The 57,671-nt window shown below is 38.2% G+C and carries 47 protein-coding genes and 1 riboswitch (1 of these 48 running past the window's edge); of the genes, 41 read left to right on the top strand and 6 right to left on the bottom strand.

Going from position 1 to position 57,671, the window contains the following annotated elements; translation table 11 throughout:
- The 4 genes in view from H7K77_RS11320 to H7K77_RS11305 are tightly spaced (at most 16 nt apart) and all read right to left on the bottom strand, a layout consistent with a single transcriptional unit that may run on beyond the window.
- On the bottom strand, nucleotides 1-299 hold the 5' end (the start) of the coding sequence (locus H7K77_RS11320) for an ABC transporter ATP-binding protein (protein ID WP_186577953.1). 514 nt of this gene lie to the left of the window's left edge; the window shows 299 of its 813 coding nt (coding positions 1-299); its start codon is at nucleotides 297-299; its stop codon lies off the left edge, out of view.
- A gap of 14 nt (nucleotides 300-313) precedes the next feature.
- Complete coding sequence (locus H7K77_RS11315; RefSeq protein WP_186577952.1) at nucleotides 314-1,336, bottom strand: FecCD family ABC transporter permease; 1,023 nt, start codon at nucleotides 1,334-1,336, stop codon at nucleotides 314-316.
- Nucleotides 1,329-2,336: a FecCD family ABC transporter permease gene (locus tag H7K77_RS11310; RefSeq protein ID WP_186578010.1), complete on the bottom strand. Its 1,008-nt coding sequence runs from the start codon at nucleotides 2,334-2,336 to the stop codon at nucleotides 1,329-1,331. The genes H7K77_RS11315 and H7K77_RS11310 overlap by 8 nt, the downstream gene beginning before the upstream one ends.
- Nucleotides 2,337-2,352: 16 nt before the next feature.
- Nucleotides 2,353-3,354 carry an ABC transporter substrate-binding protein gene (locus tag H7K77_RS11305; RefSeq protein WP_186577951.1) on the bottom strand — a complete coding sequence of 334 codons (1,002 nt, stop codon included), beginning with the start codon at nucleotides 3,352-3,354 and terminating at the stop codon, nucleotides 2,353-2,355.
- 381 nt (nucleotides 3,355-3,735) lie between these two features.
- On the opposite strand from H7K77_RS11305, the gene H7K77_RS11300 reads away from it, so the two are divergent.
- From H7K77_RS11300 to H7K77_RS11190, 23 genes are all read left to right on the top strand, one after another.
- Nucleotides 3,736-4,509, top strand: a complete 774-nt coding sequence (locus H7K77_RS11300; RefSeq protein ID WP_186577950.1) for a 2,3-dihydro-2,3-dihydroxybenzoate dehydrogenase — start codon at nucleotides 3,736-3,738, stop codon at nucleotides 4,507-4,509.
- Between the two features lie 26 nt (nucleotides 4,510-4,535).
- On the top strand, nucleotides 4,536-5,723 hold the full coding sequence (gene dhbC / locus H7K77_RS11295; protein WP_186577949.1) for an isochorismate synthase DhbC: 1,188 nt from the start codon (nucleotides 4,536-4,538) through the stop codon (nucleotides 5,721-5,723).
- Nucleotides 5,724-5,728: 5 nt separating this feature from the next.
- Entirely contained in the window at nucleotides 5,729-7,348 is a 1,620-nt protein-coding gene (locus tag H7K77_RS11290; RefSeq protein ID WP_186577948.1) for a (2,3-dihydroxybenzoyl)adenylate synthase, read from the top strand.
- Between the two features lie 20 nt (nucleotides 7,349-7,368).
- The gene (locus H7K77_RS11285; protein WP_186577947.1) at nucleotides 7,369-8,259 is read left to right on the top strand and encodes an isochorismatase family protein; all 891 of its coding nucleotides are present in this window, start codon (nucleotides 7,369-7,371) and stop codon (nucleotides 8,257-8,259) included.
- 22 nt (nucleotides 8,260-8,281) lie between these two features.
- Entirely contained in the window at nucleotides 8,282-15,439 is a 7,158-nt protein-coding gene (locus tag H7K77_RS11280) for an amino acid adenylation domain-containing protein (RefSeq protein ID WP_186577946.1), read from the top strand.
- Nucleotides 15,423-15,644: an MbtH family protein gene (locus H7K77_RS11275; protein ID WP_186577945.1), complete on the top strand. Its 222-nt coding sequence runs from the start codon at nucleotides 15,423-15,425 to the stop codon at nucleotides 15,642-15,644. Before H7K77_RS11280 ends, H7K77_RS11275 begins: the two co-directional genes overlap by 17 nt.
- Before the next feature lies 1 nt (nucleotide 15,645).
- Entirely contained in the window at nucleotides 15,646-17,034 is a 1,389-nt protein-coding gene (locus H7K77_RS11270; protein ID WP_186577944.1) for an MDR family MFS transporter, read from the top strand.
- A complete protein-coding gene (locus H7K77_RS11265; RefSeq protein WP_186577943.1) occupies nucleotides 17,027-17,740 on the top strand; it encodes a 4'-phosphopantetheinyl transferase family protein in 714 nt (237 codons plus the stop codon). The genes H7K77_RS11270 and H7K77_RS11265 overlap by 8 nt, the downstream gene beginning before the upstream one ends.
- A 462-nt stretch (nucleotides 17,741-18,202) precedes the next feature.
- Complete coding sequence (locus H7K77_RS11260) at nucleotides 18,203-20,248, top strand: methyl-accepting chemotaxis protein (protein WP_186577942.1); 2,046 nt, start codon at nucleotides 18,203-18,205, stop codon at nucleotides 20,246-20,248.
- A gap of 293 nt (nucleotides 20,249-20,541) precedes the next feature.
- On the top strand, nucleotides 20,542-21,054 hold the full coding sequence (locus H7K77_RS11255) for a GNAT family N-acetyltransferase (protein WP_186577941.1): 513 nt from the start codon (nucleotides 20,542-20,544) through the stop codon (nucleotides 21,052-21,054).
- A gap of 580 nt (nucleotides 21,055-21,634) precedes the next feature.
- Nucleotides 21,635-23,557, top strand: coding sequence for a beta-glucoside-specific PTS transporter subunit IIABC (locus tag H7K77_RS11250; RefSeq protein WP_186578009.1), 1,923 nt, complete (start codon nucleotides 21,635-21,637; stop codon nucleotides 23,555-23,557).
- Nucleotides 23,558-23,656: 99 nt separating this feature from the next.
- On the top strand, nucleotides 23,657-25,102 hold the full coding sequence (locus H7K77_RS11245) for a 6-phospho-beta-glucosidase (RefSeq protein ID WP_186577940.1): 1,446 nt from the start codon (nucleotides 23,657-23,659) through the stop codon (nucleotides 25,100-25,102).
- Between the two features lie 311 nt (nucleotides 25,103-25,413).
- The gene (gene licT, locus H7K77_RS11240; RefSeq protein ID WP_186577939.1) at nucleotides 25,414-26,271 is read left to right on the top strand and encodes a BglG family transcription antiterminator LicT; all 858 of its coding nucleotides are present in this window, start codon (nucleotides 25,414-25,416) and stop codon (nucleotides 26,269-26,271) included.
- A 171-nt stretch (nucleotides 26,272-26,442) separates the two neighbouring features.
- Nucleotides 26,443-28,290 (top strand): beta-glucoside-specific PTS transporter subunit IIABC, encoded by a 1,848-nt coding sequence (locus H7K77_RS11235; RefSeq protein ID WP_186577938.1) that lies wholly within the window; start codon nucleotides 26,443-26,445, stop codon nucleotides 28,288-28,290.
- Between the two features lie 284 nt (nucleotides 28,291-28,574).
- Complete coding sequence (locus tag H7K77_RS11230; RefSeq protein WP_186577937.1) at nucleotides 28,575-30,014, top strand: glycoside hydrolase family 1 protein; 1,440 nt, start codon at nucleotides 28,575-28,577, stop codon at nucleotides 30,012-30,014.
- A 368-nt stretch (nucleotides 30,015-30,382) separates the two neighbouring features.
- Nucleotides 30,383-31,663 (top strand): hypothetical protein, encoded by a 1,281-nt coding sequence (locus tag H7K77_RS11225; protein WP_186577936.1) that lies wholly within the window; start codon nucleotides 30,383-30,385, stop codon nucleotides 31,661-31,663.
- A 784-nt stretch (nucleotides 31,664-32,447) separates the two neighbouring features.
- A complete protein-coding gene (locus H7K77_RS11220; protein WP_186577935.1) occupies nucleotides 32,448-32,750 on the top strand; it encodes a metal-sensing transcriptional repressor in 303 nt (100 codons plus the stop codon).
- Between the two features lie 12 nt (nucleotides 32,751-32,762).
- The gene (locus H7K77_RS11215) at nucleotides 32,763-35,147 is read left to right on the top strand and encodes a heavy metal translocating P-type ATPase (RefSeq protein WP_186577934.1); all 2,385 of its coding nucleotides are present in this window, start codon (nucleotides 32,763-32,765) and stop codon (nucleotides 35,145-35,147) included.
- A 35-nt stretch (nucleotides 35,148-35,182) separates the two neighbouring features.
- Complete coding sequence (copZ, locus tag H7K77_RS11210) at nucleotides 35,183-35,389, top strand: copper chaperone CopZ (RefSeq protein ID WP_186577933.1); 207 nt, start codon at nucleotides 35,183-35,185, stop codon at nucleotides 35,387-35,389.
- 406 nt (nucleotides 35,390-35,795) lie between these two features.
- On the top strand, nucleotides 35,796-35,975 hold the full coding sequence (locus tag H7K77_RS11205) for a hypothetical protein (protein WP_186577932.1): 180 nt from the start codon (nucleotides 35,796-35,798) through the stop codon (nucleotides 35,973-35,975).
- 398 nt (nucleotides 35,976-36,373) lie between these two features.
- Complete coding sequence (locus tag H7K77_RS11200) at nucleotides 36,374-36,814, top strand: hypothetical protein (RefSeq protein ID WP_186577931.1); 441 nt, start codon at nucleotides 36,374-36,376, stop codon at nucleotides 36,812-36,814.
- Between the two features lie 114 nt (nucleotides 36,815-36,928).
- A complete protein-coding gene (locus H7K77_RS11195; protein WP_186577930.1) occupies nucleotides 36,929-37,135 on the top strand; it encodes a hypothetical protein in 207 nt (68 codons plus the stop codon).
- A 108-nt stretch (nucleotides 37,136-37,243) separates the two neighbouring features.
- Entirely contained in the window at nucleotides 37,244-37,900 is a 657-nt protein-coding gene (locus H7K77_RS11190; RefSeq protein WP_186578008.1) for an HAD family hydrolase, read from the top strand.
- 284 nt (nucleotides 37,901-38,184) lie between these two features.
- Here H7K77_RS11190 and H7K77_RS21045 read toward each other — a convergent pair whose 3' ends face one another.
- Nucleotides 38,185-38,457, bottom strand: coding sequence for a hypothetical protein (locus tag H7K77_RS21045; protein ID WP_222599335.1), 273 nt, complete (start codon nucleotides 38,455-38,457; stop codon nucleotides 38,185-38,187).
- A 395-nt stretch (nucleotides 38,458-38,852) separates the two neighbouring features.
- Here H7K77_RS21045 and H7K77_RS11180 point away from each other — a divergent pair, with 395 nt between their 5' ends.
- The 18 genes from H7K77_RS11180 (at nucleotide 38,853) to H7K77_RS11090 (ending at nucleotide 56,069) form a co-directional block, all read left to right on the top strand.
- A complete protein-coding gene (locus H7K77_RS11180) occupies nucleotides 38,853-40,142 on the top strand; it encodes a mechanosensitive ion channel family protein (RefSeq protein WP_186577929.1) in 1,290 nt (429 codons plus the stop codon).
- A 40-nt stretch (nucleotides 40,143-40,182) separates the two neighbouring features.
- Nucleotides 40,183-40,539, top strand: a complete 357-nt coding sequence (locus H7K77_RS21305) for an SEC-C metal-binding domain-containing protein (protein WP_235988914.1) — start codon at nucleotides 40,183-40,185, stop codon at nucleotides 40,537-40,539.
- Nucleotides 40,540-40,902: 363 nt separating this feature from the next.
- A complete protein-coding gene (locus H7K77_RS11165; RefSeq protein ID WP_186577928.1) occupies nucleotides 40,903-41,442 on the top strand; it encodes a tubby C-terminal domain-like protein in 540 nt (179 codons plus the stop codon).
- A gap of 116 nt (nucleotides 41,443-41,558) precedes the next feature.
- Nucleotides 41,559-41,801, top strand: a complete 243-nt coding sequence (locus H7K77_RS11160; RefSeq protein ID WP_186577927.1) for a hypothetical protein — start codon at nucleotides 41,559-41,561, stop codon at nucleotides 41,799-41,801.
- 69 nt (nucleotides 41,802-41,870) lie between these two features.
- On the top strand, nucleotides 41,871-42,068 hold the full coding sequence (locus H7K77_RS11155; protein WP_186577926.1) for a hypothetical protein: 198 nt from the start codon (nucleotides 41,871-41,873) through the stop codon (nucleotides 42,066-42,068).
- Nucleotides 42,069-42,257: 189 nt separating this feature from the next.
- Nucleotides 42,258-42,683 carry a hypothetical protein gene (locus tag H7K77_RS11150; protein WP_186577925.1) on the top strand — a complete coding sequence of 142 codons (426 nt, stop codon included), beginning with the start codon at nucleotides 42,258-42,260 and terminating at the stop codon, nucleotides 42,681-42,683.
- Entirely contained in the window at nucleotides 42,680-42,826 is a 147-nt protein-coding gene (locus H7K77_RS11145; RefSeq protein ID WP_186577924.1) for a hypothetical protein, read from the top strand. Before H7K77_RS11150 ends, H7K77_RS11145 begins: the two co-directional genes overlap by 4 nt.
- Nucleotides 42,827-43,022: 196 nt before the next feature.
- The gene (locus H7K77_RS11140; protein ID WP_186577923.1) at nucleotides 43,023-43,418 is read left to right on the top strand and encodes a hypothetical protein; all 396 of its coding nucleotides are present in this window, start codon (nucleotides 43,023-43,025) and stop codon (nucleotides 43,416-43,418) included.
- A 204-nt stretch (nucleotides 43,419-43,622) separates the two neighbouring features.
- Nucleotides 43,623-43,730 (top strand): YjcZ family sporulation protein, encoded by a 108-nt coding sequence (locus H7K77_RS11135; RefSeq protein WP_186577922.1) that lies wholly within the window; start codon nucleotides 43,623-43,625, stop codon nucleotides 43,728-43,730.
- A gap of 286 nt (nucleotides 43,731-44,016) precedes the next feature.
- Entirely contained in the window at nucleotides 44,017-45,150 is a 1,134-nt protein-coding gene (solA, locus tag H7K77_RS11130) for an N-methyl-L-tryptophan oxidase (protein WP_186577921.1), read from the top strand.
- A 94-nt stretch (nucleotides 45,151-45,244) separates the two neighbouring features.
- Nucleotides 45,245-45,347: riboswitch (SAM riboswitch) on the top strand.
- A 97-nt stretch (nucleotides 45,348-45,444) separates the two neighbouring features.
- A complete protein-coding gene (locus tag H7K77_RS11125) occupies nucleotides 45,445-46,479 on the top strand; it encodes a methionine ABC transporter ATP-binding protein (RefSeq protein ID WP_186577920.1) in 1,035 nt (344 codons plus the stop codon).
- Nucleotides 46,469-47,131, top strand: a complete 663-nt coding sequence (locus tag H7K77_RS11120) for a methionine ABC transporter permease (protein ID WP_186577919.1) — start codon at nucleotides 46,469-46,471, stop codon at nucleotides 47,129-47,131. Before H7K77_RS11125 ends, H7K77_RS11120 begins: the two co-directional genes overlap by 11 nt.
- Before the next feature lie 69 nt (nucleotides 47,132-47,200).
- Nucleotides 47,201-48,013, top strand: a complete 813-nt coding sequence (locus H7K77_RS11115) for a MetQ/NlpA family ABC transporter substrate-binding protein (protein ID WP_186577918.1) — start codon at nucleotides 47,201-47,203, stop codon at nucleotides 48,011-48,013.
- A gap of 147 nt (nucleotides 48,014-48,160) precedes the next feature.
- Nucleotides 48,161-48,271: a YjcZ family sporulation protein gene (locus H7K77_RS11110; RefSeq protein ID WP_186577917.1), complete on the top strand. Its 111-nt coding sequence runs from the start codon at nucleotides 48,161-48,163 to the stop codon at nucleotides 48,269-48,271.
- A 156-nt stretch (nucleotides 48,272-48,427) separates the two neighbouring features.
- Nucleotides 48,428-49,438, top strand: a complete 1,011-nt coding sequence (locus H7K77_RS11105; RefSeq protein ID WP_186577916.1) for a Wadjet anti-phage system protein JetD domain-containing protein — start codon at nucleotides 48,428-48,430, stop codon at nucleotides 49,436-49,438.
- Nucleotides 49,426-50,940, top strand: coding sequence for a replicative DNA helicase (locus H7K77_RS11100; protein ID WP_186577915.1), 1,515 nt, complete (start codon nucleotides 49,426-49,428; stop codon nucleotides 50,938-50,940). Before H7K77_RS11105 ends, H7K77_RS11100 begins: the two co-directional genes overlap by 13 nt.
- Complete coding sequence (locus tag H7K77_RS11095) at nucleotides 50,927-51,667, top strand: DUF6063 family protein (RefSeq protein WP_186577914.1); 741 nt, start codon at nucleotides 50,927-50,929, stop codon at nucleotides 51,665-51,667. Before H7K77_RS11100 ends, H7K77_RS11095 begins: the two co-directional genes overlap by 14 nt.
- Nucleotides 51,654-56,069, top strand: coding sequence for a coiled-coil domain-containing protein (locus H7K77_RS11090; RefSeq protein ID WP_186577913.1), 4,416 nt, complete (start codon nucleotides 51,654-51,656; stop codon nucleotides 56,067-56,069). The genes H7K77_RS11095 and H7K77_RS11090 overlap by 14 nt, the downstream gene beginning before the upstream one ends.
- A 460-nt stretch (nucleotides 56,070-56,529) precedes the next feature.
- Here the strand turns inward: H7K77_RS11090 and H7K77_RS11085 are convergent.
- Nucleotides 56,530-57,671 (bottom strand): IS256 family transposase (locus tag H7K77_RS11085; RefSeq protein ID WP_186577711.1); only part of this gene is annotated, 1,142 nt, incomplete at its 5' end.

The raw sequence follows: 57,671 nt of genomic DNA, 5'->3' as shown, positions 1-57,671 counted from the left end.
TATGTGACCAGCTCCTCTACCGACAATTCCCCAGGTGCTGTTGGATGCTGTGGAAGTAGGGAAAGTCTTTTAGCTATTTCTTTTGTCGGTATCGAATTTAAATCTTCCTCTTGGAGATACACTTTTCCATGCTTTTGTTTTAATATGCGTCCAATTGTCTTTAATAGCGTTGATTTCCCACATCCATTAGGACCAATGATCGTTGTAATGCTTCCTGCTTTGACAGACAAATCTAAGTTTTTAAAAACAGTATGATTTTCATATCTCGTTTCAATCTGTTCTGTCCGTAATATACTCATATTACTTCTACCTCCTATGCTTTTTCTTTCATTAGTAAATAAAGAAAATAGGGAACACCAATAATCGAAATCACAATACCAACAGGAATTTCCACTGGGGCAAACACTGTTTTAGCAATGAAATCGGATGTGATAACGAGAAACATCCCGATGGCTCCACAAATAGGGATCACTTGTTTATGATGGATACCGACTAGTCTTTTCGCGATATGAGGAGACATTAGGCCAATAAAGCCGATGCTACCTGATACCGAGACACTTGCACTAACGAGACCGATACTGGCCAAAAGGAGGACGATTTTTTCTCGGTCCACTACAATCCCTAAGCTCTTCATGCTTTCTTCCTCAAGCTGAAAATAATCAAGCATCGATGCTTTTTTATAAATGATCGGAACAAGAAAGAGAAGCCATGGTAGCATGGAAGCAATAAATACCCAATTGGCATTGTATATGGAACCCGAAATCCATACAGTGGCCATTTCGAAATCAGCTGCTTTCATTTTTAAAGAAAGATAAAGGGCTAAAGCTCCGAATCCTGATCCAATGGCGATCCCTGTCAACAACAAGCGCTGGGAATCAAGGGAACCATTCTTTAAGGAAAAGATTAAGATAATACTCGCTGCGGCAAGACCACCAATAAGTCCAAATAATGGTTGAATCATGATCGTGAACCAATGACTAAGATCTAACTGTGATTGAAAAAAGAACATGAACAGTACAATGGCGGCACCAGCACCAGCATTAATTCCTAAAATTCCCGGATCTGCAAGACCATTTCGGGTTATCCCTTGTAGGACAGCACCTGCTATTCCGAGACTAAAACCAACAAGGCCAGCCAATACGATGCGCGGTAAACGAAAATCAAATATAACTAAATCATGATCCGGGTTAGCCTCGATTCGAAATAGGCTACGGAAAACCTCTTGGATAGTGAGCTCATAGGTCCCGTTCATCAAACTAATCCATACGATCGTGATCGTTAACAAAAGGATAATCGCAAGACTCCATCTATAGGGAGCTTTAGAGTAGTTAGACATGACTTTTTCCTCCTCTTGTTCGAATTAAATATAGGAAGAATGGAACACCGAGTAAGGATGTCACTACACCGATCGGAGTTTCAAATGGGTAATTTAGCAGACGACTAAGAACATCCGCCAGTCCTAGAAAGAGTCCGCCTATAATGGCTGTACAAGGAATCACCCATTTATAATCAATTCCAACTATGTATCTTGTGATATGAGGGATCATCAGACCTACGAAACCAATTTTACCTACCAACGCAATAGCTGTTCCGGTTAAAAGAATGACGGAGAGCATCGATATTGCTTTCAACAGTAAGGGGCGTTGTCCTAAGTTTGTTGACATTTCATCTCCCAGTGACAAAATGGTGAGCGATTTGGAAACGGATAGAGCTAGTAGAAGTCCAATTACACCAAATGGTATTGCGAGTAAAAAGAGGTCCATGGTCACTTGGTGTAAACGGGCATTATACCAAAAGCTGATGGATTGGGAAATTTCAAAATAAGAAGCAATCGCTGCAGATACACTGCTTAGGAATGTCCCGATCACGGTTCCGATAATTGCTAGACGAACTGGGGATAACCCATTTCGTATTAAAGAACCAAATCCAAAAACAATCATTGCGCCAAGGGCAGATCCAACCATCGAGTATAAAATCAAGGCAGAAGAGGATAACCCTGGTGCAAGCACCATACATAATGTAATCATAAAGGCCGAACCATCAGAAACACCCATAATGGAAGGGGAGGCGAGATAGTTTCTCGTCATCCCCTGCATAAGCGCACCAGAAATCGCTAGGTAGGCTCCCACAAGAATCGCCCCAAGTACCCGCGGCAACCGTGCCGTTATGATAATCGCATGATTGACGTTCGTCTCATCATATTGGAAAAAAGCATCCCATATCGTATGTAAATCTATCTCTTTTGTTCCAACTAAAATAGATAAAGCAATGGTCCCCATAAAGAGGACCGGTGATAAGCATATAATTGTAACTGGTACGATGATTCTTTTGTTCATCATGAATAGCCGCACCTTACTTCGTTAATGTTTCTTTTACTGCTTCTAAGAAAGTCGTTTTACTCCATGCTGTTCCACCTTGGGCTAGTGGATCAATGGCATTAATAAACACTTGCTCATTCTTCACCGCATTTAAGCTTTTCCAAATGGCGTTATTTTCTAGCTCTGCTACATATTCTGGGGAGTCAGGATTTTCTGATTGTTCAAATTGTAAATATAAATAGTCAGGGTTAATTTCAGCTAACTTTTCAAATGTGATCATTTCCTGTGCCTCTACTGCCTTTATGACTTCTGGTACTTGAATCCCTAGATCAGTATAAAGAACAGGGTTTAAATAAACATCCTCTGGATAAACGAAAAGACTACCCTTACGAACGCGTACGACTAATATTTTCTTTCCATCAACTGTTTCCTTTAGTTCACTTTGAAGTGCCTTTGCATCTTCTATATATTGTGAGATAACTTCTTCTGCTTTCTCTTCTTTACCAGTAAGTTGTCCTAGTAGCTGCAAATTTGCTTCCCAATCTGTTGAAATATGAGAGACAGGGAACATAGGTGCAACCTTATTTAAACTTTCTGCAACATCTGGTTGAAACTTAGATGTTCCAAGAATAACATCGGGCTTAAGCTCTAACAGCTTCTCGTAGCTTGGCTGTCTTTTAGAACCGATGTCCTCAGCACCAGCTAATTCATCTGCAACATATGCTGGTATTTCTCCTCCAACTGTTATGGTTGCCATTGGCTTAACTCCTAAAACTGCTGCGTCCTCCATTGATTCTAAGCTTGCCGTTGCAATCGATTCAATCGTAGCAGGAACCGTGTAATCCTTTCCTAGGTAAGAGATTGTTTGTGTAGTAGCCTCTTTCGTTTCCTCTTTTGTCTCATCGGACGCTTTCGCTGTGTTTTCCTGCTCTTTCGATTCTTCCTTGTTGCTTGCTGTATCTTCTGATTGGTTACATGCAACAAGTGCTAAAGTGAAGATTACTAGAATTGCTAAAAGCTTCATTGTCTTTTTCATTTACATTTCCTCCTTCAAAATATGTACATAAAACTACTACCATCCGATTGACTCATTCCTCCTTTATAAAACTTTTGCAGTAGTTCTTTTAGATGATATTGATAATCGTTTTCAATTATATAGTTAATGAGAATGATTTTCAATACCATTTTTTGAAAATAATGGTTAAAAGTCCAAATCTACATAAAAAAAAAGCAAGAGTTACTTCCAAAGTATGGGAGTAGGTGGTAAAAAATGTAAATGAAATAGGTCTAAGTTTTCAAATAACTGGAAGGGGGTTGAGAAGCTCGTTGAGAACGGTTATCATTTGTATCGTAACATATGAAAATGATAATCATTATCAATTGTATGTTTAAGCCAATTGAAGAAAGGAGGAATAATATGAAGCTCGAGGGTATAACTGGTAAAACGGTTGTTATAACAGGTGCTGCTGGTGGAATTGGAAGTGAAATTGTCGAATCATTTGTTAATCACGGGGCTAAGGTAGTCGCAGTGGATCGTCAGGAAGAAGCTTTACAACGTATAAAGCAGGGAAGGTCACACGTCTATCCATTTTGTATTGATATTAGTGATGCTAAGGCAGTCGAGGGGCTAGTTGATACTGTTGAAACTAGTGTTGGACCAATTGACATACTGGTGAACGTTGCAGGAATCCTGCATGTAGCTCCCGTTGATGCTCTGACAAAAGAGGCGTGGGATCAAACATTTGCTGTCAATTCCACCGGGCTATTCCTTGTTAGTCAATCGGTTAGTAAACGAATGAAAGTAAGAAAGCAAGGCTCAATTGTTACCGTAAGTTCAAATGCAGGGCGTATGCCTAGAATGTCGATGGCAGCTTATGCAGCATCTAAGGCTGCAGCTACCATGTTTACCAAATGTTTAGGTCTAGAGCTAGCTTCCTACCATATACGATGCAACATTGTATCACCAGGCTCAACGGAAACAGATATGTTGCGTAAGCTTTGGACAGATGATAACGGAGCCGAACAGTCAATAAATGGAACGCCAGAGGCATATCGAGTAGGTATTCCTCTCAGAAAACTAGGACAAGCAAAAGATGTCGCGAATGTAGTCCTGTTTGTGGCATCGGACAATGCCGGCCAGATGACGATGGAGGATGTGTGTGTGGATGGCGGCGCTACACTTGGTGTTTGACCAAAATAGAAGGAGGTTGTGAGTCATTGAGTATAACAGAAGCTTCTAAACTAGCGGGTAATAGATTATTAGACCTTTATAAGGTAGGGGATTACTTTTTAGCTTCTCCCAACCACACAATAAGAGGTAGAGGAATATTTTCTAAAGTAGAACCTGAAACACTTCGAAAATCTACGAATCTAGCAGAAACTGTTCAAACAACGATCCACCGTGCTAAAAAGGAGGGGCATCCTAAGCCTGTTGCTATTGGTGCTTTTTCTTTTGACCCTGACGAACAAGTACACTTAGTCGTCCCGAATGAAATGGAGATAGCTAGTAAGTTGGATTGGTGTGATGTCGAAGAAGAAGCAAGTGCTTTATCTTCATACTCAGTACAAGAGATTCCAGAACCGGACATTTACATGGAGGGTGTCAATAAAGGGCTCGAGCTTATTGATAGTGGGGTGCTAGAGAAAATTGTACTTTCACGCTCCTTAGATATTAAGTCGAAGGAACCTATTCAAATTAAACCTATCTTAACGAAACTAGCAAGACATAATACACAGGGATACACCTTCTCTATTGATCTACCAAATGATAAAAGTAATGGTCATCGGACCTTAATTGGAGCAAGTCCTGAATTACTCGTTTCTAAATCAGGTCAGATCGTTACAGCAAATCCGTTAGCAGGCTCCCGTCCCCGTAGTGAGGATCCTATGGAGGACCAGCGGCGGGCAAATGAATTATTAAACTCTACCAAAGACCTTCATGAACATGCAATTGTTGTCCATGCAGTTGAAGAGGCGCTTCAACCATTGTGCGACAAACTCGATATACCAAAAAAACCTACACTCATTCAAACCGAAACAATGTGGCATCTATCCACAGAAATAAAAGGGACAGTAAAAGAAGCCAACACTTCTTCACTAGCACTTGCTTCTGCGCTTCACCCGACTCCAGCTGTTTGTGGCTATCCTGCTACAGCAGCACATCAAGCTATTCAAAATATCGAAGCCTTTGAACGACGATATTTCACTGGGATGGTTGGCTGGTGTGATGAACACGGGGACGGTGAATGGGTGGTAACGATTCGTTGTGCAGAGGTTTGTGACCATTCCATTAGACTATTTGCTGGTGCTGGCGTTGTTGCTGGATCAAAGGCAGAGGAAGAATTAGCAGAAACAGGGGCTAAATTTCAAACGATGCTAAAGGCAATGGGAATTCATAATAGATAGGAGGATTGCACTTGGAAGGTTGTCCAACATGGCCAAGTGAATTTGCAGACTTTTATCGCCAACAGGACTGTTGGCGAGGGGAGACGTTTGCAGGTATGCTGAAAAGCCGAGCTATTCAATATGGAGATAAGACGGTAATTACAAGTAGTACTGGCGAAATTAGTTATGCACATCTACAAGAAAGAGTAGAACAATTAGCAGCAGGATTTCAACAACTTGGAATGGAGAAGGGCGATCGAGTTGTTGTCCAGTTACCGAATGAAGTGGCTTTTTTTGAAGTTATTTTTGCATTATTTAATATAGGGGCTTTGCCCGTCTTCGCTCTCCCATCCCACCGCTATAGCGAGGTACGTTACTTTTGTGAGTTTTCCGAAGCAAAAGCATTAATTATACCTGACACGCACGCGGGTTTTGATTACCTTTCGATGGCAGAGCTGGTTAAAAAGGAAGTAAGGACGCTGAAGCATGTTATTGTCGAGGGTCATACAGAACAGTTTGTTCCATTATTAGATTTGTATAATGATACACCATTTGATCCATCTACAATTCATCCATCCGATGTTGCCTTTTTACAGCTTTCGGGTGGTAGCACTGGACTTTCGAAGCTTATCCCACGAACGCATGATGATTATATTTATAGCTTAAGAAGGAGTAATGAAGTTTGCGAATTAACGGAGGAGAGTGTTTATTTAGCAGTATTGCCGATTGCACATAACTTTCCATTAAGCTCACCTGGTGTGTTAGGGACGATTTATGCGGGTGGACGTATCGTTTTATCTAGTGGTCCAAGCCCAGACCAGGCATTCCCACTAATCGAAAAAGAGCGCGTAACCATTACCGCAATGGTACCGCCCATTGCCATAATGTGGATAGAAGCGGTGAAAAATCGTCGTGATGATCTCTCTAGCTTGGAAGTGATCCAAGTAGGGGGGGCGAAGTTTAGTGCAGAAAGTGCGAAACGGATACAGCCTGCTTTCGGATGTAAGTTGCAGCAAGTTTTTGGCATGGCTGAGGGACTTGTTAATTATACGCGACTTGATGATCCAGAGGAAATTATTGTTCATACGCAAGGGCGGCCGATGTCTCCCTATGACGAAATTAGAGTCGTTGATGAGGATGGTCAGGATGTTCCACCAGGTGAAGTTGGGGAGCTGCTAACGAGAGGCCCATATACCATACGCGGATACTATAAAGCAGATGAGCATAATGCAAAGTCCTTTACCGATGATGGCTTTTATCGAACAGGAGATCTGGTTCGCTTCAACAAAGACGGCTACATCATTGTGGAAGGAAGGGACAAAGATCAAATAAATCGTGGTGGCGAGAAAATTGCTGCTGAAGAAGTCGAAAACCATCTATTAGCTCATCCTAATGTCTTTGACGCGGCAGTTGTTTCGATGCCAGATCCATACCTCGGTGAACGTTCGTGTGCATTTCTCATACCAAAGGGTGAGCACCAAGCAACGCAAGAAATCCGCACGTTTCTTCATGATCGAGGATTGGCGGCGTATAAAATACCTGATCGCGTTGAATGGATCAATTCATTCCCTCAAACCGCACTTGGGAAAGTGAGTAAGAAGAAGCTAAGACAACTAATTGAAGCGCAGTTACCCCATTTAAAATAATGTGAAAGGAAGTGCTTAGAATGGGATTACCAACCATTAAAAGCTATGATATGCCAACGAAATTAGACATGCCAACTAACCGAGTTTCATGGGAGGCTGATTCGAATCGAGCTGTGCTGCTTATTCATGATATGCAACAATATTTTTTGAATGCTTATGACATGCAAGAATCTCCTATTCCTGAATTGGTGAAACATATTGCCACTCTAAAAAAGGAATGCAAAAGACTAAACATTCCAGTTGTCTACACGGCACAGCCGGGAAACCAGGATCCAAAAGATCGAGCACTTCTTCAAGACTTCTGGGGAGACGGCCTGTCTGATGATCGATCCGTTACAAAAATAATTGATGGACTTGAACCTAATAAGGATGACCTTGTTTTAACGAAATGGCGTTATAGTGCCTTCAAACGTACGAGTCTTCAGACATTTCTTCAAGAAACAGGACGTGATCAACTCATCATTTGTGGTGTTTATGCACATATTGGCTGCTTAGTTACAGCTACAGAAGCCTTTATGAACGATGTTCAAAGCTTTTTTGTTGCCGATGCTGTAGCTGACTTTACGGAAGAACAACATAAAATGGCCATGCAATATGTAGCTACACGATGCGGTGTCACCGTTACAACAGAACAGATTCTAGAACAAATCGGACTTGAACATCCGCGAGCAGGTTTAGATTCATTTGAAGGACTTCGTGATAGAGTCGCAGCATTGTTGGAACAAGACCCTCAAGACGTTTCGGCAGAAGAAAATCTGATTTATCTAGGCTTAGACTCCATCCGGATGATGAGTCTCACAGAAGAGTTGAGACAAGTAGGAATAGATATTAACTTCATGACCTTGGCTGAGAAGCCAACGTTAAAGGATTGGTGGAATATTGTGGAAGTAAAAAAAGGTCAGCATGTCTGAAATGACAAAGGGAGGGACATTTATGCAACAGACAAGTAGCGAGCGTTGGCCTTTAACGGGTGCGCAGACTGGCATATGGTATGCGCAACAACTAGATCCAAATAATCCTATTTATAATACAGCGGAATATGTGGAGATTCGTGGCATTTTAGATATGACCTGCTTCGAACAGGCTGTTAGAAACACACTGTTAAAAGCGGATTCTCTTCATATGCATTTTGGAGAAGAGGAAACTGGACCGTGGCAAATGCTAAGGTCGGAACGGGTCTGTCCATTTTTCGTTATCGATCTAACTAACAAAGAGGATCCATACAAGGAAGCGCTATGTCAGATGAAAGAAGACGTGTCCACACCGATTAATTTAAGTAAGGATTCTCTCTTTACTTCTTTCTTATTCAAATTAAGTGAACATCACTACTATTGGTATCTAAAAGTGCATCATATTGCAGTAGATGGATATGGTTTTACCTTACTTAGTCAGGGTGTTTCGAAATGGTACACATCATTATTGAATGGGAAGATAGTTGATGGAAATGGTCTATTCTCTTCTTTTAAGTCTATCTTAGATGAAGACCAAGCCTATCGTCACTCCGATAAATTCGATTTGGACCGTCAGTATTGGATGGAGCAATTCTCCGATCAGCCAGAAGTCGTGAGCTTATCGGAGCGAACTTCTACCATACCGGAAAGTGTTGGTCAGTATCATGACTTCTTAAATGGTAGCACATTTGAGTTGTTGAAAAAAAAGGCTAGCGATAACCTTTTACACTGGTCAGAGGTAATGATCGCGTCTTTTGCTGTGTATCTTCACCGTTTAACGGGGGCAGAAGACGTTGTGCTAAGTGTTCCGATGATGAATCGGATTGGATCTGCTGCTATACAAGTTCCAGCAATGGTTATGAATCTAGTACCACTTCGTGTAACGGTCTGTTCTGACCAGTCTTTTTTAAAACTTGTACATCAAATAAGGGAAAATATGAAGCGGCTTCGTTCCCACCAGCTTTATCGGCATGAGGATTTACGACGTGATTTGAATCGAGTGGGTGATCAGGTGCGCTTGTTTGGTCCACAAATCAATATTATGCCATTTTCCTATGAGTGGAATTTTGGTGAAGCAAGAGGATTGACACATAAACTCGCGACTGGACCTACTGAAGATTTATCTGTAAATATTTATGAACAGGAACAAGGAATTCGTATCGAGGTTAACTTTAATCCAGCTATCTATGCATCAGGTGACGTAGAGCTCCATATGCAACGGGTAGTGAAAGGTATGGCAGAGCTTACTGACATCGATTATAACGAACCTATTGCAAAACAGAGACTTTTATTAGATGGGGAATATGATCAGGTTGTAGAGAAGTGGAATGATACGAGTGAAGAGAATTCTCTTCACAGTATTGTTGCTGGGTTTAGACAGCAAGTTCAGCAAACACCTGAACAGGAAGCAATCGTTTTTGGGGACAAATCCTATTCCTATCAAGAAGTCTATGAACAGGTTAATCGCCTATCTTATTTGCTCGAACAACATGGAATTCGGAAGGGGGATGTAATTGCTTTAGCACTTCCGCGTTCTGAAACGATGGTCTTTGCTATGCTAGCTGTCATGAACGTTGGAGCTGTTTATGTACCAATCGATCCGAGCTATCCAGCTGATCGAATTGACTTCATGTTAAAGGATGCAGGACCAACCTATGCGATTACATACACTTCAACAAGTCAGCATTTTCAATCAAGGAATGTGCCATGTCTCGTGATGGATAGCCAACAGGTAAGAAGGGAATTAAAGGCACTTCAGGGACAATCCTACCCAGAAGTAGATGTAGCGGGGGATGACCCTGTTTATATGATCTACACATCTGGATCGACAGGGGCACCAAAAGGGGTAGTAATTACGAAGAACGGTGTGACCAATTTTCTGGTGGCGATGAATCAAAGGTTCTCCCTTTCCGCAAAGGAAAGACTGCTTGCTGTCACAACCATTGCCTTTGATATCTCTGTATTAGAGCTATTTTTACCATTACTCTCAGGTGCAACATGTGTCATTGTCGATAAGGAGACAATACAAGATCCACGTCAGCTTGCCCAAGAAATAAAAGAACAATCGATTACGATCATGCAGGCGACACCTACATTATGGCAGTCTATTGTGACAATGACTCCTGAAGCTGTTCAAGGGTTACAAGTACTTGTTGGAGGAGAAGCTCTGCCACAAGCCTTGCTAAAAGCACTCCATGAACAGAAGTGTACAGTCACAAATCTCTATGGTCCGACGGAAACGACTGTATGGTCAACAGCGATGAACCTACCAATAGAAGAGAAAAGTATCCCATCCATAGGAAGACCAATTAGGAACACAAACATTTATATTTTGGATGATAGTCTCCAGCCAGTTCCACCTGGGGTAGTTGGAAATATGTTTATTGCTGGAAAAGGGCTTGCAGCAGGGTATCATCATCGAGCAGGATTAACTGCTGAGCGATTTGTCGCCAATCCATTCAGTGTAAAAGGGGAAAGAATGTATAGTACTGGGGACAGAGCATTGTGGAATGCTGACGGTACGATTCAGTATGTTGGACGGGCAGATGACCAAATGAAGGTTAGAGGCTTTCGAATTGAACCAGGAGAAATTACGGCCGTTTTGTCAGAACACAAAAAAGTAAAGCAGGCCACAGTAATGATTCGAGAAGATCGACCTGGTGACAAGCGTATCGTTGCTTATATTATTTCTGATTCCGTATCCATTCAAGGGGAGTTACGTGATTTAGCATCTACCCATTTACCAGAGTATATGGTTCCAGCTGCTATTGTCATGCTAGATGACTTTCCATTAACACCAAATGGCAAGATTAATAAGAAGGCTTTACCTGCTCCTCAACAAAATAATAGTACACAGTTTCAGGAACCGAGAACACCTCAGGAAGAAATTCTTTGCGTGCTCTTTGCAGAGGTTCTTGGTATCCCACATGTTGGTATTCATGATCATTTCTTTCATCTAGGTGGGCATTCCTTACTAGCAGGAAGACTAATCAACCGTATTCGGGATATGTTTGATGTGGACATTACGATCGGAAAGCTATTTGAAGCACCAACTGTTGCAGGTCTTATTGAACATCTCACTGTAGGAAGACAAGCTAGACCGATGATTAGCAAAGTGGAGAAACAAGAGGTAATTCCGTTATCTTTTGCACAAAAGCGTCTATGGTTTTTACATCAGCTAGAAGGTCCAAGTCCTACCTATAATATTCCGATCGTGATTGATCTTGAGGGGGACCTTGATCACCATGCATTACAATCAGCATTATATGATGTTATCGATCGACATAAGGCGCTTCGTACCATTTTTAAAAACAATCAAGGAGAAGCAAACCAATACATTTTGGATGCTAAACAGGTCATTCCTTCGCTACCGCTAGAAATCGTTGAACCGTCAGAAATGGATCAGGTACTAAAAGAGGCAGTTCAGTATCGGTTTAGCCTTTCCGATGAGCCATGCTGTCAAATACGGTTATTTGAGAAGGGAAAGGAACGCTATACCTTACTTGTACTTATCCACCATATGGTTGGGGATGGCTGGTCCCTTCATCCGTTTACACGTGACTTAGAACAGGCTTATCATGCACGTTCAAAACAAGAGGCTCCGGCTTGGGATGATCTACCTGTTGATTATTCAGACTATGTCATGTGGCAATCCTCGTTACTCGGTGAGGAAAAGGAAAGCGATAGTTTAATGGCGGAGCAAATGAAGTATTGGAAAAATGCACTTGCGGGTTTACCTGATCAACTCGAATTACCTACGGATTATCCTAGACCAGTAGAGGCATCCAATCAAGGAGGCACATACTCGTTCAGGATAGAGCCTTCTCTCCATCAAAAACTAATGGAGACTTCTATGGAAAATGGGGTCAGCTTATTCATGGTTCTTCAAGCAGGCTTGAGTGCTTTATTAACGAGAATGGGGGGCGGTGACGATATTCCACTAGGTACCCCTGTCGCAGGAAGGAGTGAGGAGGTATTACATGATCTTGTCGGCTTATTTGTAAATACACTCGTCCTTCGCACAGATACATCAGGTAATCCGACTTTTCGTGAGCTACTTGCACGGATTCGGACTACTAATATACGTGCGTATGAGCATCAAGACCTTCCTTTTGAAAGACTTGTTGAAGTATTAAATCCCATTAGGTCAAGGTCGAAACATCCGCTGTTTCAAACGATGCTTATCCTTCAGAACACACCAGAACCATCTCTTTCATTGCCTGGTTTAGATAGCAGGGTAAGCATTGGAAGTGTTGGTGCGTCAAAATTCGATCTGACATTTGAGTTCATAGAGCATGCCATTACTAAAGGTGAGGGTTTGGAAGGCATAGTGGAATATAGGAAAGACTTGTTCAAGCCGGAAACCATTGAAAAACTAGTCGATAGATTGCTGCAATTTTTTAAAACGGCAACCGAAAACATAGATCAGTCAATTTCTAGAGTGGACATTCTTTTAAAAGAGGAAAGAGCATCCTTATTAAATCAGTGGAGTAACAGGGCTATGCGTGTGGTGGAGGATACGCTCCCACATCAGTTTGAACAGCAAGTCAACACCTATCCAAACAAACAGGCACTGACCTTTGAAAATCAAACACTTTCCTATGCAGAACTAAACAGTCAAGCGAATCGTCTAGCACATTTATTAATTAGCAAAGGAGTTGGCCCAGGTCAATATGTGGCATTAGCAATGCCACGTACGCTAGATATGATTATTGGCTTGCTGGGCATTTTAAAAGCAGGAGCAGCTTATGTCCCACTAGATCCTAACTATCCAACTGCACGAATCGAATATATGAAAAATGACTCACAGCCAGTATGTACCGTTACCATTAGTAAGCATGCAGAGGATGTAGGGGACGATAAGGATGAAAAGCTAATCATTCTTGATGATCCGAAATTAGGGAGGGAGTTGGAAGGGCAAAAGTGTTCCAACCCGACCGACCAAGAGCGTATGAGGCCATTAATGCCACAAGATCCTGCTTACGTTATTTATACATCTGGGTCAACAGGGAATCCAAAAGGAGTCATCATTCCTCATCAAAATGTAATACGATTATTCGGGTCAACAGCTCACTGGTTTCATTTTGATCAGGATGACGTTTGGACACTTTTCCATTCCTATGCGTTTGATTTTTCCGTATGGGAAATGTGGGGGGCACTGTTATATGGAGGTCGCTTAGTGCTCGTACCGCATGATATTAGTCGTACACCGGTTGAATTTTTAACCCTGTTGGTTAGGGAGAAGGTGACTGTATTAAACCAAACCCCATCTGCGTTCTATCAGCTCATGCAAGCAGATCAAGATTATCAAGAGATTGGACAAGAACTTTCACTTCGTTACGTTATTTTTGGTGGAGAGGCACTTGAGTTGGGACGATTAGCTGATTGGTATAAGCGTCATCTAGACGATGCACCGAAGTTAATCAATATGTATGGTATTACGGAGACAACGGTCCATGTTAGTTTTATAGAATTAAATAAGGAAAGTGTGGATATTCGTGCTAACAGCATTATTGGTGAGAATATCCCAGACCTTGGTGTATATGTGCTAGATCAATGGCTACAACCAGTACCACCTGGAGTAGTTGGTGAAATGTATGTAATGGGAGAGGGACTCGCACTAGGTTATTTAAGTCGCCCAGGCTTAACTGCCACAAGGTTTGTTGCTAATCCTTTCGGAGACAATGGTTCTCGGATGTATCGTACTGGAGACCTTGCTAAATGGCGTGAGGACGGAACGCTTGATTACATTGGAAGAGCAGATCATCAAGTGAAAGTTAGAGGTTTTCGAATAGAGCTTGGTGAAATTGAGACGATCTTAGCGCAACATTCTGATGTAAACCAAGTAGCTGTTCTTGTTCGTGAAGATCAACCAGGTGATAAGCGTTTAGTCGCCTATTTACAAACAGCAGCAAGTGTAAAGCTAGACAATGCAGATTGGAAAGCATATGTTTCCGATCGACTTCCGAATTATATGATACCTTCTGCATTTGTTTATGTGGAGGAATGGCCTTTGACGCCAAACGGTAAGCTAGATCAACAAGCATTGCCTGCTCCTGAATATGACGGAGCATTATCTGAACGGGGACCTAGAACTCCACAAGAAGAAGTGCTGTGCCAGTTATTCAAGGAAGTATTGAATCTCAATCGTGTTGGGATAGATGAGGGCTTCTTTGATCTAGGTGGTCATTCCCTACTTGCTGTGAAATTGATGACAAGGATCAAACAAACACTCGGCGTCGAAATGACGATTGGAAGTTTATTTGAGGCTCCAACGATTGCAGGATTGGCAGAGCAGCTCGAAGGTGGAGGGAATTCGAGTGCATTGGATATCCTGTTACCGCTTAGAAGAGGCGGAACAAAACCACCTGTGTTTTGTATTCATCCAGCAGGGGGACTGAGTTGGTGTTATGCGGGTCTACTCCATATGCTTGGGAAGGATTACCCGGTGTACGGATTACAGGCTCGTGGAATTGGCGAACAAACTGGATGGCCGACCTCAATGGAAGAAATGGCAAGGGATTATGTTGAACATATACAAACCATACAGCCACATGGTCCTTATCATTTAGTTGGTTGGTCGCTTGGAGGAAATGTCATCCATGCCATGGCAACTGAATTACAGCGTCAAGGAGAAGAAGTTGGACTTTTGGCTATGCTAGATGCCTATCCTAGTCACTACTTACCAATGAAAGAAAGTCCTGACGATGATGAAGTACTTACAGCTTTGCTTGCCCTTGGAGGATACGAACCTAACAATTTAAGTGAAGGAAAAGTTACGTTTGAAAATGTCTTGGATCTTCTTCAAAAAGACGGAAGTGCTCTAGCCAGTTTGAGTAATGAGACACTAATGAATTTAAAGGAAACGTATGTCAATTCGGTAACGCTTCTTCATAACTATCGGCCAAAAGCCTATCATGGGGATCTGCTATTTTTCCGCTCGACAATTATCCCTGACTGGTTCGATCCTATCTACACAGATACGTGGAAGCCTTACGTAACAGGAGATATTAAGGAGCACGAAATTCATTGTCGTCATAAAGACATGTGTCAACCTGTTCCGCTAGCCGAAATAGGTACGTATATTCTTAACTATTTAACAAAATTAGAAGGAGTGAGAAAAAATGAAGAATCCGTTTGATCATGAAGAACTTGGATTTTATGCGTTAAAAAATGATAAAGGCCAGTATTCCCTCTGGCCTTCTTATCTAGATGTTCCAACTGGATGGGTTATTCAATTTGGGGAGGCGAATAGAACGGAGTGTATTTCTTATATTGAAACACACTGGAAGGATATATGTGCCAATGAATTTAAACAAGAAACTTCCGTAGGGCAAGGGACCTAGGATGAAATCTTTTTCATTTTACAAAAAAATGATTATCACAGTCTATGTGATGTCCATGTTTATGGTGGCAATGGATGCAACGATTATTAACGTTGCTCTTTCCACCATTGGGGACGAATTTGGTGTTCCTGCTTCAGCAACAAGTGCTGTAAATATTGGCTATCTTGTAAGTCTTGCCATGATGTTGCCAGTAGCAGGCTGGATGGGCGATCGATTTGGATCAAAACGGATCCTAATGATAGCGTTAGTCATCTTTACAGGTTCTTCTATTTTATGTGGAATTGCTGAATCCCAAGCCTTATTGAACCTATTTCGTGTTCTTCAAGGAATTGGGGCAGGCTTTTTTGCACCAGTAGGTATGGCCATTTTATTCCGGACCTTTCCACCAGAGGAGCGTCCGAGGCTATCTAGATTCCTCGTTATTCCAATTGCTGTTGCACCAGCAATTGGACCTGTTGTTGGTGGGTATTTAGTTGAGGAGCTTTCATGGCGTTGGATTTTTTACATTAATGTACCGATTGGTCTCATTGCTTTCATTCTAATTGGCTTGTATGTGCGAGAATACAAGGAACCTTCTATTGGGCGTTTTGATGTGAAGGGGTTTGTTCTTTCATTACCTGGACTAGGAATGTTAATTTATGCCTTGATCCAAGCGCCAGTCATGGGATGGAGTCAGCCACAGGTTTATGTAATGGCTCTAATAGGTCTTGGGTTATTATTTGTTCTCATCAAGGTTGAACTAACAGATAAGGCGCCGATGCTCAATTTAAGACTATTTGAAGATAGCTCCTTTCGAATTATGAGCATAATTGGTATGTTCTCCGCGGCAGGATTGTTCGGGATGTTGTATGTATTTCCGCTTATGTATCAGAATGTTTTAGGGATATCGGCATTTCAAACAGGTTTAACAACTTTTCCTGAGGCGCTCGGGCTTATGGTTGCTTCTCAGCTTATGCCTTGGTCCATGAAAAAGTTAGGCGTCCGTCGACTCATGCAATTATCATTACTAGGATCTATTGTAGTGTTTAGCCTTATCGCATTGTTTGTAGAGGCAAACCAATGGGTCATTCGCGGGCTAATGTTTGGGATAGGCATCTTTTTAGGACATGCAGTAACAGCAGCACAAATTACAGCATTCCAATCTATTTCTAAACCGCTTATGAGTCAAGCAACAACACTGCATAATGTTCAGAAACGATTTGGGGGAGTAATTGGAGTTGCCATATTAGCAAGTGTCCTTGGCTTCCAACAGACAGGGGATACTAATCTCGTTCCGTATCAAATCGCACTTGGTGGCGCAGCTTTCTTTCTAGTTATCTGTTATTTGACTAGCTTTTCTTATAAAGAAGTAAACAAGGATCGTGTGAAGACACATGCTGCGAGTGGATAATAGATTAGTAGAAATGTATGTATGTAAACTACCTGAGAAAAGAAGTACAAGAGATGTAGAAGAACTGCTGCCTTATTTGAGTAAAGAAAGAATGGAGCGTATACGGAAATTTAAGTTTCTAGATGACCAATTTCGGTCAGTAATTGGGGATTTAGTTATTCACTATATGTTTGCTGTTCATCATGGAGAAAAACTGAATGATGATAGAGTTAAGCATAACCATTATGGGAAACCTTTTCTGCCGGATATTCCTACTTTTCATTTTAACATTTCTCATTCTGGTGAATGGGTGGCATGCGCTGTTCATCAATCGCCAGTAGGGATTGATTTAGAGCAATTAAAGCCAATCGACGTTGATTTTGCGAAGTCTGTTTTCACTAAGAATGAATTTAGGAATATCGCTCAGCATGCTGATCAAACGTATGCGTTCTATCAAACATGGACAGCTAAAGAGAGTGTTGTCAAAGCAATTGGAGAGGGATTGTCATACCCTCTATCCTCGTTTGAAGTTATCGTACAACAATCTGGAAAGGTGAAGCTTATTGATGTAAATGGGGGTCACCTACTAGAACGGTTAAGCTGTAGAACGTATAGGGTGGATAATGATTATGTATTGTCGGTATGTGCAGCAAATGGGGAGCACTTTTCGATGGAAGTTAAAGAAATACCCTATCAAACATTAGTAGGGAAATTGGAGTTGCTTTAAGAAAATTGTAATCAAAAGTATAGTAAGAGCATTATTTCTCTTAGTGATAGATAGCATAAAAACCATCATCCATAGCTATCGGGAGCCAAGTAGGTAAAGCTATAAAGTGCTTCGTAAGTCACATAAATAATATGAAATATATCTAAAAGGCTTGAGTAATGATTCAATTACTCAAGCCTTTTAAATTTGACCAATTATAACCCATTATTAGATTGACGTGTCATGGACTATAAGAACGACCCGACTGACCAATAGCTTAGAGTTGCTATTGTATTTTCCTGATTAATCCTATTAATCTACTATGAGGGATCATATCAAAAATGAAATTTATCAGCCGAATATTTATTGAAAGTGATAGAATACTTTACTTCCTCTAGAGCATTTTTACTATTATTACTAAACACATTGCATAAATTGTCGATAAATGTAACTAGAAGGCATATTTTAAAGAAGGAGACTATCATGAGATTAAAACAAGGCTTAAACAAAGGTGTCGTATGGTTAAAGCAACAAAGAAGTCTAGTTAGAACAAAGCTAATTTTAATGTTCCTTGTTATTTTAATTATTCCTGGAGCAATTATCGGGTATTTTGGATACCAACAAGCATTAAATGAAGTGCACGACAAGATGACAAAAGGAATTCATTCCAATTTATCACTAGTAGAGAGCAATGCTAGTCAATTTGTCAGTCTTTCCATTGAAAGATTTGATCAATTTTCTGATATTATCACTCCAGCGCTTGAAAGCGGAAACGAGGGAGAAATAACGAATCATATGCAAAAGTTTGTGGAGAGAAACCCTGACTTTGAAGCAATTGAAATCATTTATCCCGATGGTAGCTACGTATCTTCACCAGAACTAGATAACGAAGAATACGAACCATTAAACGAAGAATGGTACCAAACAGCATTAGAATCGACAGATAGTGTACAATTTTCCAATGTAGGTGAAAGTGAAGCTACTGGTCAATATACGACAATGTTAACGAGAGCTTTGCCGAATAATCAAGGGGTTCTAAAAATGACCCTACAACTAAATGCAATGATTGATGCAGTTAAGGAAGCGAGAATAGGCGACACAGGATCTATGTTTATTCTTAACTCAAAGGAACAGGTTGTAACAGGAACAGGATTTTTGATGGAAGCTGGTATTTTTGTCCCAGGGATGCCTATTGAAGGTATATCAATTGATGAGAGCACAAGTGAAGAAATGAATGGTGTTTTTAAAATAGAAACTGTCATGAATGATGGTAAGGAAGATTTGGTGACAGAATTATACCAAAAAACAGAACCAATATCTGGCTGGAAGGTCATTGGTATGTTAGGGGTTAAGGACTATAAAGCAGCAGCATTTCCTATTCTACAAAAGGTATTAATCGTACTTGCTGTTTCCGTTGTAATAGGAATTGGTTTATTAGTTTTGACACTAAGAATGGTGCTTCAGCCGTTGAGAAAATTACAAAACGGTGCACGTAGTATAAGAGATGGTAATTTAAATGAGGAAATTACTTGGAAACGTAAAGATGAATTCGGTTTATTAGCCGATGACTTTAACGAAATGAGAGTTTCTTTAAAAGATATGGTTACCGAGTTGAAACAGACATCTACCCAACTTGCAAGCTCCTCACAGGCTATACAGATGAGTACAGAGGAAACATCTAAATCTGTACAAGATGTTGTGGAAACAATCCAAGAAACATCTGATAGTGCGGCGGCTGGTGCAGAGGCTACTCAACAAACCTCTCAAGTAGTTGATGAGATGGTAAAAGCGATGGATACAATCAGTGAATCTGTGAATGTAATTGTGAGCTCTGTAAACAAAACAGATCAAGATGTAGCCAATGGAAGTCAGACAATCAATGGTGTACAAAATCAAATGGCTAAGATTTTAGATGCTGTTCATGATTCAACAGAAATGATTACGAAGCTATCGAATCTTTCTAGTGAAGCTAGTCAAATGAACAATGCGATTGGTGATATTGCGCAACAGACAAATCTCCTATCATTAAACGCTTCAATTGAGGCAGCTAGATCAGGTGAGCATGGTCGTGGTTTTGCGGTTGTAGCGAATGAAATTTTAAAACTGTCAGACCAATCTAAAAATGTAGCAGAGGGAATAGGAAGTTCCATGAGTAAAATGTTGGAGCTTATTGAACAGGCTACTACGATGATGAAAGGAAATGTTCAAAACGAAATTACGGAAGGACAACGCAGAAGCTCAGAGGCTGCCAGTGCTTTCGTTAATATTGAACAATCTACTAAACTTATCGTTGAACAAATTCAAGGAATTGCAGATGTGACGAAAGAGATCTCAAGTAAAACACAAGATACACTTAGTCATATGAAGGAACTAGAAAATCTTTCTGATACGTCAGCTGCAAGTGCACAAACAACTTCAGCTGCAGCAGAAGAACAAATGGCTGCCATGGAAGAAATTGCTTCCGCATCTGACCAACTAGCAATTATGGCAACCAACTTAGAAAAATTAGTAAAACGCTTCTCTATATAATAAACTTAAAAGCAAGGCAGTATTGGTGAGAGACAGAAAGGCACTATTAGTTAATTGAGCTAATGGTGTCTTTTTTTATCTTTTACTCGGTGACCTGTTTTAAACTATTAAATAAGTCTATTGAATTTTATTATTGTTTCTAACTGATTAACTACCAACTTATCGAATGATTCCATATTAATAATTTCGTTTTATTTACAATACTAATCTGAACTATAATAAATATTAAGAAAGAACGGGAGGGGTTTACAATAGGGATTCATTTCAATGAGAATCGTGTAGTAAAAGAAAGTATGGAACAAAAATTTGATCGAGCTACAACAGATAGACTACTGCTTAGAAGACCAAGACAAGAAGACGCCCCTAGTGTTTTTCAGATAGAGAGTGACCCAAGAACCAACCAATTCAGGCCAGCAGGACCAATGAAAAACATTGGAGAGGCAACAGAAAACATAAATGCTTGGCAAGCAGAATGGGATACTTATGGATTTAGTTATTGGATCGTTACTTTACCAAACAATCCCACTGTAATAGGGATTGGTGGTATTAGATGTATTCGCTGGAAAGAGAGATATATTTTAAACCTATATTATAGATTTTCACCAACAGTATGGGGAAATGAATACGCTTCAGAACTGGCAAAATTCGCCGTAGATCTCGGTAGTAACCATTTATCAAACTTTCCTATTGTAGCAAGGATCCGTTCTAGTAATGTCCCATCTCTTAAAGTTGTTGAAAAGAGTGGTCTGAAACGACGACATGATTTAGATACTTCTGAGCATCTAGTGTATGCGTTAGGTTGGTAGATTAAGTGAAAGATACATAAATGGTGAAATTTTGTACTTAAACTATATTTAACTGTAGAGCTATTGTTCTTTACAAAAAGGCGAATACACACTGCTTAAATTCTATTTTTGGAGGCAGACGGTGAAAAATAATATAGTATTCTTAATTAGCGGTTTAACCTTTTGCGTACTATTTATAGTACAACTTGTCATTATGTTTAAGACTGATCGTTTTGATCTCCTTGCTTATACAGTGTTATTTAGTGCAGTTCTCGGTTTTTTCAATGTGACTATAAGGTTCATCATTCAAAAAAGAAAAAATCCTGATAAGTAGAAGAGTAATCTTCAATTAGGGTGGTACCGCATAAACTTTAAGTAAGTGGAATTTTAATAACAAGAGGAAATAAAAAAGATTTTAAAAAGTACTTGTAAACGTTTTATTTGCATGCTATACTCTGGTTAAATTAATAAAACATTTAGGAATGTTACCAATTACGGGCATAACCTGAATGGATAGACGCACACTATGTGTGATTTCTATCCATTCAGGTTTTTTTATTTCCTAAATACAAAATTCATAAACAGAAAGAAGGCATACATGATGAAATACGAGCAGCTAGCCAAAGACATTATTAAAAATGTCGGTGGAAAAGAAAACATTAACAGTGTTGTGCATTGTATTACCCGCTTACGTTTTAAGTTGAAGGATGAAAGCAAGGCGCAAACAGAAGTTTTGAAAAACATGGATGGCGTAGTGACAGTTATGAAAAGTGGTGGCCAGTACCAAGTAGTTATTGGAAACCATGTGTCAGATGTATATAAAGCAGTATTAGCTGAAGGCGGATTAGAAACAGCATCAACAGAAGATGATGGTGGAGAAAAAACAGGACTATTTAATCGTTTTATTGATATGATTTCAGGTATCTTCACCCCGATTCTTGGTGTATTAGCAGCTTCCGGTATGATTAAAGGTTTCAATGCATTGTTTGTAGCATTTGGTTGGCTTGATGATAAAGGTGGAACGTACCAAATCTTAAATGCAATCGGTGATGGACTATTTTACTTCTTACCAATTCTGTTAGGCTATACCGCAATGAAGAAGTTCGGAGGAACCCCATTCCTCGGTATGGTTATCGCAATGGCCTTGGTTTACCCAGCGCTTGAAGGTATTCCAAAAGCAGCAGATCCTTTATACACATTGTTCTCTGGAACGATGATTGAGTCACCAGTTTATATTGAGTTCTTTGGTATTCCAGTTATTTTAATGACCTATTCCATGTCGGTTATTCCGATCATTGTATCTGCATTTTTCGCAGCTAAATTAGAAAAATTCTTTACAAAGGTTATTCCATCAGTAGTTAGAATGTTCTTAGTTCCAATGTTTACGCTACTGATTATCATTCCGTTAACATTTATTATTATCGGACCGATCGCAACTTGGGCGAGTCAGTTACTAGGTACAGCAACTGTAGGGGTTTATGATTTAAGTCCTGTTATTGCTGGAGCATTTCTTGGTGGTTTATGGTTGCTATTTGTTATGTTTGGGCTTCACTGGGGCCTTGTTCCAATCGCGATGAACAACTTTGCAAATCCAGGTTATGACCCGATTTTAGCACTAATCTTTGCACACTCGTTTGCTTTAGCAGGTGCAATTCTAGCAGTTTGGATTAAGTCTAATAATCAAAAAACAAAAACACTTAGTGCACCAGCCTTTATTTCTTCCATTTTTGGTGTGACGGAACCAGGTATGTATGGGATCGCTTTACCACTTAAGAAGCCGTTTATTTTCACCATCATTTCATCGGCAATTGGTGGGGCAATGCTAGGATTATTTGGTACAACTGGTTATGTTATGGGTGGACTTGGTGTATTCCAACTTCCAAGCTTCATTCCAAAAGGCGGTTTAGATATGTCCGTGTACGGTGCTATTATTGCAGCAGCGGTTGCTATGGTATTAGCTTTCGTACTAACTTACTTCTTCGGTGGAATTAATAAAAATGAGGGTTCGAAAACTACTGAACCAGCAGTTGAACCGCAAAAGTCAGGAGCTGTTGAAGTAAAAACAGAAGAAATTTTATCTCCACTTACAGGGACAGTAAAAGAATTAACAGACATTAAGGATGAAACATTTGCATCAGGTATGTTAGGAAAAGGTGTTGCAATTGAACCAACAGAAGGTAAGGTCATTGCCCCTGCATCAGGTACGGTATCAGCGTTATTCCCTACAAAGCATGCAATTGGTATTACAACGGACTACGGTGCAGAACTATTGATTCACGTTGGGATGGATACGGTAAATTTAGAAGGTAAATACTTTACAGCCCACGTTGCACAAGGTGACCGTATAGATGTTGGCCAAATACTTCTAGAGTTTGATGCAGATAAAATTAAAGAAGCAGGATATATTTTATCAACGCCAGTTATCGTAACAAACCATGATAGCTATGGCTCCTTACTAACTACAGAAGCAAAAGAAGTAAAAGTAAACGACCTGTTAATCACACTAGATAACGAGAAAAAATAGTACAAAATAAGCAAATATCTACAGAAAGGAAAGCGAGTGTTAACGCCTTTCCTTTCTGTTTCCTATTTAAAAAATTACTTTTGTATAGAGGATGATTTTATGTCAAACAACAAAACAACCTTTCCGCACAATTTTCTCTGGGGTGGTGCCATTGCAGCTAACCAAGTTGAAGGTGCCTATCTAGAGGATGGCAAAGGTTTAACAACTGTCGACCTATTACCAACTGGCAAAGAGCGATTTGATATTATGCTTGGGAATATTGATACGTTTAAACCAAAAGAGGGTGTCTACTATCCTTCGCATCAGGCGATTGATTTTTATCATCATTATAAAGAGGATATTGCTTTATTTGCAGAAATGGGCTTTAAGAGCTTTCGGCTATCGATTGCATGGTCAAGAATATTCCCTACAGGGGAAGAGGAAACACCCAATGAAGCCGGATTACAGTTTTATGATGATGTATTTGATGAGCTATTAAAATACAATATTGAGCCAGTCGTGACCACTTGTCACTTTGACGTACCTGTCCATTTAGTAGAGAAATATGGCAGTTGGAAAAATAGAAAAATGATCGAGTTTTATGAAAAATATACACGAACTATTTTTGAGCGTTATAAAAATAAAGTGAAATATTGGATGACATTTAATGAGATTAATATGTTGTTACATCTTCCATTCATTGGAGCAGGAATCGTTTTCCATGAAGGGGAAGACAAAAAACAAGTCCTTTATCAAGCAGCACACCACCAATTAGTTGGAAGTGCATTAGCGGTTAAAGCCTGTCATGAAATTATCCCAAATGCTCAAATTGGTTGTATGTTGGCAGCAGGTATGACGTATCCGTACTCTTGTAATCCAGAAGACGTGTGGGCAGGGATGGATAAAGATAGAGAATCCTTTTTCTTCATTGATGTACAGTCCAGAGGAGAATATCCGGGATATGCGAAAAGATTTTTCGAAGACCACAACCTAGATATAAAAATGGAACCTGGTGATGAACAAATTCTAAAGGACAATACCGTTGATTATATAGGGTTTAGCTATTATGCAAGTCGATGCACAAGTACAGATCCGGAAGTGTTACAAAATCAGACAGATGGAAATGTATTTGCTTCTGTTAGTAACCCTTACTTAAAAGCATCGGAATGGGGCTGGACAATTGATCCAAAAGGTCTCCGAATTACTGCAAACCAACTACATGATCGTTATCAAAAGCCGTTATTTATTGTAGAAAATGGTTTAGGTGCTATTGATGTGGTCGAAGAAGATGGTTCCATAAACGATGATTACAGAATTGACTACTTAGAGCAACACTTCATAGAGATGGCAGAGGCAATCAGAGACGGTGTAGATATTATCGGTTATACAAGCTGGGGACCAATCGATATCGTTAGTGCTAGTACTGGTGAGATGAAAAAGCGTTATGGTTATATTTATGTAGACCGTGATAATGAAGGAAACGGAACACTTAACAGAACGAGAAAGAAGAGTTTTGATTGGTACAAACAAGTAATTCAAACGAATGGTGTCAGTATTTTAAAATAAGTAACTATGAGAAAGTCCTCCATTTTAAAATGGAGGCTTTTTTGCATGGTTGGAAATGGCTTGAATCATTGACAATCCTTTTGTACAATGGTATAAAAGAATTAAATATACGTAACCGTTTACAATAGAGATGGATTGTTACTGTTCGGCAGGCAAAACCTGAATTTGTAAAAGAATATTGATTTTCGATATTCTTTCTACTTATTTGGGTTTTTTTATTTTAGTTAAACGAATACTATAAAGTATAGCGTGAAATCGGAGAATACCGCGTCTTTTCGATAAGAATAAATTTTAAAACAAGGGCTGATTAGATGGAGATCAAAAAGGTATTTAATAATAATGTAGTGTTAACCGAAAATGACCAACAGCAAGAAATGGTCGTCATGGGGAAAGGGTTAGCCTTTCAAAAGAAGGTAGGACAGCCAGTTGATATCGAAAAAATTGAGAAAAAATTCGTGTTAGAGGACCAAGGGTTATCCGACAAATTAGCCGATTTACTCGTAGATACGCCAGAGGAGTACTTAGAGCTTTCTTACCGCATTTTGGATTATGCAAAGTCCCAGTTATCCTATAAACTCGATGATTATCTTTACGTAGCTTTAACTGATCACCTTCATTTTGCAGTTAGTAGACAAAAAGAGGGGATTGAGCTTAAAAATCCACTCGTTTGGGAAATTAGAAAATATTATAAAGAAGAATTTCAAGTTGCATTAAAAGCATTAGATATTATAGAGGAAGAAACAGGGGTAAGATTCCCTGAAGATGAAGCAGGACTAATCTCCCTTCACCTGATCAACAGTCAGTTGAATGGGGAAAATATGGATGCAGCCATTCAAGTAACCAAAATGGTTAATAATATTTTAAATATCGTCAAATATCACTTCGATATGAAGCTTGATGAAAGTTCCATTAATTATGATCGATTTCTAACTCACCTCCGCTTCTTTGCTATGCGATTCGTACGTAAAGAAAAGGAACAGGGGAGTCAGACAGATGAATTCTTGTTTGAGCAGGTGAAAAAGAAATATGAACAAGCGTACTTATGTAGCGAGAAAATTGCAAAGTATGTGGCAAAGACGTATGATTGGGAAATTTCTAATGATGAAAAAATATATTTAACCTTACATATTCACCGTGTCGCAAACCGTCAATCATGGAATAATAACTAAAATCATAGGGTGACTGCTTCGAAACTAGATTGGCTTTTCAGTATAAGTAATTGGAAAAAAAGGGTGAGACCTTTTTCATTACTTTGAACAAAGTCAGTTTAGTTTTCTTTTTTAAATGACAAATAACAGAGACGCATCTAGAATAGAAACTGACAAGAAGGAGGAGCGACTATGGACCATGCACAGTTGGCCGAGGATATTGTAAAGCTTGTTGGTGGCGAGGATAATATTATTTCATTAGGCCACTGTACAACTCGCTTGAGATTTAAACTGAAAAATAGGGAGCTAGTGAATGACCTATCCATTAGTAAACGACCAGGTGTTATAAAAGTAATGAATATTGCAGGACAATTCCAAATTGTAGTTGGAACAGAAGTAAATGATACATATCGTGAAATAATGAAACAGACAAGCTTAGAAGGAATGGCAGAAAAGCAAAGTCGTGCTGAAAAAGGCTCACTATTTGATCAAGTAATTGATATCATATCAGGTATTTTCACACCGTTACTCGGGACGTTGGCCGGTGCAGGGATTTTAAAAGGACTGTTAATTGTCGCCGTATCACTAGGAATGCTAACAGAGGTAGATGGTACCTATATCATTTTGCATGCAGCTGCGGATAGTCTTTTTTACTTTTTACCTATTCACCTTGCATTAACAGCTGCGAAAAAATTTGGTGGTGATCCGCATGTTGCCATTGTTATTGCAGGTGCACTATTTTATCCAGATCTTCTTAATGCGTATAATCAGGAAATAGCTCTCACATTCTTTGGTATTCCTGTTGTGTTAATAAAATATGCGACTTCGGTAATTCCGATTATACTAGCGATTTATGTGACATCTAAGCTCGAACGCCTGCTGCAAAACGTTTATCCAAACACGATAAAGAAATTTTTCACACCATTAACCTTAATTGCCGTTATGGTACCTTTGACTTTGTTAATATTTGGTCCAATTGGCAACATAGTTAGTGAATGGCTAGCCATTGGTTATTCGTTTGTTTATGACAGTAGCGCATTAGTTGCGGGGGCACTGCTAGGATCTACTTGGCAAATTTTAGTTATCTTCGGATTACACTGGGGTCTTGTCCCGATAGCGTTGAATAATCTAAGTCAATTTGGTCAGGATACCTTTACGGCTATGATTACACCAGCTATTTTTGGCCAAGCTGGTGCTGCATTAGGGGTTTGGCTTAAATCTAAATCAGGAAAAGTAAAGGCTATTGCAGCACCAGCAACGATCGCGGGCTTATTTGGTGTAACGGAACCAGCAATCTATGGAATTACATTGCCTTTTAAGAGACCTTTTAGCATAGGTTGTGTTGCTGGAGCCATTGGTGGTGCCATTGTAGGTGTTTCGGGTGCAGGATCTAAATCGGTAGGTTTACCAGGTATAACAACCTTACCTATTTTCTTTGGGGAAGGATTTGTAATGTTTTTATTTGGGATTTTTCTTGCCTTTTTAGTAGCGGTGATCGGTACTTATTTGTTTGGTTTAAAAGAAGAAATGGAAGACAAGGTTCCAGAAAACGATAATGGTTTCAAAATGGAGAATAATAAACTGGATGACTTGATTGTACATAGTCCGCTAACAGGACCAGTAATAAGCTTAGAGGATGTAAATGATGATGTGTTTTCCTCGGAGGCGATTGGACCAGGTGTTGCGATAGTTCCTATAAATGGGGAATTCCATGCACCCTTTACAGGCGAAGTTACATCTGTATTCCCAAGTAATCATGGAGTTGGTCTTACTTCAGATGCAGGTATTAAAGTCCTAATCCATATTGGTATCGATACTGTCCAATTAGACGGTAAGTTTTTTAATATGAAGGTAAAATACGGAGATAAAATAGAGCAAGGACAATTGCTTGGGACATTTGATATGGAGGGTATCACGAACGAAGGCTTGGATATCACCTCTCCAGTTGTCATTACAAACTCTCATCAATACTTGGATGTCTTAAGTGCAGATGTGGAAAATACTACGGTTGGTGAGCGTTTATTGACAGTGATAAAGTGAGTAGGAATCGTTTGTTTAAGATTAACAACATGTAATACATAAACCTTTACATTCCAAGGATGAAAATGATATATTTATTAGGTAAACGAATATAACTTATGGATTGTTACTGATAAGCAGGCAAAACCTAAGTTGCTTTAGAAATGGGAGGAAGTCCTTCTGTTTTTCTTAAGCAATTTAGGTTTTTTTATTGCAAAAAGTATTTGCTTTTATTAGTAATAAGCGAGTAAGTTCTTTAAAACAAGAGAAGATAATGGAAGATAAATTATTATTTGAGGTGATGAATGATGACAGTGAAATTTCCAGAAGGATTCCTATGGGGTGGCGCTACTGCTGCTAACCAATTAGAAGGTGCTTATCAAGAGGGAGGAAAAGGGCTTAATCTAGCCGATGTACTACCTGGAGGAAAAGAAAATAGATTGAAGCTTTTATCGTCTACAGGATTTGATTTTGAAATTGATAAATCAAAATACACGTATCCTAACCACGAGGGTATCGATTTCTATCACCGTTATAAGGAAGATATTGCTCTATTTGCAGAAATGGGCTTCAAAACGTTTCGTTTGAGTATTGCTTGGTCACGTATTTTTCCAAATGGAGATGAATTAGAGCCTAACGAAGAAGGTCTAGCATTTTATGATCGCGTGTTTGATGAACTAGCTAAATATAACATCGAGCCATTAGTAACAATAGCCCACTACGAGACACCTCTACATCTTATTAAAGAATATGGCGGATGGAGAAATCGTAAATTGGTTGAATTCTTTGAGCGTTATGTAACCGTACTTTTCAATCGCTACAAGGACAAAGTGAAATATTGGTTAACCTTTAACGAAATCAACGGCGCTACACATATGCCGTTATTAGGCCTTGGTTTTTCACCTGAAAGTGAAGAAACGCGTCTTCAAGACAGCTTCCAGGGACTTCATCACCAATTCGTAGCAAGTGCCAAAGCGGTTCAACTAGGTCATGAAATTATTCCTGGTTCCCAAATTGGCTGTATGCTGATCTATGCACCAGTTTATTCTTTTGATAGTAACCCTGAAAATGTAATGTATGCACAGCAAGAGGCACGTATTTTCAATAACTTCTGTGGAGACGTACAAGTTCGTGGTGAATATCCAAGCTTTATTGACCGCTATTTTAGAGAGAACGATGTCAACATCAAAATGGAAGATGGGGACCTTGCATTAATTAAAGAAGGTACGGTTGATTTCATTTCATTCAGTTACTATATGTCTCGTACCGATAAGAAAAATAAAACACCTGAAGAGATTGGTCAAGGTAATTTAATTGGTGGTGTGAAGAATCCATTCTTAAAAGCTAGTGATTGGGGATGGGAAATTGACCCAATTGGCCTGCGCATTGCCTTAAATGAATTATATGATCGTTATCAAGTGCCGTTGTTTGTAGTGGAAAACGGATTAGGTGCTTATGATAAGGTAGAGGAAGATGGAAGCATTAACGACGATTATCGTATTGACTTTCTTAGAGAGCACATTAAAGCAATGGGCGAAGCGGTTGACGATGGCGTGGAATTAATGGGTTATACTTCATGGGGATGTATTGACTTAGTAAGTGCCTCTTCAGGTGAAATGTCTAAGCGTTACGGCTTTATCTATGTTGATAAGCTAGATGATGGCAGTGGTTCATTTGAACGTAGTAGAAAGAAATCATTCTACTGGTATAAAAACGTAATTGCAACAAATGGTGAGGAACTTTAATACTTAATATTTGATTATCTAAGAGAGAATAGATTTCTATTCTCTTTTTCTTTTGGAAGCTTTGAGAAATAAATTTTTAAAAAAAATTATTGTTTCATTATACTGGGGGAATATTAAAAGATGACCGTTTAGATTCCCAAAGCGGACGTCTTTTAATATTCCCATCTCTTAATTTAAAGCAATTATCTTATAATTACCAAATAAGTGTGTACTTAAAGTGTAGTAAGAAAAGTTGAGTTGTAATAATCACCAAAACTCTAACACCACTATGTTGTTGAGTTGATAAATAAGAACACAAAAGAACATGAATAAAACTGGTAACTTTTTAGAATAATATAAGAGACTTCAAGCCGAAAGAGTGGATAATTTTGCCGCATCAAAAGTTTCAGTCAGCTAACCTAAAACCTCGCTATGCCAAAGGGGCACTATCTACGTTTGGAGCAAATTCTATTTACCCTCGGACGCCGTGGGGAGCTGCATGGTGGTCTCTTACTTTCCCTGGTTTTGGTCACATATACATAGGGAGATATCTACCTGGTTTTATTCTGATTATCTGGGAGCTTGTGGTAAACACCCAGGCAAATCTAAACATGGGGATAGCCTTATCTATGCTTGGAAGGTTCGAGGAGGCAAAAGCTGTCATAAACGAGGAATGGGTACTACTTTATATGGGAGCGTATATATTTAGTATCTGGGACAGTTATCGCTCTTCTGTTGAGATAAGTAAAAGTCACTTACTCTCCGAAGTGGAAGACGCACCAGTTGGCCCTTCGGTTGTTAGTGCTTTTGATATAGTTATTCTTTCTAAGAATAAACCATGGTTAGCTGCAGTTTGGTCAATTTTATCACCTGGATTAGGGCAATTATATAGTGGTCATACAATTGCAGGAACGGTTATTTTGTCATGGTGGATATTTGTTACCTATAAAGCTAACTTCATTGGTGCCTGGTTTTATTCGTTCATAGGAGATTTTAGCAGTGCAGCTTCAATGGTTAATTGGCAGTGGTTCCTCTTCTTGCCTTCTATGTACGCCTTTGCCATCTATCAAGCCTATGTAGCAGTAAATGAAAATAATGTATTATATGATATTGAGCAAACACGTTACCTTAGAGTGAGGGATGAAAACTTGGCACAACAAAAACAAAAATCGCTAGAAGACGATACACTTCAAATTATTGCTACGTTTGAACATTCGCCCTTTGTGGAGATGGCTATCCATGATATAGAGACAATAGGAGTACCTCCGAAGAATATTGTGGCATTGCCCTTAGAAAACCTTGAATCCGAAACATTTATAATTGACTCTTTACATCGAATTGATGGCAGGAGTATTCTGGACGGAGCGATGGTGAGCGGTACCATTTTTATGGTTTTAGGGACGATATATGGATTTGTATTGTACTGGGGTCCAGTTATCTGGGGATTAATTGGCTTAGTAGGCGGGTTTTTGTTGGGATTACTAATTGAATTAGCTTTTCATAAAAATAAAATAAAGTTATTTGCGAATCGTAAACCTGAAGTTTTCATGCAGATAACATGTAATACCTCTATGGAGGAGCATCTAATTAAAGTCCTTAAAGCAAGGAAGGCTAGTGGCTACCTTGTTATGCCTCAGCGAATAATACCTGACAATTCTCCCTCATCTTAAACCTTTTAGAAGTAAGAGAGTGGGAGAGTGAAAGGAAAAGTGAAAGCGTCAGTGTCTCATTAAGATCAAATGAAGAAGGGAATCAATAAGGTGGGTTGACAGCCAAATGGAAGGACAATGTCCTTATGGTTGTCGGCCCACCTTTAATTCGGAATCATTTTGAAAAAGCTAAATGATGTACTGTTTTTTCTCTTCCATTTTATTTATTTTTCTTCCTTTATTATTTTCCATTTCCATCATCTTCACAACAAATCTAGGGGCCGTTACTATTTTGTCAGGGATTTCTGTTCCAAACCTTGCTTATGGTCCTCTTAAAAAGCCACGTCCGTGACATCACTTCAGTTTGTTAGATCATTTTATCTGATAACAAGTCCAATTCTTGTTCAAGTAAGGTGTCTTCCTAATGATAAAAAAAGATTAGAATATACCTTGTTGGGGTATAGTTAAAATAGAAAAATAACAAGAAAATATAGAAGGACTGAATAGGGGATACCGTTACTTTTGAAGGAACAAAGAGTACTTCAGGTAATGAAATGCACCTATGGTTAGCGTGAAACTGGGTTCTAACACCTATACCTGGTTTTATTGTTGGAAAACTAACTAGTACCTTCTACTCTAGTATAGGATTTGAGAAAGTGGTGAACTTTTAAGAGTAAGAATTTAGAGGATATAGGATTCGGTTTTTAAAACATCGGATTATTTTATGAAATGAAATACTTTTTCAATTGACATAAATACCGTGTGGGGGTATAGTATAAGTATAAAAGATAAGGAAGTGATTTATTTGGATAATTTCTTGCATGATCACCCAAGTAAACCTAGAACACAAGATGAAAAGCAAAAAGTTATTAACCGTTTAAAACGTATTGAAGGGCAAGTTCGTGGGATACAGAAAATGGTGGAAGAAGACCGGTATTGTGTTGATATTTTAGTGCAAATTAGCGCCATACAATCCGCGATAAAAAATGTCGGTTTCTCTGTCACAGAACGACACCTCAACCATTGTGTAAGTGATGCAATCAAGCAAGGTGATGGCAAAGCTACTATTGATGAGTTAATGACTGTTCTGAAGCAGTTTTCCAAGTAAGGAGGAACTATTATGGGAGAAAAAAATCACGCAACACTTGGTATAACAGGAATGACCTGTGCGGCCTGTTCCACCCGTGTTGAAAAGGTATTAAATAAAATGGATGGAGTCGAAGCTCAAGTCAATCTAACGACTGAAAAGGCAACCGTAGACTACGATTCAGATAAGACCTCCATTGAGGATATTACAAAGAAAATAGAAAATGTAGGCTACGGGGTTTTGATGGAGAAAACGGAATTAGATGTTTTTGGAATGACGTGTGCTGCTTGCTCAACCCGAATTGAAAAAGTATTGAATAAGCAAGCAGGAGTTAAAAAAGCATCGGTAAACTTAACAACAGAATCCGCATCAATAGAATATAATCCTGGACTGGTGAACACTCAAGCGATCATTGAGAAAATAAAAAAGCTTGGATATGATGCCAAACCAAAAGCAGAAACAGCAGAAAAACAGACACATAAAGAAAAAGAAATCAAGAGAACGAAAACGAAACTAATTATTTCTACTGTGTTGTCTGCGCCACTGTTAGTAACGATGTTCGTTCATTTATTTAACATGCATCTGCCAGCTATATTTCTGAATCCATGGTTCCAATTTGCTTTAGCAACACCTGTTCAGTTTGTTATCGGTTGGCAATTTTATGTTGGTGCCTATAAGAACCTTCGGAATGGTGGAGCGAACATGGATGTACTTGTTGCATTAGGTACAAGTGCTGCTTATTTCTATAGTGTATACGAAGCATATAAGACCATCGGCAATCCTATCTATATGCCACATTTATACTTTGAAACAAGTGCTGTGTTAATCACGTTAATTTTATTTGGAAAGTATTTAGAGGCAAGAGCAAAAAGCCAAACAACGAATGCACTATCTTCATTACTTAATTTACAGGCGAAAGAAGCGCGCGTTATAAAAAATGGAGAAGAAGTGATGATTCCAGTTGAGGAAGTTGCTGTAGGAGACCGCTTAGTTGTAAAACCAGGGGAGAAAATACCCGTAGATGGTTATGTGGTAAAAGGCAGAACATCTGTCGATGAATCGATGATTACCGGAGAATCCATTCCAATTGAAAAAGAAGCTGAAGCCACAGTAATCGGCTCAACGATAAATAAAAATGGATCAATTGAAATGGAAGCGACAAAAGTAGGGAAAGATACTGCTCTTGCATCAATTGTAAAAATAGTAGAAGATGCCCAAGGGTCAAAAGCGCCAATCCAGCGATTAGCAGATATCATTTCTGGTTATTTCGTACCGATTGTTGTAGGGATAGCCATTCTCACATTTATCGTATGGATCGCTTTTGTAGAGCCTGGTCAAATGGAACCTGCTTTAGTGGCGGCGATTGCAGTTCTGGTTATCGCATGTCCTTGTGCATTAGGGCTCGCAACCCCAACCTCGATTATGGTCGGTACTGGAAAGGCTGCCGAGAGTGGAATCCTATTTAAAGGTGGCGAGCATCTCGAGCGTACACATGAATTAAATGCGATCGTGTTAGATAAAACGGGCACGATCACAAAAGGTAAACCCGAGGTAACAAACTTTACGGGTGATGAAGAAACATTACAGTTACTCGCTAGTGCGGAGAAAGGCTCAGAGCACCCTCTTGCAGAAGCTATTGTTGCCTATGCAACTGAAAAAAGTATTGATTTAGTGGAAGTGGACGATTTCACCGCTATACCTGGTCATGGTATCGAGGTCACTATTTCCGACCACCACATTCTTGTTGGTAACCGAAAGCTTATGGAAAATCACCAAGTCGACGTTGGTGAGGCTGAACAACAGCTGACGGACTATGAAATAGAAGGAAAAACAGCAATGTTAATTGCGGTTGATAAACAGTACCGTGGAATTGTTGCCGTTGCAGATACAATTAAAGAAACCGCACCACAAGCAATAAGAGAGTTAAAAGAACAAGGCTTAGAGGTGATCATGTTAACAGGTGATAACGAGCGAACGGCACAAGCAATTGCGAAACAGGTTGGCATCGACCAAGTAATCGCGCAAGTGTTACCTGAAGAAAAAGCAGAAAAAGTAAAAGGAATTCAGAATAAGGGTAAAAAGGTTGCCATGGTTGGAGACGGTGTAAATGATGCTCCAGCATTAGCAATTGCCGATATTGGAATTGCCATTGGTACCGGAACAGAGGTAGCAATTGAAGCTGCCGATGTAACGATTCTTGGTGGTGAACTATTGCTTATTCCGAAAGCAATAAAGATTAGCCATGCTACGATTAAAAATATTCGCCAAAATCTCTTTTGGGCTTTCGGTTACAATACAGCAGGAGTCCCAATTGCAGCAATCGGATTACTTGCGCCGTGGGTTGCTGGTGCAGCAATGGCGTTAAGTTCAGTAAGTGTTGTCTCTAACTCATTACGGTTAAAACGTGTGAAGCTATGACAAGTCCTATCCTATTTAAAGGAGGTGAAAAGGTCATGGAAAAAACGTTACATGTGCAAGGCATGACTTGCGGCCATTGCAAAATGTCGGTGGAAGGTGCACTAAAAGAATTAGATGGTGTATCTACTGCTGAAGTTAATTTAGAAGCTGGCAATGTAGCTGTTACTTTTGATGAATCTCAAGTAACAGTTGCTGCGATGAAAGAAGCTATTGAAGAGCAAGGTTATGATGTTGAAGCCTAAATTCAAGAAAAGCTGATTTTTATACTATGTACCTCAAGAACTTTTTAAAATGGCTATACTACAATGGAAAAATGAATCCTGTTTCGTACAGGGTTCATTTTTTTAGTTTTTGTAATTAGTCAATTCATTGATCTGTAATTTCACAGATTAGTTTGATTTTTAATTGGATAATTATGTTAAAATATAAGTGCGATGGAAGGAAATAGTCAAGAAATCACTTTGGTTTTTTTAGGCATAAATGTAGTAGAATGGGAACTTTTAAATAGTTTATTAAGGAATCAGTCATCATGTACAGTTTATTATTTATAATAGTTGACTCTTTGATCCTATTTCCAATTCAGGTCATTTTATAATCGGGGTACTTTAACTGAACAAAAATTATTTTCATTAAGAAGGTGATTAAACAATGAGACGGTTAATAATGAACCTATTATTTATAGCTTTAGGTGCATTGCTAATTAGCACTGTATTAGTAATAGAAATAGATGGTATTCTAGGTTGGTTCTTGACGACATTAGGTGTTTTTCTAATTGGTGTAGGTCTAACATTAAAGTATATAATTAAATTGTTTGCAAACATATTTTGATTATTGTTGACGTCCTTTTTTGAGTTTGACGTATTATTGGTGGATTTGGATAATAATAAGTTATTAGAAATGTTAATGAAAGGGCATGTGACCAAGTATCGCTAGTTCTACTTTCATTTATTTGTAAAAAGTATAGTGGGCAATTAGTCGAAAGTAACGAGGAGTCGTTACAGAATACGTTTTATTCACTTGATGAGCTACGAGAGAATATATTTACTGAACACAAACTGCTTGTTGATGATTTATTATCAACTAAACCACTACCGATTATTGGATGACAAAAGCAATAATTCACAGAATCTCTTACCTTTTTCTTTCAATTTACGAATTGACAAATGATACCTATGGTGTAAAATTACACTAAATAAAAGTGGTATATTGATAAAGGGGGAGTTAGTTTGGATTATAAACCTTATATATTTTTAATAGGCTCCTATTTATTTGCTTTTTTCTTAAATTTGATGCCTTCGATCAAGTACCCAGATTTGAATATGAATGTTTGGAATTTAGTAGTGACTCTAGTGTTTATGTTTTTACTAATCATGTACTCTAAACAAGGAAAAAAGAAATTAAAGATATTTTCGCTAGTGGGCGTTATATCAGCAGTACTTGTTTTCCTCATCACAGCTTTTGAGCAAGTGATGTTTGAACATGCCTTTTTAGATGCCATAGCTTCCTTACAATATCCTCTTTACCTTCTATTTATTACGCCATTATTCGGTGGCAATGACCTATTTGACGTAAGCTATGGGTTGTATTCCTTACTGATGTCATTATTCTATGGAATTGTTTTTGGGTTAACCCTGTATTTTAGAAGGGACGATTCAAGATCTTTTTAATCTTCTAGAACGCGAGAATAGTGACCTTACCAAAGTGTTAAGATGAAACCAGCAGTCAATTATAAGGAAAAAATAAAGTGGTACTTTAGATGTCTAGGATAGGAGGTACTGATAATGTCGATAAACAAAAATCTAGTAGGCCTTTCTATGATTATAATGCTACTAATCATAGTCGTTTCATTTTTAGTTATTTCATTCGGATATTTTAATACGAAGGAAATCAGCTTACTGACTTCCAGATGTAACGAGATTGGAGGTAAAGCTATCTTAGAAATCCACAACAATTTTACTAGTAGCTATTCCTTTGAGTGTAAAGAATAGCTTATTTCCATGGTGCTGGTCTCAACATGACGATCATGTTCATTGTGTGAACTAGGAAGTTATCTAATATAAGAAAGGCTGTGAAGTTAGTTGAATAGTTACAAAGCCGTGCTATTTGATTTAGATGATACCCTAATTAATCGTAATCAGGCAGTAGAGAACTTGTTTTTTATTATTTTGGAAAAGTGTTATAGGGATTTAAATCATGTAGCACAGCAACACATGCTGCAGAAATTCAAATTATATGATCATAGCAGCTATGGCAATGGTGATAAGGTAAAAGTGTTGGAATTATTTTTTGATGAATTTCCGCCAAATCATAGATTACCGCGCAATGACTTGCAAGATTTTTGGAATAATCATTTTCCGAAGTGTTTTTCTATAGACAAAGAGACTATACATATCGTAAACACTATCAAGTTGCACGCCAAAGTTGGAATAATAACAAACGGCTCCACTCAGAGACAAAATGCTAAAATAAAGAATACTAGTTTAAATAGTTGTTTTGATATTATTTTAATTTCAGATGAGGTTGGATTTAGTAAACCTGACAACCGCATATTTGAATTAGCATTAAATAAGCTTCATGTGCAACCTGAAGACACATTATTTGTAGGAGATGACTTAGAAAAGGATATTGCTGGTTGTCAAAATGCAAATATAAAAGGCGTTTGGTTCAATCCTGAGATGACCAAGAATGATACTGAAATAAAGCCATTTGCTGAGATCAACTCTTTGGATGGGTTATTAAGTTATTTTACATAATAAGCATAAGTTATTGTACTTCACAACATGTTGTAAGTGTAAAACACATCGAGCTCAGGATGCTAGATTTTCTGACAAAAAACTCCTATTGTAGAAGATGGTCTCGAATTAACTAAGTCTTCTACAATAGGAGAATGTTAATGTAAAGGGGGATTGTTCGACCAGAACTAGGCCGAATCAATAAGCCTATTGGTTACCCCCCTTGTTGATTGTATCTTTCTCTATATTCCATAGCTAACCTTCTAAAAGAGGGCAGCTAGCTATCTTTTAATTCGACTATATGCTTACTCTTCTGAAGGTTCCTCATCAGGGTCAGGTTCCTCAGCATCTGCACCTATATTACCTTCTTCATTTGTTTCTAATTTTTCTGAAGGTTCTTCATCAGGATCAGGTTCTTCTGCATCTGTACCTACATTACCTTCTTCATTTGTTTCTAGTTCTTCTGAAGGTTCTTCGTCAAGATCAGGTTCTTCCTCATCCGGGCCTACATTACCTTCTTCATTCATTTCTAATTCTTCTGAAGGCTCTTCATCAGGATCAGGCTCTTCCGCATCCATCCCTGCATTACCTTCTCCATTTGTTTCTAATTCTTCTGAAGGTTCCTCACTAGGATCAGGTTCTTGAGCATCATCCTCGGCACACCCTGTTAATAATAACCCCGTACTAAGAGGGATCCCTAGTAGTAGTAATTTTAACTTTGTAATATTATCTCCTCCTAATTATTTGTCTTACAATAACACTTCCACGTAAATGACACAATAAAACATATTTCGGCAAAATAGTTTTGTTTTACCGAAACACTCTATTTGTTTGATAAAAGTTATGGTGTGTAAGACTCTAATATGGTGGATCCCCAAAGTCTAATTCTAGCTATTATTGTGCTATAATTTCTGTAAAAGTATAACTTACTATCTGACCAATCGTTTCTCGTATAATAGAACGGAGGATTTACATGCGTTACATTAGTAACTGGCTAACAGGATACAATCTGTCACCTACCATAGCTGAATACTTAACGTATATTATTATGATTCTATTTATTGGAATCATCTGTATCATTGCAAATTTTATTACTAAAAAATTTGTCATGAGGATCGTTAGCCATTTCATTAAAAATAACAAGTTCCAATGGGATGATATGTTACTTGAAAGAAAAGTCTTTCATAAGATATCCCATGTTGTACCAGCTATCATTATATTTTTCTTTGCGCAGGCTTTTCCGACTTATCAATCGTTCATTGAAAAAGCGGCCATCATCTATATGATTATCACAGGGTTGACGGTGATATTTAGTTTACTAAATGCAATTAATGATATTTATCAAACCTTTGAAATCTCTAAAAGTAGACCGATTAAGGGATATCTACAAGTGGCGAACATTGTAGTAGTCATTGTAGGAGTTCTGTTAGTCATTTCAATTTTACTAGGGCAGAGTCCGTTCATTCTTCTAAGTGGGGTAGGTGCTCTTTCGGCCATTCTATTGCTTATTTTTAGAGATTCTATTTTAGGTCTGGTAGCAGGCGTTCAATTGGCAGCAAATGATATGGTGCGAGTTGGGGATTGGATTGAGATGCCTAAATACGGTGCAGATGGCGATATTATCGATATATCTCTTGTCACGGTAAAGGTTCAAAATTGGGATAAAACGATTACGATGATTCCTAGCTATGCCCTTGTTTCCGATTCTTTTATTAATTGGAGAGGGATGCAAAATGCTGGTGGGCGCCGGATTATGCGTTCTTTGTTTATCGATACAACTAGTATTTCTTTTTTAACGGAGGAAATGTTGGAAAGACTTAAAAAAATCCATTACTTATCTGATTACCTCAGTCGTACCGAAAAAGAAATTGCAGAGTACAATGCCAGAAATGATTTGGATGACAGCAGTACAGTGAATAGACGGTCCATGACGAATATTGGGGTGTTTCGGATCTATGTTCAGAATTACTTAGAGAATCACCCGCAAATTAGACAGGATATGACCTTGATGGTTAGACAGCTGGCACCAAGTGAACACGGCTTGCCATTAGAAGTATATGCCTTTACCAATGATGTAAGATGGCACGTGTATGAAACGATTCAATCAGATATCTTTGATCACCTGTTTGCGGTAGCACCAGAGTTTGGAATCCGATTATTCCAGAAACCTTCTGGACATGATCTAAAGAATATGGCAGCTCCTTCTACTAGGGAGGAGATAAAGCGTGAAGATCAGGTGACAAGAAAGGTAGATTATTCCTAATTTCAGTTTCAAAGGGAGAATAGATGTGGTTAACTATAAATTGAAAGCGCAATTGCTGGAAGTAGTAGATAATCAATTAAATGCCAATAACCCAAAGTGTACAAAGAGGACATTAAATAGACTACTGGATCTTGGCTATTCTATGGAGGACTTGAAGGTAATGATTGCTGCAGTATTAGTGGAAGAGATCCATCAAGTTGCTACCAGCGAAGAGTACTATAATGAAAAACGATACTGTAAAAAATTATCCAAACTCCCAGAGTATTACGAGAGGAAATATTTGGACTTAGAGTCGGATGAAACTGAGCAAGTCCCAGTGGTCAATGAACGGAAAATTGGCAGGAATGATCCTTGCTTTTGCGGTAGTGGCAAAAAATACAAAAAGTGCTGTGGCTAGGAAATCGGAAAGGTGTTTCCAATTTCATCTACTGTTAAATCTATCCAACAAAAGCTAAAGTTGAGGGGGACATATCCTAAATGGTTACTGCCTCACAAAGAGAATCACATATCTAAAGACCATAGCTACTCGCTGTGGTCTTTTTATTTACGTAAATCTAATGGAATTATAAAAAAATATCGCCTAAGTTCGGGACACTGAAGCACAAATTTCTAAAAAAAGGATTCGTTATCCTACGCTTCATTCAGAGTAGTATTGATAGTGAAAGATAAAGCTGCAGCTTATTAAATTATTTAATTTTGAAACCAAATAGTTGATCAAGCGTATTAACTATCAGAAGCTTTTTGAAAGGAGAGGTTAGGTATGTATTATTTTAAGTACACGCCAGGATTTCAATTTAGAGATTCAACCAAACCTATTGAACTTTATCAGGGTAGTAGGAAAATTGGAGTAATAAAAAGGATTTATAAAAACTGGTTCACAAAATTACTTGATACTTCCATTTTAAACAATTGGTTTACAGCCTATGAGATAGTTGATCATAACAACGAATTGAAGTTTAAATCGAAAGAAAGCTCCTCGTTTTTTGGTAAAAAGCAATATGATGTTATATACTTTGATGCTAATGATCAGGAACATGTTCTTGTTCTAAAAGATGTGCGTAAATTCCATTTTAGTCCAATAGTAGAATTTTATTATAAGGGTGTAATCCATACAGTTACTAGGAAAGAAAGGTTTGGTTGGACTGAATGGATTAAAGACGAGCAACTTATCGCCAAATGGAAGAGAATGAACGTAGCTCTACCTGACGAAATAGAAATTCAAGTAGTTAACGGAGATTATTTAGATGATATTTTCCTAATAGTAGGTGTTTTTCATACCTTTTTTTATGATTGGGGTTAAGTATGATAGGAAATAGAGTATTATTCAAAGCAAAAAGGTGCATTTTTATGGGACATTTCAATACACATAAGTAGAGATACATTAGGGAAACGCGATTTCTAAAAAGGAGTGTTTTTTTGAGTAAATATAAAGTTCTGAAATTACTATATGCCTTAATCCATATAATAGCCCCTATTTTTTACTTAGTTTTATCACTTATTTGGGGACATTTTTTCACTTCCAAAACTATGTGGGAGAATGTAATAGACAACCTCGGCATTTTAGCGATTTTCTATCTGGGAATAAGCTTATTATGGTTTTTTAGTATAGACTACTTGGATGGTCAGGCTGAAAAAATATCAAAAGAAATAAAAAAGTAGATATAACCATGTAAAATAATTAGGGATTAGCAGGTGAGGCCTTTATAAAAGAAAAGGGGAGAAGACTGATTGCGTGATGAAAATTCCAAATTAGAAAAGTGGAGAGAGAAATATGGAGCGATAGTTATTGCATTGACTTGTTTATGTAGTGCCATTACAAGTTGGGGAGATAATTGGATGCTTACAGTCATCTTAGTACTAGGCTTTATAGTTTGTATAACGATTGGAATTTTTGATATAAAGCGTGCTAAAGTAAAGCAAAATTAACAATAATTTTCTTGGTATAGATGCGTTTAAAATCGAGGAGGAACGTCATTTGGCGTTTCTCTTCTTTTTATAGTCAGAGAAGTATATTGGGGTTATATGTTAATATGACTGTGATGCAAAATCGAATTTAAATGAAGGACAGCTTAATGCTAGATGGAAATATGAGATGAACAATGGGTGGGGGTTAATATGAAAAAAGCTTTCTTTGTTGTCTTTTTAATTTTAGTTATATTCTTAACAAGGAGCCTGTCAGAATTACACTTTAATGAGATAAATGCTGTACCAGGTGATGTTAAGATGGTTCGTTCAAGCGATATTGGTGATTATGCAAAAGCCGTGTTATTTGAAGATGAAACGGGAGCATTTGGAGTAGCAGAAATACATAAAAAATATGGATTTTTATATAAGTTTGATGGTAGTACATCGGGGGCAATGGTAGAAGAAGGTCAACCATTTAAAGCGATTGGAATTGCCGATGATGATGACTTCTTAGTTGCGGTAAAGACTGCTGAAAATTCTAACATTGAGTATATTACACTTGGGAACCATATGGAAGGCATAAAGCTATCTAATAAATACGATTTATCGCTTAATGAATTGCCATATATAATTTGAAACAAGTAAAGGATAACTATGTCCTATTTGTAGCTGATGAATATTCAATGGATACATGGACTATTAGGGCCTTTGATACAGAAGGTGATTTAGTAGCGGATGAATTATTTGGTGGAGACCCAAGATACATTGATTGGAGTTAGATAGAATCTTATTGAATTATTGTGGTGGTACTGATGTATTGTTAAGGTGTATTAGATCAAATTGAGGTATGCTCTGACAAATTAAAAAGAATCAAGAATACCATATAAAAAGTAGAGCATTATTGAACGTTTGTAGAAAAACATTCCTGTAACTTCAATATCTATAGTACGTCTATTTTATAAGGAGGTGTTGATAGTGAGGAAATCTTTGATATTTATTCTTTGTTTAGTTCTTTTGTTTGGAGTCGGTTGTTCTAACCAAAGTGCACGAGATACCGTAAATAAAGACAAAATTAACATTAATAATGAAGCACCCGATGATGAGCTGCTTACAAAAAATCTTAAGTTAACCGTGTGGGGCCAGTTATCTTCCGGTCAAAAGGCATGGATTGATGGCACTTGGAAGGATGGGAAAGTATCTACAGTTACTTTGAGTGAAAAATGGATGAATCAGGTTGATCATGTTTTATATGAAGGGCGGGAGGTATATGAGATTGAATTTCAAACAAAAAGTCAGTCTTCTACAAATAATATGATTGTATATGCAGATATAAATACCTTTGACTATATAGGAGTCGGCCCCGTGGATTAAAGTAGATAAACTACTATGGATTTACTTTTTATTATAAGATGTAATAGATTAAGAAAAAGATCCGTCACTTAAGGAAATGGTGTATTAAGATCCACCTACTTCACATCGATAGGTGAGATTTTTTGTTTTCTAGGTCATCCGCCCTTACAAATTGGCTATAGGATCATAGGTTATTAGTGTAGCAATTTAAAAGGAGGCTAAAGAATGGGTGCAGAATTCGGTTATAACAATGGTTTTGCGTTGATCGTTGTATTGTTCATTCTTCTAATCATTGTAGGTACTTCTTATGTAGGTGGATTTGGCGCATATTAATTTAAAATAAAAAGTGAGGATATGCCAGGAGTTACTGGCATATCCTCACTTCTTTTGTTGGAAAATCAAATTTACTTATTAAGTTTCATGTTGGCTAATATCTCGACGAACAAACCTCACATGTGATAAGAGCAAGGATAAACAAGACAATCATCGAGGTAAGTCTCTGCCGCTGTCCTTTAACTACCCTCTGAAAATTATTAACATTGAATTTTTATGCAGATGAAGGTATTATTCAAGTTAATGTAAGTTTGAACGTTGGGATATGAAAGGAGAGTATATAGAGATGAACTATGAAGTTATTATTGTAGGTGCGGGATCGATGGGGATGGCCGCTGGTTACTATTTAGCGAAACAGGGGAAGCGTGTATTATTAATTGATTCTCATAATCCTCCACATGCAGAAGGTTCTCATCATGGAGAGACTAGAATTATTCGTCATGCCTATGGAGAAGGGGAAAGTTACGTAAAAATGGCTTTACGTGCACAAGAACTGTGGAACGAATTAGAAGAGCAATCAGAAGAGAAAATCTTTCTCCCGACTGGTGTTATCAACATTGGACAGCCAGACTCTACATTTATTCAAAACGTGATCAGTAGTGCAAAAAACTACTCATTAAATGTAGAGCAATTAACTGCGGACGAAATTAAAAAACGGTGGACAGGCTTTCATGTTCCTGAGGGTTATATAGGCTGTTACGAAGTAGATTCAGGTGTATTAATGAGTGAAAATTGTATTAGAGCTTTTAGAAACCAAGCGAAAGCGCATGGTGCCGTGTTAAAGGTTAATGCCCCGGTGACATCCATCACTATTTTTGAAGATAGTGTACAGGTGGACACAGCGGATGAAAGCTTCACAGCAGCGTCTTTAATTATGACGCCAGGAGCAGGAACAAGAAAGCTTCTGCCATTAGTAGATTTAGAGCTACCATTACAAGAAGAACGAAACACATTTTCCTGGTTTGAAACAGATGAAAGCCTCTATCGCTCTAGTGATTTTCCTGCCTTTTCATTTGAATTACCAACTGAAACTTATTACGGCTTTCCAAGTATTGATCAAGCTGGGGTAAAGATTGGGAGACATGATGGTGGGATTCCTAGAGATATGAAGCAACCGTTAGCTGAATTTGGAACATATGAACAAGACCAACAAGATGTCAGTAGCTATGCAGAACAGTTTATGCCAAGGCTTGGGTCACACAAAATGGGCAAAGCATGTACGTATACGATGACACCGGATGAGGATTTTATTATTGATAAGCATCCTGGTCATGATCATGTAGTAATTGCTTGTGGATTTTCTGGACATGGATTTAAATTTAGCAGTGTTATTGGAGAAATATTGAGCCAATTGGTCATAGGGAACAGGGAGTCAACGCTTGATATTCGCCCATTTTCTATGAAGCGTTTTTCTAAATGATTGATTTACTAAATTTTGTCAACTAAAAAGTTTTGATAATAGTGTTGACAATTTTATGTCGACTCGATATGATGGAAAAATAATAATTGAATATTGCTTATCAAGAGTGATCGAGGGACAAGGCCCAATGACATCCGGCAACCTTCTCTAAGAGAAAGGTGCTAAATCCTACAGAAGATATTTCTGAGAGATAAGGTTTCTATAGAATGAAGAGCCTCTTTCAAAAGAAACGGGTTCTTTTTTTGTTACAGAAATGATTGCAGCGTATGAGAGAACAAAGGAGTAGAGAGAGTTATGTTAATACTTGAAGGAATTCGAAAGGTTTATGGTGAGGGTGGAGACAACCCTGTTGAAGCTTTGAAGGATATAAACCTTGAGGTCAAAAAAGGGGAAATATTTGGTGTAGTCGGCTACAGTGGAGCTGGTAAGAGCTCCTTGATTCGTTGCGTTAACTTATTAGAGAAGCCTACGTCTGGTAAAGTGAAAGTAAATGGAACAGACTTAACTAAATTGTCACCTAAGAAGTTAAGAGCAGAACGGAAAAAAATAGGGATGATTTTTCAGCAATTTAATTTGTTGCATTCAAAAACAGCATTTGGAAATGTTGCCATGCCACTTATTATAGAGGGGTATGCAAAAGAGGATATCGACAAGAAGGTAAGGAAGCTTCTTTCTTTTGTCGGACTAGAAGATAAAGCAGATCACTATCCGGAACAATTGTCTGGTGGGCAAAAACAACGAATTGGTATCGCTAGAGCGCTCGCAACAGATCCACATGTATTACTGTGTGATGAGGCTACATCTGCACTAGATCCAGATACAACGAACGCCGTCTTAGAGCTATTAAAACAGGTTCGTGATGAGTTAGGTATTACAATTCTATTAATCACGCATGAGATGAATGTGATTAGAGATATTTGTGATCGAGTAGCGGTACTAGATGGTGGTGTGATTGTCGAACAGGATTCTACGATTAATCTGTTCACAGAGCCAAAAACAGCCATTGCGAGAAGCTTTGTTCGAACCGTGCTAAATGATGCGTTACCGGAAGCGACATTGAAAAAAGTGTTAGAAAAAGGTGAATCTAATTCAGTGTACAGGATTCTCTACAAGGGAGAATCTGCCAATGATCCATTACTTTCCGATGTTGCTAAGAAGTTTAAGATAGACATTAATGTCATCTATGGAACGATTACGGAAATACAAGGGCAGCCGTTTGGGAATATAATTGTAGAATTGAACGGGGATCCACAAGAAATTAATAACGTTGTTGACTATATTAAAGGAAGACAGGTAACGATTAAGGAGGTTAAGTCAGATGCAGTTTGATTGGTCATGGTTTTGGCCTGAATTATTTGGGGCACTAAACGATACAATGTACATGATTATTGTCGCTTTCCTTATTTCGATACTAATTGGTATCCCACTCGGAATTATTCTAGTGATCACGAGAGAGAATGGCATCTTAGAAAATAAAGCAGTATTTAATATATTGAATATTGTTGTGAATGTGCTACGTTCGATTCCATTTATTATTTTAATTGTAGCTATCATTCCGGTCACAAGGCTAATTGTTGGTACATCTATCGGTACAACGGCCGCAATTGTTCCATTAGTGTTTTACACAGCGCCGTACATTGGAAGATTGGTAGAAAACTCGTTATTAGAAGTAGATCCGGGAACGATTGAATTAGCGGAGGCAATGGGCGCGACCCCTTGGCAAATCATCTGGAAATTTTTATTGCCAGAGGCGTTAGGTTCTTTAATTCTATCGTTGACGATTGCGATCATTGGCCTAATTGGTGCAACTGCGATGGCTGGTGCTGTAGGTGGTGGCGGTATTGGTGATCTAGCTATCTCGTATGGGTATAACCAATTCCAAACAGAAGTAATGGTTATTACGGTCATTATCCTGGTGATCATGGTTCAATTCATTCAATCACTTGGAAACTATTTATCAAAAAAAATCAGAAGATCTTAATAAGTTAGGTTATGGATGATCTAAATCATCTTACTATATAAAAAAACACTACAAGAAGGAGCGCAAAAGATGAAGAAACTTTTATTTACGCTAGCAGCACTATTACTATTTATTATTACAGGTTGTGGATCAGATAACGAAACCGTTAAAGTTGGTACAACAACAGCAGAAACACCTACATGGGAGCTAGTGAAGGAATTAGCGGCCGAAGAAGGTATTGAAATTGAAATTATCCAATTCAGTGATTATGTTCAACCAAACATTGCTTTAGACAATGGTGAGATTGATTTGAACGCTTTCCAAACAATTAGTTACTTTGAGTCATTTATTGAAGAACGTGACTTGAACTTATCTGCGATTGGGACAACACCAATTTGGCCGATGGGTATTTATTCAGACAAAGTAGGAGAGTTAAGTGAAATAGAAGACGGTGCACAAATCATCGTTCCGAAAGAACCAACAAACCTAGGTAGAGCATTAATGCTCCTACAAAAAGCAGGGTTAATTACGCTTGAAGAAGGCTTTGCAGGTGATGGTGGTGTTGAAGCAATTACTGAAAATCCAAAGAACTTGGAAATTGTTCCTGTAACAGCAGGTCAAACAGCACGTGGTTTACAGGACGCAACAGCAGCACTTATTAACTCTGACGTTGCCATTGCGGCAGGCTTAAACCCAACGGCTGACCCCGTATTCCGTGAAGACGATCAAAACGTACCATATATTAACATCATTGCGGCACACACAGATCGTAAGGACGAAGAAGCATTTCAAAAGATTGTAGAAATCTATCATTCAGATGAAGTAACAAGCTTTATCGAAAAAGAGTACGAAGGAGCAGCTGTTCCAGTTATCCGACCGATTGAAGAGGTACTAGGAGAATAATTAGAAGGGGCCCAATTGGGTCCTTTTTTCTTATGTGAAAAAATAAATATGAAGTAGAAATTTCCATCCACCTATGACATTCGCCCTTACAAATTTGCCCGTTTTTCATAGTGTATTACTATAGCAATTTAAAAGGAGGCTAAATTAATGGGTGCAGAATTCGGTTATAACAATGGTTTTGCGTTGATCGTTGTATTGTTTATTCTTTTAATAATTATCGGTGCTTCTTATGTAGGTGTTGGGTACGGCGCATATTAATTTAGAAAAAAAGGGTGTGGAGGAAGTAAACAGATACTTCCTCCACACCCTTTGCTTATATTAGCAAAAATTATCCCAATCTTTTTACTGATATAATCGATCTGATCTAGTACAATGAACGTATAATCTTTGTAAGATATTAGGAGTGTGTGTCGATTGGATCGGATTAAGAGGCACCTAGCAGCATTTAAGAAAAAAACAATTACTATAACAGAATTGGAGAAATTAATCGTACTGAATACATACGAGGATTTCGCGGAGGTAGTTCTTCAACTAGAAAGTGCGGGTACTCTAGTAATGGTGAAGTCAAAAGGGCGGACAACTAGAGTACCATCATTGGCTTTTCAATATCGGATTAACAAAAATGATTTATCTCAAAACCTACATAAGCAAATACAAAATTATCGAATAACGTTACATCCATTGATTAATTTGGATTACTATTATAGTCAAGCCCCGACAGTTTGGGAGCATGATTTGATTTACTTGGAAAAAATAGATCGTTATCTAAGAACAGAAGGCCTTCCGACGGTGCAGGTTCCCGCACCAGAACGAAGCTTTGAAATAGTGGGGAACGAAAAATGGATAACGGAACTTGGTGGGAAGGAATTGTTAGATAGAGTTGGACTTTTTGATAAGCTCGCCATTATTCCTGTATCAGAACCATTAATGTTCGCAGTTAATCCATCAAACATAAGGGAAGTGACACAATATCATTTAATTGTGGAAAACAAAACTACTTACCAAGGATTACTTCCTGTACTTCATGCTACTAATTTTTCCACATTGATATATGGAAGTGGGAAAACAGTAATTGGAAGTATAGATCAGTTTTCGATGCAGTTCCCTGTACAGGCAGATCATAATTTCTACTATTTTGGGGACTTGGATAAAGAGGGGATTTCTATTTGGTATTCGCTACATCAGAAACAGCAAGCATTACTAGCATTACCCTTCTACCAAGCATGTTTGCAGAAGGAAGCGGTAAAAGGGAAGGAATATCAAAGAGAAAGGAAAGAAGCGTTAGATTCCTTTATTGCCTTTTTTAAATCATCTGATCAAAAACTAATTAGCAATCTACTGGAAAACGGAAACTATTATCCGCAGGAAATTCTGAAAACGAAAGAGCTGCAAAGGATCTGGAGGGAGTCGGATTGGACAAGTTAGATCTTCAAGATATTACGAGTGGTTACCGCGAACGCATACGCAGACTGGCTTTATTTGATCCATTGTTTGATTTAGACAGAAAACGAGAGTTTGATCATAATAAGATGCCAATTGATATGAAAGGTCTAGGACTGTTAACCTTATTATTTTTCTTTGAACAAAAACTCATGCGTCACTATAAAACAGGAATTAAAGAGTTGGGATTTTTTCTTCAACAGCTAACAGAGAGTCAATATAGGTTAGAAGTAGGGGAGTATGAAAGAATAGCTAGGACAATTATTCAAACGTTTCGTCCAACAACGGGTAAAAAACGTAGTTATTCTTTTTATAACTGGGAGTCTGCCAGTGAAGAGCAGATTGATTATTCCATTTTAAAAGCAAATGACTTTGATATGAAAACAAGTACACAGTTTTATACGTTAGATGAAGATGGGTTAGAGCTAGTATTTGCTACGAAAGAATTTTATAGTGAATTTCAATTATCTATTAATCAACTGATTCTCCGTAAGCAACTAGATAAGGGTGAGTTTAAAGGTGCCCTAAGACAGATTAACGAAATGCACATTGATGTGGAAAATTTACAAGAGCGAATGACCCGATTGAAGCATGAAATTCAACGCAGTATTGTATCGGAGGAGACGTTCGAACGATACAAGCAGTTGTTAGAGGATATTTATGGACGGTTAACAAGAGAAGATGAAGAGTTTAAAGAACTTCGTTTGTTTGTGAAAGAAACGAGGGAACGCCTATATTCGAAGGATGTTCATAAAAAAGAAGTGAAAACCTATCAATTAATTATTCAGATTACGAGCGAATTAGAGTCGGTGCATTATGAACATTCAAGACTATTAGAACAGACACTATCATTGAAAAATACTGCATTAATTACGGCACAAGAATCTCTTTATTATACAGGAATCCAAGCTTTTAATTTTGATCAGGACTTAGTATCGAAAATTGTCTCGACTCCACTTCCTGTTGAGTCGATGAAGGGGGTACTACATCCCTTTTTAAAAGTGGAAGAAAACCAAGTATGGTCCCCGTTAGCACTCTTTGCTGAACAGAATATTTTGGAAGAAAGAGAGAATAGTAGTCAGCAGACGTTCTATGAAGTAGATGACGAGGAAAAGGACAATCCGCATCGAAAAGCTTTAATAGAAACATACAAAGTGTTGATGAGCTATTATTTGGAAGCCGTTGAAGTTGTCCAAGCGAGTACTTTATCAACGTTTATGGATTACTTGGATAAGGTGGACCAATCAGCACTCTATGAAAATCGTTTCTTTTACGACTTTTGGATGATTCTTCACCAGCGCTCCCCGATTATTAAAGGCGAAGTGGATGAGGAAGAAGGAAAAACGTTATTAGGAGAAGCATTAAATCTGCTTGGTAATCAAACCTTAACGGTTAAAGAGGGCAAAGGAATTATTAATCGAGTCAATCGTTTTTCGATTCAAGAGATGGAGATCGATTTGGAGGATGAAGTAGATGAATTATCCTGAAGATAAAGTGATGAAAGCATTTCAAATTTATACAAAACTTGCTCGGGACGGAATGGCGGATCTAGAGACGGTCCAAGCTTATCGAGCAGATGAATCAATTCGGGGTTTGTTAGAAGCATTTGGGCGTGAGGTGGATTGCGTTATTGTGACAACTAGTGAGCAGATGTTTTTAGTTCCGGAAACAAGACTTTCTCCATTCCATGTAAGTAATGATTGGATTAAGCGAAATTATCTCAAGTCGGGTGCAACCAATGGGGATATTTACTTATTATATTTTTCAAGTATCATTCTTTTCGGTGTATTTTATGACACGTATCATAGCCAAGAGCCTACCCGACAATTTATTCGTATAGATGAGTGGGTAACCTCTATTCAAGAGCGCATTGATCAACTAAAATCGCATGATCCTGAGGAGTTAAAGGAGTATGAGAAAGAGTTTTCCTATAACTGGGGGTTGATTATGGAGAAATGGGACGACATGGATGATATTAAGGAAACAGCAAAGAAACAGTCTGGTAATACAATTAGTCGACTAAGCTTCATCGATACAGTCAAGAAATTTTTACATGATCAAGAATTAATAAAAGAAATTGGTAATAGTGAGATTACGATTACTGAGAAGGCCAAAACCATTGTTCAGCGATTCTTCATGGAGATTGAGTATAACAAAGGCATATTTGAATTCATATATGGTTATGAAAGGGCGGAGGATCATGCCATCGATTAGTAAAATTAGATTAACAAACGTTGTCTATGAGGAAGGGAATAAACGTTACAATGATGAAGTATTTTTGTTCGATGGTCATAATGGAGCAATTCTTTTGGAAAACGGAGGAGGGAAAACAGTCCTAATTCAAACAGCCTTACAAGCTGTTCTTCCGCATGTAGAATTAGCTGACCGAAAAATTAAGAATACGCTACAGCTGGAAAACGCACCTGCCCACATTGCCATTGAGTGGATTGATCATGATAAACCGAGGCGTTATGTGGTGACTGCTGTAACGTTATTTTTAACAAAGCATGGCCTAGATTCGTTGCGTTATGTCTATGAATATGATGCCAATGATCCAAACGGAATAGAAGGCATTCCATTTGTAAGAGATGGGAGAGAAGGAAAGCGGCCGGCAGAGCGAGGGGAAATGCAAGATTATTATAGTTTAATGAAAGAGCGATCGTCTATTTTTGCTCATACCTTTCAAACGATAAAAGAATTTAAAGCCTTTATTGAAAAACAGTATCATATTATTGCTAGTGAATGGGATAGTATAGTCAAAATCAATAGTACAGAAGGTGGAGTAGAAGCCTTTTTTGATGATTGTAAAAGTACGAATCAACTATTTGACCGTTTGTTAATTCCTACTGTTGAAGATTCTATTGTTGGTCACGACTACGTAATGTTTGCGGATATGTTCGAGAAACAGCATGCCAGCTTTAAAAATTATAAGAAATTAAAAGAGACGATTGAGGAAAATAAGAAAATTCAACAGAAGCTAGATGAGTATGTGTTAACATTTGAACAACTTCATAACAAAGAACAGGCCTATCTGAAAACAAAGCAACAAGTGAAAGGTGTTTGGACGCTAATAGGTGAGCAAAAAAGAAAAACAACAAGTGAGCAAATAGATGCAGTTGAGATGATGACCAAATGGGAAGTGGATAATAACCTTTATACAATTAAAGCAGATTCGTATGATATTTTGGTTGAAAAAGATAAGTTAGATCAGTTAACGAAAGACTACCAACAAGCACAAGCCCATCTGGCAGATAAAGAAGAGTCTTGGAATAATCATAAAACAGAGTATTATTCCTTGAAATTAGCTGGATTAAAACTGGATAAGAAACAACAGGAAGAACAGTTAACACATGTGGAGACACAACTGGCCTTGTTCGAAAAAACTGATGATTTGTTGGATTATCAAGCACAACTACAGGAAGCTAGTCAAGCGTTACTAGGCTTTTACTTAGACAAGATCGAGAAAATTAACAAGGAAAAACAAGGAGTCAGCTATCAACTTAACCCACTTCTCGAACAAAGTGGACAAGCACAAACAAACAAGGAAAAATTATTGAAAGAAATCAAGGAAGTAGAGAAGCTCCTTTCAGGAATACAGGCAACAATTGATGGAAGAACGAGTGATATGGATAGGATTAAACAGCAGATTCTCGCTAATCCAGAGCAAGAGAAAGTATCAGAGGAACTACCAAAGTGGCAAGAACGTTCCCAGTTTTTAGATGAGGAAATTATCCGATTAGAACAGCAAATTAGACTTTTAAGTAAGCAAGAAGAAGAATCAGAACAACAGAGGGATGCTTATATAAAAGAGCAGACTTCTATAGAGATGCAAAGAAATACTGTGTCCTTTCAACTGGATCAAATGAATGAGCGACAAACTGCGTTGGTTGAGCTATTAGCAGGGCTACGTCCTCAGTGGGCAAATTTAGATGATGTCTATACCTCACAACAAACAATCGAAACAAGGTTGACTGAACAAATTGAAAAACTTAGAAGGGAAAGGAATAACCTATTAAGTCAAGAACGATTAGCTTACCGTTTTGTTGATGATTATCAAGGTCAGGAAGTTTTCTTTGCAGATGCGTTTTTAGAAGAACAGTTGACTGCATGGAAGAACCAGTTTGATTACCTGATAACTGGTGTTGAGTACATGCAGACACTTGAAGAAGCAGAACAATTAAAACTACAAAACTTTTCATTATGGCCAATAACGCTAATTACAACAAATAAATCGAAACAGCAGCTTTTAGACAAACTGAATCATAATGCTAATCGGCTTCAATATCCAATCACCGTTTTAACAACGGAAGAGGCACTTGCTATGAATGAAAGCAAGCATCAGGCATGGGTTGCACCAAAACATTGGGGAGACAATGTAGAGGTGGATCGCTTTAATGAGTGGAAGCAACAAATGAAACAGGATGCCCTACAAATAACCAAAAAGCGAGAGATCAAAGAGCAAGAGTCTACTAGCTTTGAGGATGCAAGGAAAGCATTGTATAAATTTATTGAGGATTATCCGTATGAGCGTTATGTAAAGGTTACGACAGAACTGTCAGAATGGACTAACAAGCTAGAAGAAATAATAGATAAAGTTGGACAGGAAAGAGAGCGGAATAAAAAGATTCGCTCTGAAAAAGACTCTAATCGAGTCAAGATCAAAAATTTCACAAATGAAATGCAAGGTTTAGATACGAAAATAACAAGTGGATTACAGTATCAAGGTTATGAGAAAGAGGTCTCGGCAAGTAAGGGAAAACAAGAAGATGCGTTGCTAAGGCATCAAAAGTTAGAAAGCGAACACACAAAACGAATCCGAGAAATACAAGGGTTGGAAGAACAAATAAGTGAATGCAAAGAGCGGATCAATGAGTTGGATGTCCAATTAGGTACAGTTAATCAAGATGATGATTATCAGTCTGTCCAGATGTTAACACCAGTGTTTTCTAATAAAAGTAAGACCGTTATTAAGACGGAGATTGTAGAATTGAACCGTAAGATTGATAGGATTACAGTTACACAAGGTGAATGGCTTGCTAAGCAAAAAGCAGCCAAGGATGCTATAGACCGGTTAAATAAGCAAGTAGAAGAAATTTGGCATCAGCATGGTAATTTGCAGGACAATATGGATTTTCCTAGTGACGGAGAACATTTGCTCCAAAAAATTTGGGATAAGATGGAGTCCATTCAAGCCGAACTATCTGGACTTAATGATGCTACAAAACAGGCACTATCCGCAAAAGAAAATCAAAAAGGAACATGGCAAACAAAGGTAAAGCAATTTCGTTCTAGGTTTGGAGAGCAAGCGATCATCCAGTTTGGAGATTCTACAGACGTGGTAGCTGAAAAATTGAAACTAGAAAGTAATAGATTGGAAGAAAGAAAAACATTTATTGATCAACAAATGGCGAGAATACAAAAGGAGCTTGCTAATATTGAAGCAGCGGAACGTGAATTGGAGCTTCACATCGAAAGTCATCACTTTAATGCACCAGATGTTCAGGAAATTCCTTTAACAGCGGAGCAGGCCATTGACTTTCATTATCAAAGAAAAAAATATGCCAAATCTTTAGTTGAAGATATGAAGCAAGCAAGGCAGTCTGTCGAGCATGAACAGAAACAGGTAGGGAAATCGAGAAATAAGGTTCGTGATTTTTGTCGGAATGAAATCTCGGATATTAAACTTCAACAAATGGCAATCACTGGGGTAGAAAGTAAGCAAACCTACTATGATTTAGTTGAATTTAAGAAGAACATGTTCTCTAGAATAGACCGGATAACCAACTATGCCAATGAGCATATAAGGAAAAGTGATGAGGATTTACAATTATTCATTAACCAAATCCATACGCATCTAAAAATGGTTGTGGAAGAGTTAAAACAAATCCCGAATAAGACTAGGGTCAAGGTAAGCGATGATTGGAAACAAGTCTTTACTTTTTCTATCCCTGAGTGGGAAGAAGAGGTTGGTAAATCTCGAATTAGAGATCATGTGGAATGGATATTAAAGCAACTGGAATCAGAGCGGTTTATAAATGAGCAAGGAATACAAGATGAATCAAAAGTTAGAAAAGAAATAGAAATGTGGCTCCAATCCAAACAATTACTGCAAGTCGTCATGAATAATGAGGTTATGAAGGTAAGCTGTCGAAAGGTTACGAACGATAATAAAGTAACATCTAGATCATTTTCTTGGGAACAAAGTAACGTTTGGTCAGGAGGGGAGAAGTGGAGTAAGAATATGACACTTTTCTTAGGGATCTTGAACTATGTGGCTGAGAAAAAACAGCACCTCCAAACAAATATGAAACGCCATCGAGCTGTTATCCTAGATAATCCGTTCGGTAAAGCGTCTAGTGATCACGTACTAAGTCCAGTATTCTTCGTGGCAGAACAGTTAGGGTTCCAAATTATCGCACTAACGGCGCATGCGGAAGGAAAGTTTTTGCAAGACTATTTCCCTGTAATCTATAGCTGTCGTTTAAGAGCAACTGCAGATAGGACTAAAAAGGTGATGACAAAAGAGAAGTGGTTACATCACGCTTACTTTCAGGATCATGAACCAGTAACGATGGACAGACTTGGGGAAGTGGAACAGATGAATCTATTTGAATAAGACTAATTGATGGGAACGAAAAGAAATAATAGTCTAGTTTAGATAGTGCTTGCCGGTGCTTATAATTATATAAATATCGGCATTTTTTATGTCAATTTAAAAGAACAGATCTATCTAGTAAAATATTATTCATATCAATCGAAAGTGGAAGGGTGAAAAAATAGGTAAGGATAATAAAAACTATAAAGGGTTTGAAAAGCGATCTATTGGATTTATTGTGAAGAATAAACTTTGCAATAGTTAAATGTTTTAATTGGAGTGAATCCGATTAGAGGATATTCTACCATTAAAAGTTACTTCTTTTGAAATTCACTGAAAAAAGATGAAAGACGGAGTGAGAATTTAATTTATTAGGAAATATCAATTTTATTAAACAAATAAATGAGTTTTATTTATAAAAGTGACATATATTTTTACATTTTCCCTCCTTTGAGGGCTTGTCAAGAAAAGTGTGTAAGTTTTAAATATATTTTAAAACCCTACTCTCCAATTTATCATGGATGAGTAGTTGATTCATGACCATGGACCAGTTTTGAATGTGGCCACCGTTCCACTTTTTCTCCAGTTCTTTTGTACGTAAAAATAAGACTTTCAGTAGAGCGTTCTCGTTGGGGAATGCTCCTTTTTTTGTGACTTTTCTGAAGCTGGAATGGATGCTTTCTACGGCGTTAGTGGTGTACATAATCTTACGAATGGCACTACCATAATCATAGAGCTGCTCGACATGGTGAAAGTTCCTTATCCACACATCAATGGCACCTGGATAAGCAGACCACTGCTGTTTAAAGGCTTCAAATGCACTTTGGCATGCTTTTAAACTTTGAGCTCCATAGACTTTCTTCAAAGAAGCTGTAAATGCTTTATAATCTTTGCTTGGGACATATTTAATAGCGTTTCGAATTAAATGAACGATGCATCTTTGAACGGTAACGTCAGGAAATATGGCACGGGCTCCTTCTTCTAAGCCACTTACGCCATCCATAGAAATAAAGAAAATATCTTCAATCCCTCTAGCTTTTAACTCATCAAATATCTGCATCCATTTATGCTTACTTTCTGTTTCATTCAGCCACAGACCTAGAATATCCTTCTTTCCATCTATCGTATAACCTAAAATGGTGTAGACTGCATATTTCTTTGTCTCATATTGATTCCTAATCGTTGTGTACATACAGTCGACAAATAGGAAAGCGTAGCAGTTGCTTAATGGGCGTGTCTGCCACTCTTCCAGTTCAGGTAGAACTGCATCTGTAATATCTGAAATCATTTCATGGGATACAGAAAAACCATAAATGTCCTCAACGGTGGCGGAAATATCTCGCTGCGACATTCCCCTCGCATACATAGAAATGACCTTATTCTCCATTTCCGAAACATCTTTTTGACGTTTTGGTATTAAATACGGTTCAAACGACCCATCACGATCTCTAGGAACGGATATTTCCACTTCTCCAGCTGTTGTTTTCACCGACTTTTTCCCGTATCCATTTCGTCTATTTGACGTTTCTTTTTCTCCTTTATCATTGGATTCATACCCCAAGTGATGGTTCATTTCACCTTTTAACATCGCTTCAAACATCGGGCCGAATATATCTTTTAAAG

It is taken from the genome of Aquibacillus kalidii (assembly GCF_014280935.1).
GTDB lineage: Bacteria > Bacillota > Bacilli > Bacillales > Amphibacillaceae > Aquibacillus_D > Aquibacillus_D kalidii.
Note: the sequence above shows the minus strand (reverse complement) of the source record. Positions and strands in the feature narration are given on the sequence as shown.

What these genes read in the sequence shown, in the direction of transcription:
- H7K77_RS11315 (WP_186577952.1), bottom strand. Translation starts at nt 1,336, where the DNA reads ATGTCTAACTACTCTAAAGCTCCCTATAGATGGAGTCTTGCGATTATC.
- H7K77_RS11310 (WP_186578010.1), bottom strand. Translation starts at nt 2,336, where the DNA reads ATGAACAAAAGAATCATCGTACCAGTTACAATTATATGCTTATCACCG.
- H7K77_RS11305 (WP_186577951.1), bottom strand. Translation starts at nt 3,354, where the DNA reads ATGAAAAAGACAATGAAGCTTTTAGCAATTCTAGTAATCTTCACTTTA.
- H7K77_RS11300 (WP_186577950.1), top strand. Translation starts at nt 3,736, where the DNA reads ATGAAGCTCGAGGGTATAACTGGTAAAACGGTTGTTATAACAGGTGCT.
- H7K77_RS11285 (WP_186577947.1), top strand. Translation starts at nt 7,369, where the DNA reads ATGGGATTACCAACCATTAAAAGCTATGATATGCCAACGAAATTAGAC.
- H7K77_RS11280 (WP_186577946.1), top strand. Translation starts at nt 8,282, where the DNA reads ATGCAACAGACAAGTAGCGAGCGTTGGCCTTTAACGGGTGCGCAGACT.
- H7K77_RS11275 (WP_186577945.1), top strand. Translation starts at nt 15,423, where the DNA reads ATGAAGAATCCGTTTGATCATGAAGAACTTGGATTTTATGCGTTAAAA.
- H7K77_RS11270 (WP_186577944.1), top strand. Translation starts at nt 15,646, where the DNA reads ATGAAATCTTTTTCATTTTACAAAAAAATGATTATCACAGTCTATGTG.
- H7K77_RS11260 (WP_186577942.1), top strand. Translation starts at nt 18,203, where the DNA reads ATGAGATTAAAACAAGGCTTAAACAAAGGTGTCGTATGGTTAAAGCAA.
- H7K77_RS11255 (WP_186577941.1), top strand. Translation starts at nt 20,542, where the DNA reads ATGGAACAAAAATTTGATCGAGCTACAACAGATAGACTACTGCTTAGA.
- H7K77_RS11250 (WP_186578009.1), top strand. Translation starts at nt 21,635, where the DNA reads ATGAAATACGAGCAGCTAGCCAAAGACATTATTAAAAATGTCGGTGGA.
- H7K77_RS11245 (WP_186577940.1), top strand. Translation starts at nt 23,657, where the DNA reads ATGTCAAACAACAAAACAACCTTTCCGCACAATTTTCTCTGGGGTGGT.
- licT (WP_186577939.1), top strand. Translation starts at nt 25,414, where the DNA reads ATGGAGATCAAAAAGGTATTTAATAATAATGTAGTGTTAACCGAAAAT.
- H7K77_RS11235 (WP_186577938.1), top strand. Translation starts at nt 26,443, where the DNA reads ATGGACCATGCACAGTTGGCCGAGGATATTGTAAAGCTTGTTGGTGGC.
- H7K77_RS11230 (WP_186577937.1), top strand. Translation starts at nt 28,575, where the DNA reads ATGATGACAGTGAAATTTCCAGAAGGATTCCTATGGGGTGGCGCTACT.
- H7K77_RS11215 (WP_186577934.1), top strand. Translation starts at nt 32,763, where the DNA reads ATGGGAGAAAAAAATCACGCAACACTTGGTATAACAGGAATGACCTGT.
- copZ (WP_186577933.1), top strand. Translation starts at nt 35,183, where the DNA reads ATGGAAAAAACGTTACATGTGCAAGGCATGACTTGCGGCCATTGCAAA.
- H7K77_RS11205 (WP_186577932.1), top strand. Translation starts at nt 35,796, where the DNA reads ATGAGACGGTTAATAATGAACCTATTATTTATAGCTTTAGGTGCATTG.
- H7K77_RS11195 (WP_186577930.1), top strand. Translation starts at nt 36,929, where the DNA reads ATGTCGATAAACAAAAATCTAGTAGGCCTTTCTATGATTATAATGCTA.
- H7K77_RS21045 (WP_222599335.1), bottom strand. Translation starts at nt 38,457, where the DNA reads ATGGATGCGGAAGAGCCTGATCCTGATGAAGAGCCTTCAGAAGAATTA.
- H7K77_RS11180 (WP_186577929.1), top strand. Translation starts at nt 38,853, where the DNA reads ATGCGTTACATTAGTAACTGGCTAACAGGATACAATCTGTCACCTACC.
- H7K77_RS11165 (WP_186577928.1), top strand. Translation starts at nt 40,903, where the DNA reads ATGTATTATTTTAAGTACACGCCAGGATTTCAATTTAGAGATTCAACC.
- H7K77_RS11150 (WP_186577925.1), top strand. Translation starts at nt 42,258, where the DNA reads ATGAAAAAAGCTTTCTTTGTTGTCTTTTTAATTTTAGTTATATTCTTA.
- H7K77_RS11135 (WP_186577922.1), top strand. Translation starts at nt 43,623, where the DNA reads ATGGGTGCAGAATTCGGTTATAACAATGGTTTTGCGTTGATCGTTGTA.
- solA (WP_186577921.1), top strand. Translation starts at nt 44,017, where the DNA reads ATGAACTATGAAGTTATTATTGTAGGTGCGGGATCGATGGGGATGGCC.
- H7K77_RS11125 (WP_186577920.1), top strand. Translation starts at nt 45,445, where the DNA reads ATGTTAATACTTGAAGGAATTCGAAAGGTTTATGGTGAGGGTGGAGAC.
- H7K77_RS11120 (WP_186577919.1), top strand. Translation starts at nt 46,469, where the DNA reads ATGCAGTTTGATTGGTCATGGTTTTGGCCTGAATTATTTGGGGCACTA.
- H7K77_RS11115 (WP_186577918.1), top strand. Translation starts at nt 47,201, where the DNA reads ATGAAGAAACTTTTATTTACGCTAGCAGCACTATTACTATTTATTATT.
- H7K77_RS11110 (WP_186577917.1), top strand. Translation starts at nt 48,161, where the DNA reads ATGGGTGCAGAATTCGGTTATAACAATGGTTTTGCGTTGATCGTTGTA.
- H7K77_RS11095 (WP_186577914.1), top strand. Translation starts at nt 50,927, where the DNA reads ATGAATTATCCTGAAGATAAAGTGATGAAAGCATTTCAAATTTATACA.
- H7K77_RS11090 (WP_186577913.1), top strand. Translation starts at nt 51,654, where the DNA reads ATGCCATCGATTAGTAAAATTAGATTAACAAACGTTGTCTATGAGGAA.